Here is a 57,671-nt window from a genome sequence, read left to right as displayed (position 1 = left end):
CAAGGGGCTGTTCATGGCGTCATTCGAGGCAATCGAACACCGCCACGCCCAGGTGGTGATCTACCAGGACGAGGCCAAGCGGCTGTCCTCCCAGCCGCGTTTCGCCTACCTGGAAGCCCGCAATCGCGAACAACGCAAGATGTGGGTCGACGTCCTGCGGCAGGGCATCGACGAGGGGCGCTTCCGTCCCGACATCGACGTGGATCTGGTGTACCGATTCATCCGCGACACCACCTGGGTGTCGGTGCGCTGGTATCAACCCGGGGGCGGTCTGACCGCCGAACAGGTTGGTGCCCAGTATCTTTCGATCGTTCTCGGCGGCATCGCCGCCACCAGTCAAACCGAAGGAGTCTGACATGCCCGAGGCGTACGTCATCGACGCCGTGCGTACCGCGGTCGGCAAGCGCAACGGATCGCTGGCCGGCCTGCATCCGGTCGACCTGGGTGCCGCCGCCTGGCGTGGTCTCTTCGACCGCGTCGACGTCGACCCCGGTGTCGTCGACGACGTGATCGCCGGCTGTGTCGATGCCATCGGCGGCCAGGCCGGCAACATCGGGCGGCTGTCCTGGCTGGCCGCCGGATACCCGGAAGAGGTTCCCGGGGTCACCGTCGACCGTCAGTGCGGTTCCAGTCAGCAGGCCATCTCCTTTGGCGCACAGGCGATCATGGCGGGTACCGCCGACCTCATCCTGGCCGGTGGCATGCAGAACATGAGCCAGATCCCGATTTCGTCGGCGATGACGGCGGGGGAGCAGTACGGCTTCACCTCGCCCACCAACGAATCGAAGAGCTGGCTGCACCGGTACGGCGACCAGGAGATCTCGCAGTTCCGCGGCGCCGAGATGATCGCCGAGCGCTGGGATCTGTCGCGTGAGGAGATGGAGGAGTTCGCCCTGGCCAGCCACCAGCGAGCGCTGGCGGCAATCCGCGGCGGGCACTTCGCCAACGAGATCATTCCCATCGACGGGTTCGGTGTCGACGAAGGCCCGCGCGAGACGTCGCTGGAGAAGATGGCCGGATTGAAGACTCTGGTCGAAGGCGGCCGGCTGACGGCCGCCTTGGCCAGCCAGATCTCCGACGGCGCATCGGCGGTGCTGCTGGCCTCGGAGCAGGCCGTCAAGGACCACAATCTGACGCCGCGGGCCCGCATCCACCACATCAGCGCCCGTGGAGCGGATCCGGTCCTCATGCTGACGGGTCCCATCCCGGCGACGCGGTACGCGCTGCAGAAAACCGGTTTGACCATGGATGATATCGACACCGTGGAGATCAACGAGGCGTTCGCGCCGGTGGTGCTGTCGTGGATCAAGGAACTCAAGGTCGACCCGAAGAAGGTCAACCCCAACGGCGGTGCGATCGCGCTAGGGCATCCGCTGGGCGCCACCGGAGCCAAGCTGTTCGCCACCATGCTCAACGAGTTGGAGCGCACCGGCGGCCGCTACGGCCTGCAGACGATGTGTGAGGGCGGCGGCACCGCCAACGTCACGATCATCGAGCGCCTCTAGAACCTGCGATTTCGGCGCGCTCGTAACCGCTCAGCGGTTACGAGCGCGCCCAAATCCCAAATCCCGCTCAATGCAGGATCACGCCGCGGATGTTGCGGCCTGCGCGCATGTCGGCGTACGCCTCGTTGATCTCGCCGAGCTTGTACTCGTGGGTCACGGTCTCGTCGAGCAGCAGCTTGCCGTCACGGTAGAGGTCCAGGAGACGGTGAATGTCGTTGCGCGGATTGGCTTGTCCATAGAGACTGCCCAGCAGACGCTTCTGGTACAGGGTGAAGAACATCAGCGGCAGCGTCGCGCTCATCTCGGTGATCGACGCGATGGCCGTGACCACCACCGCGCCCCCTTTGGACACGAGGTTCAGCGCGTCGTTGATCATCGGGCCCTCGAGCATGCTCATCGCCAGGATCGCCGAGTCGGCCATCACACCGCGGGTGAGTTCGGCGACCAACGATGTGGCTTCGTCCACCGAGGTGACGAAGTGGGTGGCGCCGAACTGAAAAGCTCTGTCCCGCTTCGCTTCCACGATATCGACGACGATGATCCTCTCCGCACCCGCGAGCCGCGCACCTTGGATGGCGCCGCTGCCGATGCCGCCGCAGCCGATCACCACCACCGTGTCACCGGGCCGGACGTCGGCGGTGTTGACCGCAGAGCCCCATCCGGTTGTCACGCCGCAGCCGAGCAGGCACGCACGTGACAGCGGCAGATCGTTGTCGATCTTGACCAGCGATGATTCCGAGACCGTGCTCAGCTGCGAAAACGTTCCCAATCCGGCCATCACGCCCACGTCGGTGTCCCGGGCGCGGCGTCGGTAGGTGCCGTCGAGTTGCATGCCCGTCATGGTCATCGCACCCTGGTCGCACAGATTCTGCTTACCGCGGGCGCACCACCGGCACCGGCCGCAGGCCGGCAGGAACGAGGCCACCACGTGGTCACCGGGCTCGAGGTCACGCACCCCGGGCCCGACTTCCTGGACGACGCCCGCACCCTCATGACCGCCGACAATCGGCAGTGGAGCCGGCAGATCGCCGGTCCGGACGTGCTCATCGGAGTGGCACAAACCGGTGGCCTCGAAGGAGACCAGCACTTCGCCGTCTTGCGGCGGGTCCAGGTCGATCTCTTCGACACTCCAGTCCTGGCCGTACTCCCAGAGCACCGCGGCTGTGGTTTTCATGGTCAGTGGTCGTGGATGATGACGCCGCGGATGTTGCGTCCGGCGAGCATGTCGTCGAACGCCACGTTGACGTCGCCGAGCTTGTACTCGGTGGTGACGGCCTCGTCGAGCAGGAGCTTGCCTTCGCGGAACAACCGCAGCAGTCGCGGGATGTCGGCGCGGGGATTGGCCTCCCCGTACAGGCTGCCCAGCAGCCGTTTCTGGAACAACGTGAACATGGCCATCGGTAGCGTCGGGGTGACATCAGCGGCCGCGGCGATGCCCGTGAGCACCACGGCGCCGCCTTTGCGGATCATGTCGAGGGCCTGACCGATCATCGCGCCCTCCACCAGACCCACGGTGAGGATCGCCGAGTCGGCCATCACGCCATGGGTGGTCTCGGCCACCAGCGTGGTGGCCTCCTCGATCGAGGTGGCGAAATCCGTCGCGCCCAATTCCAGTGCCTTGTCCCGCTTCTCGGCAACGATGTCCACGGCGACGACCCGCTCGGCCCCGGCGATCCGCGCGCCCTGGATGGCGCCGCTGCCGACTCCGCCCACGCCGATCACCACCACGGTGTCACCCGGTGAGACCTGCGCGGTGTTGACCGCCGAACCCCAGCCCGTGGTGATACCGCAGCCCAGCAGGCAGGCCCGCGACAGCGGCAGGTCGTCGTCGATCTTGACCAGCGAGGCGTCGGACACCACACCGTATTGCGCAAAGGTGCCGAGCAGCAGGGACACTCCGATGTCCTGCGAGCCGATGTGTCTGCGATAGGTGCCGTCGAGTTGCGTCCCGGACAGCAACAGTGCGCCCAGATCGCACAGGTTCTGGTGTCCGCTGGCGCACCACCGGCATTTGCCGCAGGCCGGCAGGAACGACGCGACCACGTGGTCGCCGGGTTTGAGATCGCGGACCCCCGGGCCGACTTCCTGCACGATGCCCGCACCCTCGTGTCCGCCGACGATGGGGAAGGGGGCCGGGAAATCGCCGGTGCGGGCATGGTGATCCGAGTGGCACAGTCCGGTGGCTTCGAACGACACCAGGACTTCGCCGTCCTTCGGTGGATCGAGGTCCATCTCCTCGATGCTCCAGTCGCCGTGCACGTCCCACAGGACAGCCGCGTTCATCTTCATGTCGCGTGAGTGTAGGAAAGCTCGACACCTGTCACGGGGGATTGGCAGAACTCAGGGCTGAATGTGCCCCGCCGCCGATTGCAGGTGCTTCACCGCGTCCCGCACGATCTCGTCGATCAGCTCGGCGCACGACGGCAGATCGTCGAGAATGCCCGCCACCTGACCCGAGGCCAGCACCCCCGCGTCGGTGTTTCCCTCGACCAGACCGGCTTTGAGCAGCATCGGCGTGTTGGCGGCCATCACCACCTGGGACCAGGTGAGATCTTTGCCGTGCCGCATCGCCAGGCCGTCGGTGATCATCGACTTCCAGGTCATGCCCGACATCTTCTTGAACTTCTGGGCGTTGCGGAGGGCCGCCGAGAATCCCCGGGCACGTGAGCCGCTCTCCAGCTTCTCCACCAGACCGGTCCGCAACACCCGATGGGGCATGCCGTCGACGCGGGTGGACACCACGGTGCCGTCCAGGGCCGCGGCGAGGTAGCGCTGCTTGACGGCCTCGGGCACCGTCGAATCCGAGGTCAGCAGGAATCGGGTGCCCATCGCGACGCCCGCGGCGCCGTACGACAGCGCGGCGGCCAGCCCACGGCCGTCGAAGAATCCACCCGCGGCGATCACCGGCATCCCGGTGTCGGCGACCGCGTCGAGCACGGACGGCAGCAGCAGGGTTGTCGCGATGGGCCCGGTGTGCCCGCCGCCTTCTCCGCCCTGCACGATCACGGCGTCGGCGCCCCAGCCGGCGACTTTCTTGGCGTGTTTGGCCAGCCCCACCGAGGGGATCACCACGACGCCCGCCTCCTTGAGCCTGGCGATCAGTTCCGGTTTGGGGGCCAACGCAAAGGACGCCACCTTGACGCCCTCCCGGATCAGCAGGTCCACCCGTTCCCCGGCGTCCCCGGCGTCGGCGCGGATGTTGATGCCGAACGGCTTGTCGGTGGCCGCCTTGACCTTGGTCACCGCCGTCTGCAGCTCCTGCAACGTCATGGTGGCCGATGCCAGGATGCCCAGCCCGCCCGCATTCGACGTCGCCGAGACCAACCGGGCTCCGGCCACCCAGCCCATGCCGGTCTGGACCACGGGATGCTCGATGCCGACGAGCTCGGTCAGCGGCGTGACCAATCTGGTCACGATCGGATCTCCCTGTCTCGCAACGTCTTCGGATCGATCGACTCGCGAATCAAGGTGAGTTCCTCATCGGACGGCAACCGGGTGGTCTCGGCGGACTCCAGGCCGTGGACCTCGAAGCCGGTGTTCTCGGCGACCTGCGCGGCCTCCACGCCCGGGTGCAGCGACACCGCCCGCATCTGATGCTCCGGGCCGTTGAAGTCGAACACCCCGAGGTTGGACACCACCCGGTAGACGTTGACGAATCGATAGGCGGGGTTGTCGGGATCGACTTTGTCCCAGCCGATCCCCGAAACGATGTCCACGGATCCGAACACCCGGGTGCTGTGATTGCCCACCCAGTAGCTGGTGGCGTGGTTGATGGTGTTGCCGGGCGCCCCGCGCACGCCGAACATCTGCCGTTTGGGATGCTGCAGCGGCCCGAACGCCGAGAGGTTCTGGTTGCCGTAGCGATCGATCTGGTTGGCGCCCATCACCACATGCCGGCGCCCCCACGCCAGGGTTTCAAAAACGCGACCGAACGGCATCCAGCCCTCGATGGCCCCCGTGGCGCCCAGGGCCGGGGTGTCGGCCAGGATCCGGGCTTCACCGTCGGTCAGCAGGATGTCCGGGGAGAAGGTGAGTCGAGCCAGGCGGGCGCCGATCGACACCATGTTCGCCATGGGGCTCACCATGATCTCGCCGGCATCGCGGAACAGCTCGGCGCAGGCAACCGCACAGATCTCGGCTCGGGTGGCGGTGCTCACTTGACTGCCTCCTCGGCGAACTTGCGCACTGCGGCCTGGTAGTCGTCTTCACTACCGGACAGATATGTCGAGACGAACTGCTGCCACCCCTCATCGCTGCCTGCGGCCTCGGCGTAGTGGCGCTGGAACTTCTCGTCGCGTCGGTAATCCGGTTCGGCGGTGGTGAAGTGGGCCCCGCCGGGAGCCTCGACCACATGATCGACCATCATGCGGTTCACCAGCAGAGCCTGCGGCGGAACGGCTTTCACCAATTCGTCGGTGGGCACCAGCTTTTCGACGCTGAGCAGGCGCCGTTCCGCGGCCATCAGGAACAGGTCGTCGAAGTAGGGGTCGATACCGGTGTAAGCCGCATTGCCGTGGACATCACCGAGATTCAGGTGGGTCAGCGCCACATCCAGCGTCAGCGCCGGCATGGCGATCAACTCCTCGTATCCGTCGCCGGTCGGATACGGCGAACGCACCGTCTTGAGTTCGTCGCCCCAGAACGCCCGGACATCGCTGCCCAGTCCCGCGCGGATCGGCAGGAACGGAAGGCGTTGTGCCGCAGCCTGTAAACCGCAGCGCAGCATTCCTTCGTCCATCTCACGCGCTTCGATGGCCCCAGAAGTGCGGGCTTTGGCGAACCAGGGGTCGTAGAACGGTGGCGAGTCCAACGACACGAAGCCGTAGTAGACGCGCTTGACCTTGCCTGCTGAACACAGCAGCCCGAGATCGGGTCCGCCGTAGGTGACCACCGTGAGATCGGTGACGTCGGTCCGCAGCAGTGCGCGCACCAGTGCCATCGGCTTACGACGTGAGCCCCAGCCGCCGATCCCGATCGTCATGCCGCTCTCGATGGACGCGACGGCCTCGTCCAGAGTGGTTGTCTTGTCTGTCATTTCGTCCCCTGCCGCTTCGCTCCTGCCCTCCGAATCACTTGGCGTCCTTCTTCGACGTGCCGGCGAACGCATCCCGGTGCTCATCGGAGACACCGGCGAGGTTCAGCTCGAAGGTGAAGCCCTGTTCCATGCGGTACCTGGCGTTGACGGGCTGCACGTCGATGAAGTTCAGCGCCTCCTTGGCGGCGCGAATGACCCGCGTGTCCTTGGCGGCGATGTCACGTGCGACGCGCAGGGCAGCTTCGTCGAGGTCGGCGCGCGGCACGACCTCGTGCACGGACCCGAAGTGGTGCAGGGTGTCGGCGTCCACCGTGGCCGCGGTGAAGAACAGCCGGCGCATCAAATGCTGCGGCACCAATCGCGACAGATGGGTGGCCGCTCCGAGTGCTCCGCGTTCGACCTCCGGCAGGCCGAACGTCGCATCATCGGAAGCGACGATCACGTCGGCGTTGCCGACCAGGCCGATACCGCCACCGACGCAGAACCCGTTCACGGCGGCCACCACGGGCACCGCGCATTCGTACACCGCGCGGAAGGCTTCGAAACATCCGCGGTTGGCGTCGATCAGGGCGGTGAATCCTTCGGTGCGCTGCATCTCCTTGATGTCCACCCCGGCGTTGAAGCCGCGTCCTTCGGCACGAAGGACCACCACGTGGGTGCTCGGATCGCGTCCTGCGGCGGTCAGGGTGTCGGCGAGTTCGAACCAACCGCGCGACGGGATCGCATTGACCGGCGGGTAATCGACCGTGACCGAGACGATGCCCGGTTCCACGGTCTTTGTGGTGATCGGCATACGGAGCTCCTGGGTGGATACCTAAGCAAGCACTTGCTTGGTACGCTAACACAGTGACCGCAGGCTCTGACAACACAATCCAGCTGGGGCTCGAGGGTCGCGTCGTGCTCGTGACCGGGGGCGTGCGAGGGGTCGGCGCGGGTATCAGCGCCGTGTTCGCCGGCCAGGGGGCCACGGTGGTGACCTGCGCCAGGCGGCCGGTCGACGGCTTGCCCTACGAGTTCCACGCCTGCGATGTCCGCGACGACGACGCGGTCCGGGGACTGATAGATGCCGTTGTCGCAAGGCACGGCCGCCTCGACGCGGTGGTCAACAACGCGGGTGGGTCGCCCTACGTGCCGGCTGCCGAGGCGTCGGCCAAGTTCAGCACGAAGATCATCGAACTCAATCTGCTTGGCCCGCTGTCGGTCTCGCAGCACGCCAACGCCGTGATGCAGAACCAGGCCGGTGGCGGCACGATCGTCAACATCTCCAGCGTCAGTGGGCGCCGCCCCACCCCGGGGACCGCCGCCTACGGCGCCGCCAAGGCCGGCGTGGACAGTCTGACCAGCACGCTGGCCGTCGAGTGGGCGCCCAAGGTCAGGGTGAACTCCGTCGTCGTGGGCATGGTCGAGACCGAACAGTCCGAGTTGTTCTACGGTGATGCCGAGTCGGTGGCGGCGGTGGCGGCCACCGTGCCACTGCAACGGCTCGCGAAGCCGTCGGATATCGGTTGGGCCGCAGCATTTCTCACTTCTGACGCGGCGTCGTATATCAGCGGCGCCACCCTCGAGGTGCACGGTGGTGGCGAGCCGCCCACGTACCTCGAAGCTTCCAGTGCCAACAAATGAGGAGAGACATCGACATGGGACTGCTCGACGGCCGCGTGGTCATCGTGACGGGCGCAGGCGGCGGCATCGGCCGTGCGCATGCGCTGGCGTTCGCCGCAGAAGGCGCTCGTGTGGTGGTCAACGACATCGGCGTGGGCCTCGACGGCTCACCTGCCGGTGGCGGCAGCGCCGCCCAGGCGGTGGTGGACGAGATCGTCGCCGCGGGCGGTGAAGCCGTCACCAGCGGGGCCAACGTCGCGGACTGGACGCAGGCCGAAGGTCTGATCCAGACGGCTGTGGACTCCTTCGGTGGTCTCGATGTGCTGGTCAACAATGCGGGCATCGTCCGTGACCGCATGTTCGCCAACACCAGCGAAGAGGAGTTCGACGCCGTCATCGCCGTGCACCTCAAAGGGCATTTCGCCACGATGAAGCACGCGGCCGCGTTCTGGCGCGCCCAGTCCAAAGCGGGCAATCCGGTGGATGCTCGCATCATCAACACCAGCTCCGGCGCCGGGCTCCAGGGCAGTGTCGGTCAGGGCAACTACAGCGCCGCGAAGGCCGGTATCGCGGGGATGACGTTGGTGGCCGCCGCCGAGATGGGCCGCTACGGCGTCACCGTCAACGCGATCGCCCCATCGGCACGTACTCGCATGACCGAGACCGTCTTCGCCGACATGATGTCGACTCAGGACGACGACTTCGACGCCATGGCGCCGGAGAACATCTCCCCGCTGGTGGTGTGGCTGGGCAGCTCCGAATCCCGCGAGGTCACCGGCAAGGTCTTCGAGGTCGAGGGCGGCAAGATCCGGGTGGCCGAGGGTTGGGCGCACGGCCCGCAGGTGGACAAAGGCGCACGCTGGGATCCCGCCGAACTGGGTCCGGTGGTCGCGGACCTGCTGGCCCAGGCGCGGCCACCGGTCCCGGTGTACGGCGCCTGATTCGCCCGATACTGAAACACGTTCACCCGCGGTTCGAGCCCCGAGCAAAATCCCATTCTACTGAGATGAAAATCATGCTTTCTGTTCGCGGAGAGCGAAAGTAGGAGTCTGGGGTCGCGCCCCCGGCCGGCGCACGCGCCGAGTGGTGCCCAGAAAACCCGGCGCACCGAGCAGGCGACCCCGCGCGCAAGCGCGGGCAATCGCCCGGCCGGAGGCGCGCTCACCTGGGCTGATCAGCTGCAGATGCGGTGCGATTCCGCCTCGCTTCACGGTCTCGCGTCGGTGTCCTCGGCAATCATCGGCGGCGCCGTCGTGTTGTCGGCAAAGCGGAGGTAAGTGCGACACCGAATGCGCCTGGGCTCTCACTTGTCACATTCGGTGAGCCAGCACACAGCAAAAGGCTCAACCTGGGGGAGACGGTCACTAGTTATATGAACTAATCTAAGTCGACTGTTAGAGAGGGCTGAGATCGACTGGTGCGCCGATGCGGTCCGCCAGGGCTCAGCCAGCAAGGTTCAGCGGAAGTCGGGGTTCCATGACTAGGGCGTTGAAGCGGGCATGGATCCCGCTGCTCATCGTAGTCGTCGTCTTGATCGCTGGGTTCACCGTCAACCGTATCCGAGGCTTCTTCGCTTCGGAGGGGCCACTGGTGACGCCGGTGAATTTCGCCGACGATCCCGAACCGTTCGAACCCAAGGTCGTCGAGTACGAGATCTACGGGTCGGGTGGCACGGCCGACGTGAACTACATCGATCTCGAAGGCAAGCCCCAGCGCGTGGACGGCGCGGCCTTGCCGTGGCGGGTCCGGCTGGAGACGACCAACCCATCGGCGATGGCCCAGGTGGTGGCGCAGGGTAAGGGCAGCAGCCTGACCTGTCGCATCATCGTCGACGGTGAGTTGAAAGAAGAGAGGACCGTCGACGGCGTGAGTGCCCAGACCTACTGCATTGACAAGTCCGCATGAGCGCACGCCATAACGAACCGCTGAAGAGCGATCCACCCACCGACGCATTCGCGCCGGTCAAAGAGCAGCACCGCCCGTTCATCCCGAGGATGATCCGCGCCTTCGCGGTGCCGATCATCCTCGTCTGGATCGGTCTGATCGCCTTCGTCAACATCACCGTTCCGCAACTCGAGACCGTCGGGCAGCAGCAGGCGGTCTCGATGAGCCCCGACGAGGCGCCGTCGGTGATCGCGATGAAGCGCGTGGGCGATCTGTTTCAGGAGGGCACCTCGGACAGCGCGGTGATGATCGTCCTCGAGGGGCAGGAGCCGCTCGGTGACGAGGCGCACCGCTTCTACGACGAGATGATCAAGAAGCTCCGGGAGGACCCGGAGCACGTGCAGTCGGTGCAGGACTTCTGGAGTGACCCGCTGACCGCCCCGGGTTCGCAGAGCCCGGACGGCAAGGCCGCCTACGTTCAGGTGAAGCTCGCCGGCAACCAGGGCGAGGCGAAGGCCAACGAGTCGGTCGAAGCCGTCCAGGAGATCATCGCCGGCCTCCAACCTCCGGACGGCGTCAAGGCCTTCGTCACCGGCCCGGCCGCGTTGGCCGCCGACCAGCACATCGCCAGCGACCGCAGTATGCGGCTGATCGAGGCCGTCACGTTCACGGTCATCATCGTGATGCTGCTGCTGGTCTACCGGTCGATCATCACCACCATCCTGATGTTGGTGATGGTGGTGCTCTCGCTGGCCGCCACCCGCGGCGTCGTGGCGTTCCTCGGCTATCACGAGGTCATCGGGCTCTCGGCGTTCGCCACCAACCTGCTGGTCACGCTGGCCATCGCGGCATCTACGGACTATGCGATTTTCCTGATCGGGCGCTATCAGGAAGCCCGAAGTCTCGGCGAGGACAAAGAGCAGGCCTTCTACACGATGTTCCACGGCACGGCCCATGTCGTGGCCGGCTCTGGCCTGACGATCGCCGGTGCCACGTTCTGCCTGAGCTTCACCCGGCTTCCGTACTTCCAGACCATGGGTGTGCCGCTGGCCATCGGCATGTGTGTGGGCATCATCTCGGCGCTGACGCTCGGGACCGCGATCATCACGGTGGCCAGCCGGTTCGGGCTCTTCGAGCCCAAGCGCGCCATGCGTATTCGCGGCTGGCGCAAGGTCGGTGCGGCCGTCGTGCGCTGGCCCGGGCCCATCCTCGTCGGTGCCACCGCGTTGGCGCTCGTCGGCCTGCTGACCCTGCCGGGCTACAAGACCAACTACAACGACCGGGACTACCTGCCGGCGAACCTGCCCGCCAACGAGGGTTATGCGGCGGCCGACCGTCACTTCAACAACGCGCGGATGAACCCGGAACTGCTGATGATCGAGAGCAATCGCGATCTGCGGAACCCGGCCGACTTCCTGGTGATCGAGAAGATCGCCAAGGCCATCTTCCAGGTCGACGGCATCGCGCGTGTGCAGGCGATCACCCGGCCGCAGGGGCAGCCGATCGAGAACACGTCGATCCCCTTCATGATGAGCCAGCAGGGCACGCTCTCGACACTGAACCAGAAGTACAACCAGGACCGCATGGCGGACATGCTGGTTCAGGCCGACGACATGCAGAAGACCATCGACAACATGACGAAGATGCAGAGCATCACCGTCCAGATGGCCGACACCACGCATCAGATGGTGGGCCAGATGAAGAACATGGTGGTCGACATCCAGATGTTGCGCGACAACATCTCGACGTTCGACGACTTCTTCCGGCCGCTGCGCAATTACTTCTACTGGGAACCGCACTGCTACGACATCCCGATCTGTTGGGCCCTGCGGTCGATCTTCGACACCCTCGACGGCATCCAGATCATGACCGACGACATCCAGAATCTGATGCCGCAGATGGAGCGGTTGGACACGCTGATGCCTCAGATGGTCGCGCTGATGCCGTCGATGATCGAGACGATGAAGTCGATGAAGACCATGATGCTGACGATGCACCAGACACAGGCTGGTATGCAGGAACAGCAGCGCATCATGCAGGAAAACGGCACCGAGATGGGCGAAGCCTTCAACGCGGCCAAGAACGATGATTCGTTCTACCTGCCGCAGGAAGCGTTCGACAATCCCGACTTCCAGCGCGGTCTCGAACAGTTCCTGTCGCCCGACGGGCATGCGGTGCGGTTCATCATCAGCCACGACGGTGATCCGCTCTCACCCGAAGGTGTTGCCCGCATCGACTCGATCAAGCTGGCGGCCAAGGAGGCCATCAAGGGCACGCCGTTGGAGGGCTCGACGATCTACCTCGGTGGGTCGGCGGCGACCTTCAAGGACATGTCCGACGGCAACACCTATGACCTGTTGATCGCCGGAATCTCCTCGCTCTGCCTGATTTTCATCATCATGCTGATCATCACCCGGGCGGTGGTCGCCTCCGCGGTGATCGTCGGCACGGTGGTGTTGTCGCTGGGTGCGTCGTTCGGTCTGTCGGTGTTGTTGTGGCAGCACATCCTCGGCATCGAACTGCACTGGATGGTGCTGGCCATGTCGGTGATCATCCTGTTGGCCGTCGGTGCTGACTACAACCTGCTACTGGTGTCCCGGCTCAAAGAGGAGATACACGCCGGCCTGAACACCGGCATCATCCGGGCCATGGGTGGCAGCGGCTCGGTGGCGACGGCGGCCGGGTTGGTATTCGCCTTCACCATGATGTCCATGGCGGTCAGTGAGCTGACGGTCATCGGCCAGGTGGGCACGACGATCGGCCTGGGTCTGCTGTTCGACACCCTGGTGGTGCGTGCGTTCATGACACCCGCGATCGCGGCGCTGCTCGGCAGGTGGTTCTGGTGGCCGCAGAATGTGCGGACCCGTCCCAAGCCGTCACCGTGGCCCGCGCCGCCGGCGGAAAAGGAACCGACTCCGGTGTAACCGAGTGTGGAGCTGGTCCACGCCAGGCTTGGCTTGGCGTGGATCAACTCCACACTGGTGGTCGCGAAGTGCGTTGCCCGAGTGTGGAAAAGGTGCACGCGTAGGCGGCGCCGGCGTGGATCAACTCCACACTCGCGGCGCAGGTGCCTACCAGGTCCAGACGGTCGGGTCCACCGGCGGGTAGGTCATGCAGACATCGGTGCCGTGGGCGACGACGCCCTTGTTGTTGAAGAACAGCTTGGCCCAGTTGGGCCAGTTCCACGCCAGCGTCTCGTAGAAGGCATTGGTGGCGGTTTCTTCCGAATATGCCCGCCGCCCCGCGTAATCCATGGAGAAGAACCAGGTGATGCGGTCGCGGGCCCACTTCTGCACATCGGGGGACTTGTTGTTGTAGTCGATGATGTAGCGCTCGTAGTACACCGGGTTGGTGTCGCGTACCGCGGCCATGTACTGGTCGACGGTGCAGGTGGTCTTGAGCATCCGGCTGGGGATGGGGTACTCGTCGGTGGCATCGGCGGCCGCCGGCGCTGCTGTGGTCACGAAGCCAACAGCCAAGGCCGCCAACAGGAAACGCTTCATCGCTGACTCCGTTGCTCGGCGGCGCGCTGCAGGACGGGCAGCTGGTCGGGGCAGTAGATGGGGATGCCGGCGCCGACGAACTGCCAGGCCTGATCGGTGGTGCTGCCCTTCTGCAGCTGGTCGTGGACGAACTTGGCCGAGGCGAAGGCATCCGCGTCGTGGCCGTTGCGCAGCCGCTTACACATGATCTTGCCGATCCAGGCGTTGAAATCCTTCTGCCCGTAGATCCCGAACGTGTGTAACTGCTCGGCGAACGCCTCATCGGGATCGGCATTGGCGACCGGGGCAAGGGCGAGGCTCAGTGCCGCGCCCGCGGCCAGTGCCGCCATCCGTACTCCACGCATGGTCGAATCTTAACGTAAACGATCTAAGTATTCAGCCGGCCATCAGGTTCGACGGCCCGACCCGATCACGGGTCGCAGATGACGATGGGGATCTTGCGGTCGGTGTAGGACCGGTAGGTCACGAAGTCGGGGTACATGGCGTCGAGTTTCGGCCAGTAATCGTCGCGTTCGGCATCGGTGGCCTCACGTGCCGTCAGCTTCAGCACCTCGTGCTTGGTCTGAAAAGTGACCTGCGGATTGGCTTTCAGATTCAGATACCACATCGGGTTGTTCGCGCGACCACCTTGGGAAGCCACCAGGACAATGCGTTTGCCCTCCTGCAGGAACAGCAGTGGGCTCTCGCGGGCCTCACCGCTCTTGCGTCCGATGGTGGTGAGAATGCCGACCGGTGCGCCGCGCAGGAACTTGTCGCCGAAGCGGCCGTTGGTCTTCTTGAAGATCCAGGTGTTGGCCCGCGACATCCACTTGATGATGGTGCCGGTCTGCTTGGAGTTCAGCGCGCGGGGCGGGTTGGCCATGATCGTCTACCTATTTCGTGAGAAACGGCGTTATGCCGGCACGGATCTGATGGATTTCGGGACGCTCGGTGTCGCCGGTGGCGGGGATGAGAAACGTCTCGTCTATCCGCGCACCTACCCGGCGGCCCGCGATGTTCGGTTTGGTGACGAGTTCGAACCGCGCCCGCACCTCATCACCGTTCACGGTGAACTCAGGTGCCGATGCCGAGGCGATGACACGGTACTGGACACCGCGATTCAGGCTGCGGCGCAGGTGATCTCCGGAGAAACCGGTCTTCAGCCCCACCTCGGTGCGGGTACACCCGGCGGCGAACGGAACGGCGTCGGCCCGGTGGCTCACCAGCGCATCGATATAGGCCTGGGCGGCCTCGATGCGCTGCGTGTCGGTGTAGCTCGGCACTAGATCCGCTCGATGATGGTGCCGGTCGAAAGAGCGCCACCGGCGCACATGGTGATCAGGGCGGTGCTCTTGTCTGTGCGTTCGAGTTCGTGCAGTGCCGTGGTGATCAGTCGGCTACCGGTGCTGCCCACCGGATGCCCCAGCGCGATGGCGCCGCCGTTGACGTTCACCCGGTCCATGTCCGGTTCGTGCACCCGGGCCCAGGACAGTACGACGGAGGCAAAGGCTTCGTTGATCTCGACGATGTCGATGTCGCCGATCTTCATCCCCGCCTTCTCCAGCACCTTGGCGGTGGACTGCACGGGTCCGTCCAGGTGGTAGTACGGCTCGGCGCCGACGAGCGCCTGGCTGACGATCCTGGCGCGCGGCTTCAGGCCCAGCGCACGGGCCTTGTCCTCATCCATCAGCAGGACGGCGGCGGCGCCGTCAGAGATCTGCGATGACGTTCCCGCGGTGTGGATGCCCCCCTCGAGCACAGGCCTCAGCGAGGCCAGACCCTCCAGCGTGGTGTCGCGCAGGCCCTGGTCCTTGCTCACGATGTGCCGATCGGCGGTCGGCTGTTTCTGCTCGTCGAGCACCGGCGCCTCGATACCGCTGATCTCGCGGTCGAAGCGACCCTCGGCCCAGGCCTGCTTGGCCTTCTGTTGGGACGCCAGCCCGAACGCGTCGATGTCCTCACGGGTGATGCCGCGCCGTTTGGCGATCCGCTCGGCGGCCTCGAACTGGTTGGGCATGTCGATGTCCCACGAGGCGGCGCGGATGGCGGCACGATCGGGTCCCGCATTGGCGCCGAGGCCCACCCGGCTCATCGCTTCGACACCGCAGGCGATGCCGATGTCGATGGCGCCCGCGGCGATCAGTCCCGCAACCAGGTGATTGGCCTGCTGACCGCTGCCGCACTGGCAGTCGACGGTGGTGGCGCCCACCTCTTCGGGCAGCCCGGCCGTCAGCCAGGCGACCCGGGTGATGTTGTTGGACTGTTCGCCGTACTGCGTGACGCAGCCACCGATCAGCTGCTCCACGTCCGAGCCTTCGATGCCGGCCTTGTCCACCAGTGCCTTCTGCACTGCACCCAACAATTCGGTGGCGTGGAGCCCGGAGAGCCAGCCGTTGCGCTTGCCGATGGGGCTGCGGGTGGCTTCGACGATCACAGGATTGCCCATGACAAGCAGGCTAGAACACGTTTCATTACTCTGACAAGCAGCGATGCCGCCGTGCCTTTCATCTGCGGTGGAGGCATGTTTTACTGGCACTAGAACACGTTGCATTTGAGGAGCGCACAACAATGCCAGGTCCTGATCTGAGCCCTATCGCCCCTGACTTCGACTTCCTCGACGCGAACCTCAACCTTGAGCGTCTGCCTGTCGAGGAGCTTGCCGAGTTGCGTAAGTCCGAGCCTATCCACTGGGTCGACGTGCCCGGCGGTACGGGCGGCTTCGGCGACAAAGGATATTGGTTGGTCACCAAGCATGCCGACGTCAAAGAGGTGTCCAAGCGCAACGACATCTTCGGCAGCTCTCCCGACGGTGCCATCCCGGTGTGGCCGCAGGGCATGGAACGCTCGGCGATCGATCTGCAGAAAGCCGTCCTGCTGAACATGGACGCGCCGCAGCACACCCGGCTGCGCAAGATCATCTCCCGTGGTTTCACCCCCCGCGCGGTGGGCCGGCTGGAGGACGAGCTGCGGGAGCGGGCCAGGAAGATCGCCGAGACGGCAGCCGCCGAAGGCTCCGGCGACTTCGTCGAGCAGGTGTCGTGCGAACTGCCGCTGCAAGCCATCGCCGGACTGCTGGGCGTGCCGCAGGAGGACCGCGACAAGCTCTTCCGGTGGTCGAATGAGATGACAGCCGGGGAGGATCCGGAGTACGCCGACATCGATCCGGCCATGTCCTCGTTCGAACTGATCACCTACGCCATGAAAATGGCGGAGGAGCGGGCGAAGAACCCGACCGACGACATCGTCACCACGCTCATCGAGGCGGATATCGACGGCGAGAAGCTCTCCGACGACGAGTTCGGCTTCTTCGTGGTCATGTTGGCGGTGGCAGGGAACGAGACCACACGCAACTCGATCACCCACGGCATGATCGCGTTCTCGCAGCACCCCGAGCAGTGGGAGCTGTACAAGAAGGAACGCCCGGAGACCGCGGCCGACGAGATCGTCCGCTGGGCCACCCCGGTGTCGGCCTTCCAGCGCACCGCGCTCGAGGACACCGAACTGGGCGGCATACAGATCAAGAAAGGCCAGCGCGTCGTGATGTCGTACCGCTCGGCCAATTTCGACGAAGAGGTGTTCGAGAACCCGCACAGCTTCGACATCACGCGCAGCCCCAACCCGCACGTCGGGTTCGGTGGCACAGGTGCGCACTACTGCATCGGCGCCAACCTGGCGAGGATGACCATCAATCTGATCTTCAACGCCGTCGCCGACGCCATGCCCGATCTGAAGCCGGCCGGTGAACCCGAACGGCTGATGTCGGGCTGGCTGAACGGCATCAAGCACTGGCAGGTTGACTACACCGGTAACTGAGGCTCAAGGAGGAGTCGGGTGGATTTCAGTCCAGACGAGGGTCAGCGGGCCGTCGCCGATGTGGTGACCTCGGTGCTCGAGCGTGAGAACACCTGGGAGGCCCTGGTGGCCGGTGGCGTGACAGCGCTGGGCGTCCCGGAACGCCTCGGCGGTGACGGGGTGGGGTTGGCGGAGATCGGGACCGCACTGACCGAGATCGGTCGTCACGGCACCACCGGGCCCGCGTTGGCCACCCTGGGGACCCTGCTGGCCGTCCTCGACCTGGCCTCAGCGGACCAGCAGGACCGGTATCTGGCCGACGTGCCCAAGGGTGCCGTGCTGACGGCGGCGCTCAATGAACCGGGCGCGGCGTTGCCGGACCGGCCGGGAGTCACCCTGAGTGGTGGCCGACTCCACGGTACGAAAGTCGGTGTGCCGTACTCAGATTCGGCGGCGTGGATTCTGGTGACCGCTGACACCGGAGTGGTGGTGGTCGCACCCACCGCCGACGGTGTGGAGGTCACCAGGACGCCGACGGCAAACGGCTCCGACGAGTTCGCGGTGACGTTCACCGACACCGAAGCCGACACCCTTTCGGATGCCACCGCGCACCGGGTGAATCAACTGGCGCTTGCCGCCACCGGCGCCTTCGCGGCCGGACTGGTGGCCGGCGCGTTGCGGCTGACAGCGGACTATGTGGCCCACCGGGAGCAGTTCGGCCGCCCGCTGTCGACCTTCCAGACCGTGGCGGCGCAATTGGCCGAGGTGTACATCGTCTCGCGCACCCTGGATCTGGCTTCGGTATCGGTGCTGTGGCGGCTCGCGGAGGGCCGTGATACCGACGATGATCTGGACGTACTCGGGTACTGGCTGACATCCCAGGCTCCACCGGTGATGCAGACCTGCCACCATCTGCACGGCGGTATGGGTATGGACATCACCTACCCGATGGATCGCTACTACTCGTCGATCAAAGACCTGAGCCGTCTGCTCGGCGGCCCGTCGCACCGTTTGGATCTCGTGGGAGCCTGATGTTCATCGATCTGACCCCGGAGCAGCGGCAACTGCAAGCCGAACTCCGGCAGTACTTCTCGACGCTGGTGTCGCCGGACGAGGCCAAGGCCATGGAGTCCGACCGCCACAACGAGGCCTACCGCGCCGTGATCAAGCGGATGGGGTCCGACGGCAAACTCGGCGTCGGATGGCCGAAGGAGTTCGGCGGCCTGGGTTTCGGGCCCGTCGAGCAGTCCATCTTCGTCAACGAGGCCGCCCGCGCGGACATCCCGCTGCCTGCCGTCACGTTGCAGACCGTGGGGCCGACGCTGCAGGTGTACGGCAACGAGGCGCAGAAGAAGAAGTTCCTGCCCGCCATCCTGGCCGGTGAGGTGCACTTCGCCATCGGCTACTCCGAGCCCGAGGCGGGCACCGACCTGGCGTCGCTGCGGACGTCGGCGGTCCGGCACGGTGACGAGTGGATCGTCAACGGCCAGAAGATCTGGACCACTGGTGCCCATGACGCCGACTACATCTGGCTGGCGGTGCGGACCGACCCGGAAGCGCCCAAGCACAAGGGAATTTCGATCCTCATCGTCGACACCAAGGATCCCGGTTACTCGTGGACGCCCATCATCCTCTCCGACGGCGCGCACCACACCAACGCCAGTTATTACAACGACGTCCGGGTGCCGGCCGACATGCTGGTCGGTGAGGAGAACGCGGGGTGGCGGTTGATCACCACCCAGCTCAACCACGAACGTGTGATGCTCGGACCGGCCGGGAAGGTCGCCGGAGTCTACGACCGCGTGCACGCGTGGGCCTCGAAACCGGGCAGCAACGGCGTCACACCCATCGAGAACATCAACGTCAAACGGGCTCTCGGGGAGATCCACGCGATCTACCGGATCAACGAGCTGCTGAACTGGCAGGTGGCCGCCGGCGGGGAGACCATCCAGGTGGCCGATGCCGCGGCCACGAAAGTCTTTTCCACGGAACGCATTCAGAAGGTGGGCCGGCTGGCCGAGGAGATCGTCGGCGCCTACGGAAACCCCGCCGACCCCGACACCGCCGAGCTGTTGAAGTGGCTGGACAGCCAGACCAAACGCAACCTGGTCATCACCTTCGGTGGCGGCGTCAACGAGGTCATGCGTGAGATGATCGCGGCGTCGGGCCTCAAGGTGCCGAGGGTGCCCCGGTGAGTACAGACGACCTGCGGCCGCGCATCGAGGAGATCAAGGCGGCCGGCAAGAGCGAGCCGCGCACCGGTCGAGATCCGGTCAACCAACCCATGATTCACCACTGGGTGGACGCCATCGGCGACAAGAATCCGATCTATGTCGACGACGAGGCCGCAAAGGCCGCTGGTCACCCTGGCATCGTCGCACCGCCCGCCATGATCCAGGTGTGGACCATGGGGGGTCTGGGTGAGGGCCGGTCCGACGACGACCCGCTGTCGAAGATGATGGCGCTGTTCGACGACGCCGGCTACGTCGGCGTCGTCGCCACCAACTGTGAGCAGACCTATCACCGGTATCTCCAGCCCGGTGAGCAGGTGACCATCCATGCCGACATCACCGACGTGGTGGGGCCCAAGCAGACTGCGTTGGGCGAGGGGTTCTTCATCAACCAGCTCATCACCTGGACGGTGGCCGGGGGCGAGCCGGTGGCCGAGATGAACTGGCGCATCATGAAGTTCAAGCCCCGGGCGGAGGGCAAGCCGGCGGTGCCGGCGGACCTCGATCCCGACAAGCTGATGCGGCCGGCGTCGTCGAAGGACACCAAGTTCTTCTGGGACGGCGTCAACGCCCACGAGCTGCGGATCCAGAAGCGGCCCGACGGCAGCCTGCAGCACCCGCCGGTGCCCGCGGTGTGGCTCGACAAGGAGCAGACCACCGACTACGTCGTTGCCAGCGGTAACGGCACGGTGTTCAGCTACGTCGTGCACCACGCGCCGAAGGTGCCGGGCCGCACCCTGCCGTTCGTGATCGCGCTGGTCGAACTCGAGGAAGGGGTGCGTATGCTGGGTGAGCTCCGTGGCATCGAACCCGACGATGTGAAGATCGGATTGCCAGTGCGCGCAACGTATCTCGACTTTCCGGACAGTGATGTCAGTCCCGCCTGGACGCTGTACGCCTGGGAGCCGGTCGGATGAGCGCACCGGTTGTGGCGGTCGGCACCAGACTCCCGGAACTCGAGATCTACGGCGACCCCACATTCATCGTCTCCACGGCGATCGCGACGCGCGATTACCAGGACGTGCACCACGACCGCGATAAGGCCCAGGCGAAGGGGTCCAAGGACATCTTCGTCAACATCCTCACCGACACCGGTCTGGTTCAGCGTTACATCACCGACTGGGCGGGGCCTGCGGCGCGCGTCAGGTCCATCGGGCTGCGTCTCGGGGTGCCGTGGTACGCCTACGACACCATCGTGTTCACCGGTGAGGTCACCGCCGTCGACGACGATGTGGTCACCCTCGATGTCACCGGCACCAACAGCCTGGGCAAGCACGTCATCGCCACGGCCACACTGACTCTGGGAGCAGACTCATGACCGGCCTGTCCGGCAAGGCGGCCATCGTCGGTATCGGCGCCACCGACTTCTCCAAGAACTCCGGCCGCAGCGAGTTGCGCCTGGCCGCCGAAGCGGTGCTGGACGCGCTCGACGACGCCGGCCTCTCGCCGGCTGACGTCGACGGGCTGGTCACCTTCACCATGGACTCCAATCTCGAGACCGCTGTGGCCCGCGCCACCGGCGTCGGAGACCTGAAGTTCTTCAGCCAGATCGGCTATGGCGGCGGCGCCGCGGCGGCGACGGTGCAGCAGGCCGCCCTGGCCGTTGCCACCGGGGTGGCCGAAGTCGTGGTGGCCTACCGGGCTTTCAACGAGCGCTCGGAATTCCGCTTCGGCCAGGTGATGACGGGCCTGACCGTCAACGCCGATTCCCGCGGAGTGGAGTACAGCTGGTCCTACCCCCACGGGCTGAGCACACCGGCCGCCTCGGTAGCCATGATCGCGCAGCGCTACATGCACGAATATGGCGCCACCAGCGCGGATTTCGGTGCGGTATCAGTGGCCGATCGCAAGCACGCCGCGAACAACCCCAAGGCGCATTTCTTCGGTAAGCCGATCACCATCGAGGATCACCAGAACTCGCGGTGGATCGCCGAGCCGCTACGGCTGCTGGACTGCTGTCAGGAAACCGACGGCGGTGTGGCCATCGTGGTCACCACCGCCGAGCGCGCCAAGGACCTCAGACACCGGCCGGCGGTCATCGAAGCGGCGGCCCAGGCCGCCGGCGCCGACCAGTTCACCATGTACTCGTACTACCGCGACGAGCTGGGATTGCCCGAGATGGGACTGGTGGGACGGCAGTTGTGGGGCCAGTCGGGTCTGGAACCGGCCGATATCCAGACGGCCATCCTCTATGACCATTTCACTCCGTACACCCTGATCCAGCTCGAGGAGCTGGGGTTCTGCGGCAAGGGTGAGGCCAAGGACTTCATCGCCGGCGGCGCGATCGAGCTCGGTGGCCGGCTCCCCATCAACACCCATGGCGGCCAGCTCGGTGAGGCGTACATCCACGGCATGAACGGCATCGCCGAGGGCGTCAGACAGTTGCGTGGGACGTCGGTGAATCAGGTCGACGATGTCGAGCATGTGCTTGTCACCGCCGGTACCGGCGTCCCGACCTCCGGTCTGATCCTGGGCTGAGCGTGACTCGGCCCAGGTCGAGGCGTCAAACAAGTCGGAGCTCGGCCTGGGTGTCACTCGACCCGGGACGAATACGTCGAACAACTCCGAGCTGGGGCTAGGTGTCACTGCACCCAGGTCGGGGCCATCAAACATGTCCGAGCCGGGGCGCAGCGTCACTCCGAACCAGACCGCGGGCGTCGAACATGGCCCAGCCTGGGCGGCGACGCACTCTGGCGTCTGTTAGCAACATTCACTCAACACTCATCTGCCGCGATAGCAACATCTGAATCGGGGTCCCACCAGTGCGCCCGGCCCCACTCGGTGAGGCTGCGGGGGCGCTCGCGTGGGCGCGCGGAGTTACCTGCAAGTGCAAGTATGGCAAACTTTTTGGAGGCCGGGTCGACCGTCGGTACCGCCGGTGTCAATTAGCCACGGATGTCGCTTTTTGTGGTGATACCAAGAGGCTTACCAGCGGATTCTTAGGAAAAATTGCGCCGAACGAAGGGCGATCCTCAGTTTGCCTGACGCCAGACGGCGGCGCCGTGGGCGGCACCTTCGATTCAAGATCGATTTTGGCAAAGTTTTCGGCGAACCAAAAAATCTCTGCATTAACGTGACAATTGCCCGGTCACGTGGTCACAATGGGTGTTGCATGTAGGCCACCGCATGCGGATCCAGTAACGGGGAGGGTGGTATGGCGATCGAGCCACACAGTGGTCTTAGGCACTGGCAAACATCAAGACGGGGCGTGATTCGGTGGGGGTTCTAGCGCAGACACCGTTGTCGGCACACGGAGAGGCTCGACAGAGCAACCACGTGAGCCTTCCTAACGGTCTTGGCGGAGTTTCTAGTTGGCATTTGCCGCATCGCGCACCTGCGCTGCAGGCGCAACCAAACATGGTCGTGGGGCCCGCGGAGGCGCTTCGTGCCGCCCGTGTGCTGATCGTCGACGACTGCACGCTGCACCGGGACAACCTGGCCGCACTCATTGCCGTCAACGGCGCGGCCGAGGTCAGCACCGCCTGGGACCTGCCGACGCTGATCGGCGCCGTTCGAGATCGTTCGCCCAGCATCATGCTGCTGAATGTGGCGACGCTCGACAGCGCCATGTTGTTACGCGCGGCTCGTGAGATAGCACCCGATGTCCGTGTCATCGTCCTGGGGGTCTCCGAGGACGATGAATCCGGCATCGTGGCCTGCGCTGAGGCGGGCGCTGCGGGCTATCACACGCGGGCTGAGTCCATCGAGGACCTGCTCACGCTGGTCACCAAGGTCGACGCCGGCGAGTCGGTGTGTTCTCCGCGGGTGTCTGCGATTCTGCTTCGTAGGCTCTCGGCGCTGGCGTCCCGACGTCCGGTCGCCCCCGAGGAGTTGGTTCTCACGGCGCGCGAGGCGGAGATTCTCAGGTTTCTCCAACTCGGCCTGTCCAATCGTGAGATTGCCGAGCAACTCTGCATTGCCGTGCACACCGTGAAGAACCACGTACACAGCCTGCTGACCAAGCTCGGTGTGAACACCCGAGGGCAGGCGGCAGCGCTCGCTCACTCCATGCAGTAAAGCCGTAGCCAGCACACCGTCACGCCTTGAGGGCGTCGTCCCGTAACCATGTCCGGGCACGCCCCACGGCGCATCGGCAAAGTGGCTACCGCTCAGTCGATCTGACGTCCCGAGCAAGTGCGCGTTCATGAATGCATCTGTTTAGCGCAAACTGGCGTACTGCCGCCGACCGCCGCGGAATCGTGCCGTTCGCAAACGGAAATCGGTGGCGTACAACAGGACTAGTCCGACACGCTGCGAAGGACTAGATCCGATACCTGCCGGCATGGATCCGATGACCTTCGAGTGGAATCCGCGGGTAACCAGAACGTGTCATTTGTCTGGGACAATCCCCGCTCAACACCACGTCAGCGGACTTGCGCTCAATCGGCGGACTAGGTCCTCGGCAACATGAAATTGGCTCCGATGGCCCATATACGCGCACGTGCTCGGGGGTCGATAGTGGATCAATGGGAGATGAGCGGCCGACGGCGGACACGGGGCTTCCGCAATACCGGGCCCCGGGCAAGCGCGCTGCGGGACAGCGACACCGGACGAAGGTGTGGGAAGCCCTCATCGTGACAACCGGTTTGGCGCTCAGCACCGCGTTGTACCCGCTACCGGCTATCGCTCCCCTTCTGGAGCTCTCGCCGCCGAAGTACGAGACCTCGGACTTCCCTGCGCTCGTCCGATCGGCCGTCGCCAACCGGCGCATCGCCGAGGCATCGGGACGCGCGTCGAATCTGACGGACATCGTCGAAGTCATCGACAACGACGTGCTGGTCCTGCGCACGGATACCCTGCTGGAACTGGTGAATACGCGTGGGTTGCCCGACACTGCGAGGTCTCTCGAGCTTCTCAGGTCGTTCCAATCGCTTACTCAGGGACACCCTCTCGCTCTCTCGGGCGGTGGCGGTGGCGGTGGGACCACGGTGAACGTCCCCTCCACCACCTTGCCCGAGCTGTGGACGCTTCTCGAACTGCTGCTCGAGGCATTGCCCACCTCGGCGAATCACCAGCTGGCGGCGGTACTGACGGAACTCCTGCCGCTGCTTGCTCAATCGCTGGGACTGTCAGGCCCGCCGGGCGTCCCACCGCTGGACACCAAGGTGTTCACCCAAGACGAATCAACGGTGCACGCACCGCTACCGCAGCTGACGGTGACTCCCACCGCCGTGCCCGATCCAACCACGCAGGCGCCGACCAAGCCCGCCGATGCACCCCCCCAGGCGCCTGCGCCGGCGCAGTCTGCGGTGCCCGCTCCCACTGCCACTCCGACAGAAGCTCCCATACCGGCGCCGCCGCCGACGGTGGAGACGCCTACCAGTTCGGAGGCTCCGCCGACCGAATCAGCGGGGACACCTACCGCCAGCCCCACCGCGGAACCCACCAGCACGCCGACCGCGCCGAGCACCCCGAGCTCGACACCATCCGACAACGGTTCCGGGCCAACGGATGTGACGGAACCAGAAGATGACCGGGAGACGACGTCGGGGACACCGTCGCAGCCCGATGACGACGACGAGGAGCCGGCCAGCGAGCCGCCGAAGTCGTCAGAGGACAAACCGTCCGAGCCCAATGACAAGCCCGACAACGAGAACTCGGCGCCGGGAAGCTGAATCACACCGCCGGGTGCGGTGATCCGGGGATCGTCTGCGATGTCCACCAACGCGAGTCCATTCGGAAAGTGTGGGGGGTCGATGACCGAGCGAAGCGAGTGGCCGTACTCCGCAGGCGGTGCGCCGTGTCTCACACTGACGTGAAGCGTTGGAACGAAGGCCCGGACAGTCCGCGCGGCTGGGGCTCACCACCACGGGATGAGCGTGACGCGGCGACGGCCTGGTCACAGGTGGCCAGTCAAGGGCCCCCGCTCGACGAGCGGATCTTGATCATCGATGACTGCACGCTGTTCCGGGAGAATCTGGCGGCGGTCTTCGTCCTCAACGGGTTCCCGCCACCCCACAGTGCGTGGGACCTCGCCTCCCTGGTCCCGGCACTTCAGGACGACGGGGTGCGAATTGTGCTCGTGAACATGGCCACTCGGGGCCGGCACCTGTTGTTGAGGGCGGCGATGGACATCAACCCGAATCTTCGTGTCATCGCGTTCGGTGCCTCGGAGGAGGACGAGGCCGAGATCGTCGCGTGCGCAGAAGTGGGTGTTGTCGGATACCACGTGCGGACCGACTCTCTGAAAGACCTGATCGCGCTGGTGCATGCGGTAGCTAACGGAATGTCCTCCTGCCCACCTCGCATCGCGGCAATCTTGTTGCGGCGGCTTTCCTCGCTTGCTCTGGCACCCCAGTCGAGCGACCGGGATCCAGCCCTGACAGCGCGCGAGATCCAGATCCTGAGGATGCTCGAACTGGGTCGCTCAAATCGGGATATCGCTGTGCAGCTGGGAATTGCGGTACACACCGTCAAGAACCATGTCCACAACCTGTTGACCAAGCTCGGAGTGAACACCAGGGCCGAGGCCGCGGCACTCTCGCGGGCGATGCGCGTAGACCGTGGATCCCCACGGCAGAACTAGACCGCGAACTAGGCAAATTTCGCTCGGATTACCCATGTACGAAAACGTTGCGGAAGCCGATAGTTATGGAGTGTCAGCGAAGTCGGAACCAGCCCGGTGTAATCGCCTGCTGGCGAACGGTTTAGGCGTTCACCAGTCCGAGTACCGGAGCGCGTACAGGCGGAACCGATGCTCCCGGTTCGGGGCATGGCGGGTTCTGAACAACAGGTCGTTCAATTTGGGGCACAGCGATCCGAGGTGGAACTGATGTGCGGCATCATCGCGTGCCGAACCAACGGTCCCGCAGTCGATTACCTGGTCCAGGCGCTACGCCGGCTCGAGTATCGCGGATACGACTCGGCCGGTGTCGCCATCCAGACCACCCGGGGCGACGTGGCCAGGGTGCGCACCGTCGGGCGGGTCGGCGCACTCGACAAGGCGTTGACAGACTGGTCCGGACCGGAGCTCGACGGCGTGGGGATCGGTCATACGCGTTGGGCCACACACGGAGCGGTGAGCGTCGACAACACGCACCCGCACACCGATTGCACCGGACGAATCCATCTGGTGCACAACGGAATCATCACCAATGCAGGTCTGCTCGAGCGTGCACTCCAGACGTCCGGGCACCACTTCACCTCGACCGTCGACAGTGAAGTCCTGTGTCACCTCATCGAAGACCAGCTCGTGGTTTCCGGTGACCTCCTCGACGCCGTGCATGCCGCCCTCGAACCGATCGAGGGATCCTGGGCGCTGGCGGTGCTGGAAGAGGGAACCGGCCGCGTCGTGGTGGCCGCAAAACAATCCCCGTTACTCGTCGCGCGCACTTCCTGGGGGGTCTTCGCGGCCAGCGACATTGCGGCGCTTGCCGACTGGGTGGAGGAGTTCCAGGTCCTCGAAGACGGTGACGTCATGGAGCTCAGCGCTGTCGAGAGTGTGCCGGCGCGCCGCATGAGCTCCTCGAGGCGGCGCCCGTTGACGGCACGCTGTACCTGGCGCGCTGCTGACACCGGTCTCAACGGCCATGCGGACTACATGGCCAAGGAGATCGACGAGCAGCCCGCGGCGGTGGCCAGGGTGCTCGACGAGTTCGGCGGGGGTATCGCCAACGGCGGGCTCTGGCGCGACCTGGGGATGGCGCCGTTCGAGCGTCTGCAGGTGATCGGTTGCGGCACATCGATCAATGCCGGCATGGTGATCAGCAATGTGGTCCGCGCTCTCGGTGGATTGCCCGCGCATGTCACCGTGGCGAGTGAAGCCGCGGGCGAGATCCTGGAGCGGGGCACACTCCAACTGGCGATCAGCCAGTCGGGCGAAACCGCCGACGTCCTCAATGCTGTGGCCGCTCCCTTGGGGGAGGGGCGGCCACTCCTGGCGCTCACCAACAGCGGGCATTCGACGCTGGCGAGGCGAGCCGATGCGGTGATGGCCTGTATGGCAGGTCCTGAGATCGGGGTGGCGGCCACAAAGACCTTCATCTGCCAGATCGTTGCCGGCACCGCGGTGATGATCTCGGCACTGGTGGCGATGGATCGCCTCAGCACCACGCTGGCCGGTCCAGCGGTGGATGCCCTGCGGGGCCTCCCGGACCGCCTGGCCGCCGCCGCCACGGTGGCCAAGTGCGTAATCCCGACGCTCGCAGACGAATTGGTCACCGCAAGCGGCGTGATCTTCCTCGGTCGGGGTGCCGGTCTTCCCTACGCGGCCGAAGGTGCGCTCAAGCTCAAGGAACTCACCTACCGATGGGCCGAGCACTACCCCGCGGGAGAACTCAAGCACGGACCGCTGGCGCTGGTCGACCCGGGCACGCCCGTCGTCGTGGTGGACAACGGCGACCCGAAGCTGCGCGCCAATGTCGCCGAGGTGGAAACGCGCGGGGGCCGCATCATCAGCATCGGTGGTCCGGGCAGCACTGTCGCTGTGGTGGAGCCGGACGCACAGCCCTGGGGGCCGGTCGAGAGCGCGATTCCGCTGCAGATCCTGGCCCGCAATCTGGCCTTGGCATTGGGTCGGGACGTGGACAAGCCACGGAACCTGGCCAAGTCCGTGACCGTGGAGTGAGCCGATGAGTCAGCTGCACAGCCCTTTTCCCATACTTCCAAAGACACTAGAGATCAACACAATTGGGGGAATGCCATGAGCGACCTACAGATCAACAACGGGCGGCAAAACCACCGGCTTCCAGACGGTTTGGCCGTCGCCGCGGCCAGAGCACATGTCGATTACACGGCCGAGGTGCTCAATGACGGTAGGAAGCAGACCAATTCGGTGAGCCTGGTCATCCCGGTCAGGAACGAGGCGCGCAACATCGCCTGGGTCCTCGAGCAGATCACCGATGACGTCGACGAGATCATCCTGGTGGACGGGGGGTCCACCGACGCCACACTCATCACCGCCTGCCGGGCGCGTCCCGATGTCCGGGTCGTCGACCAGGAGGGTGTGGGGAAGGGTTCCGCGCTGCGGACGGGTTTCATGGCCGCCACCGGCGACATCATCGTGATGATGGACGCCGACGGCAGCATGCTGCCCCAGGAGATCCGCCACTACCTCCACTTCCTGTCCAATGGTTACGATTTCGTCAAAGGTTCGCGGTTCATCGCCGGCGGGGGGTCGCTGGACATCACGCGACTGCGGCGGCTGGGCAACCGGTTCCTTCTGGCAGTGTTCAATTCGCTGTACGACGCCGAGTTGACCGATCTCTGTTACGGGTTCTGCGCGTTCCACCGTCGATACCTCGAGCACCTCGGCTTGGCGGCGACGGGCTTCGAGATCGAGGCGGAGATGACCGTCCAGGCCGTGCACAGCGGACTGAGGATCGCCGAGGTGCCCAGTCTGGAACTGCCGCGGCGCACGGGCAAGTCCAACCTGCACGTGGTCCGGGACGGCACCCGGGTGTTGGTGACGGTCTTGCGGGGCCGGCGAACGGGGTTGACGGGGCGGTTGGCACAGGCTTTGCTCAACCGCCGACGCACGGACTCTCCGGCGGGGCCGGCGATCGCTCGGCGGCCGGCGTGAGTGGACGCGCCCCTGCTGGTCCCATGGTTCTGGTGGTCGGTCCCGGCGACCGATTCCTTTCGGGGATAAGCTATTACACCTCACTGCTCGCGGCTGCTCTGGGCACCCGCGGAGCGGTGTCGATGCTGTTGCTTCGCAGGATCTGCCCCCGCGCAGCGTATCCCGGTCGGGCGCGCGTCGGTCGCACAGACGGGACACTGAAGTATCCCAAGGTCCCCGTTTTCAACGGATTGGATTGGTACTGGGGGGCATCGGCCCTGCGCGCGCTGCGCTTCTGGCGACGTGCCCGCCCCACTGTCGTGGTTCTCCAGTGGTGGACAGGCACGGTGCTGCACAGCTACCTCGTCATCGCCTGGCTGGCCAAGCGGGTGGGCGCGCGGCTGGTGGTGGAATTCCACGAGGTTCAGGACGTCGGCGAGGCCCGTCTGCCGTTGGCGAAGGCGTACGCGGGGGCAGGAATGCGGTTCCTGTTGAGCCGAACCGATGCCGTGGTGGTGCATTCAGAGTTCGACCGACGCGCTGTTCTGGACGCCTATCCGCAGTTGGCCCAGACACCTCTCGAGGTGATCCCACACGGCCCCTACGCGCAATACAAGGCACCGCCGGCACGCGTACGCATTCCCGGCGAGCCGGTGCGGCTGCTGACCTTCGGGGTGGTGCGCCCCTACAAGGGCCATAGCGAGATCGCCGCGGCGGTGCGGCTGCTCACCGCGGCGGGGGTGGACGTCCACGTGACCGTCGTAGGGGAGGTCTGGCAGGGCTACCGGGCACCGCTGGACCAGCTCGCATCGATCCTCCCGGAGAACCGCCTCACCATTGTCGACCGGTACGTCGCCGATGCCGAGGTCCCGGGATTCTTCGCCGCCGCGGACATGGTGGTGCTTCCGTACCGCCGCTCGTCGGCGTCCGGACCGCTGCACATTGCGATGAGCTGCGGCTTACCGGTGGTCACCACCGCCGTCGGAGGCCTTGTCGAAGCGGCGGCCGACTATTCGGGGGCGGTACTGGTGGCGCCCGGGGACCCGGTGGATCTGGCCGAGGGGATCCGCAAGGCTCTTCCGCTGGTGGGGCTGTCGCATACCGACCCGCACACATGGTCTCGTACGGCAGAGCGCTACGAGCGCCTGCTGTGCCGGATAGACGCCGGCTGGTCCGCACCCGAGCCCGAGGCCGCGCCCGCCGGAACGCCGACAGCGAGGCGTGCGCATCGCGTGACGGGGGTCTTCGTGTGACACACCCGCGGATCGGTGTCATCGTGCCGCGTTTCGCCCCGTTTCGCGGTGGTGTCGAGACCTACACCGCACAGGCAGCGGCGGCCTTGGCCGCCAAGGGCGCCGAGGTGACCGTCGTGACACAGGTTCCTCGGCATTCCGAACTGCCGGTGTCGGAAGCCCGGGACGGATACACCGTTGAGCGACACCGTCTTCCGTTGAGAGATGTGTTCGACGTGCCTTCGGCGGCTGCGGTGCGCGCCGCGTGGCGGCCGAACCGTTTCGACGTCATGTGGCTGCACAGCTATCACACTCCGCTGGCCTGGCTGGCCTCACAGCGGGCGACGGCCCCGGTTGTCCTCACCCCGCATTACCACGGCGGTGGCCACACTCCCCTTCGGCAGGCGTTACACCGGCCTTACCGCCCCGCCGGGCGCCGGCTGATGGCGATGAGTCGGCGCATCGTGGTGGACACCGAAGCCGAAGCCGACTTGGTGGCCAGGGATTTCCCGGACCAGGCGGGTGGATCGAAGATCGCCGTGGTGCCGTTGGGAGTCGCGGATCCCGTGTGTGGGCAGGAACCGGCGAATGTCGGCGAGATCCCCCTGGTCCTGACGGTTGCCAGGCAGGAGCAGTACAAGCGCACCGACGTCCTGGTGCGCGCGATGGTCGAACTGCGTGACCGTGCCGTACCGGCCAGGCTCGTCGTGGTCGGCGACGGGCCCGCGCTGGCTGATATCGCGCGGCTCGTCACGAGCTTGCGTGCAGACGGTGTGGTGACCATTGCGGGTGCGGTCGACGAGGACGTCCTGCGGCGATGGTGGGCCTCGGCCGATGTGTACGCGACGGCGAGTACCCGCGAGGCATTCGGCATCGGATTCGCGCAGGCCCTGGTGGCCGGACTGCCGGTCGTCGCCAGCGACATCCCGGCCCATCGGGAGGTGACGCGCCTGGCCGGGACCGCTGCCCAGGTGCGCCTGTGCGGCATCGACGGGCCTGAGCCCGATCATGCCCTGCACTACGCCGACGCCATCGCCGCCGTGCTCGCGGACCCGGGATCACGCAGCGAGCGTGCCGCCCGGTGCACGCTGCCCAGCGTCGACGAGATGGCGGATCAGCTGTTCGACACGCTCACCTCGGTCCTGCGGTGAGGTAATGGTGCTGACCGTATCCACCGTCGAAGAGTCGGCCCCCGAACATGTTTCGGGTGCCCACGCTCTCGGTTCCGGCTCACACTGGCGGCGAGCACGGCTGGCGGCCGCCATCGTCATGCCTCCGGTGGGGGCGATACTCGTCCTGTTGTCGTTTCATCACGCGGCCGGCCAGGCCGAACCCGACCAATTACAGTTCGCGCTGTTCTGGGCCGGCTTCCTGGGCGGCATGCTCCCGCTCATCGCCGTGGCCTGCGCAGCGCGAATCGACGGAGTTCTGCGAACAAGCGCGCTCGCCGGCATCGGCCTCTTCGGCATGGTTCCCACGTTGTTGCGCGGCCCGTCCGGTCCCTTGAGCGCTGATGAGTTCGCGCATCTGCGGCAAGCCATCGAGACGTCTCTGCGGGGCGACGTCGGTCACGTCTCCTACCTACTGCCGATCACCAAGGAGTTTCCCGGGCTGCACCAGGCCGTGAGCGCCTTCGCGCGGCTGACCGGACTCCCGTTGTGGCATGCGGGGATGTTGATCATCGTGTTGGCGCACGTGCTGTCGGTCCTGGCTGTCTACCAGCTGGTGCGGGCACTCGGCGTCATCGCGCCGGCAGCAGCCGCGGGTGCGGTCTTCTACACGCTGAATCCGTCCTGGGCCTACTTCGATACCGCGGTCTCCTACGAGAGCCTGGCGCTTCCGATGCTGCTGTGGTGTCTGGCCGTCACGATCGGTGCGTGCCGATGTGCCTCACGCCCGGGTCCGCGGTACATCACCGCCATCGCACTCTGCGCCGCGACACTGCCCATCGTCCACCATCTCACCACGATCATCCTCTGCCTGATCATCGGCGCGCTGATCGCGGTCGAGCTGCTCTGCCGTAGAGTCCTCAAACGCCTTGGCACACAGCGGGAGCGGATCTGGCCCTTGGCGTTCGCGGGGTTCTGCCTGACCGCCTCGATCGCCTTCTGGTGGTCCAACAAGTATGAATGGCTGGTCACCTACCTCAGCCCGGCGCTGACCCGCGGCGGGGCTCAGCTGACCGATCTCACCGGTCTCGGCGATCAACCCGAGGCGGCGCAGACGGGGGAGCGCGCGCTGTTCAGCGGGGCGGAGAATCCGCTTTACGAGCTGGTGGCGGGTTTCTTGTTCCCCGTCCTGGCGCTACTGGTGTTCCTGATCGGGATCGCGGTGCTGTGGCGGCTCCGGCACACGCTGGGGTCCTTCCCGTGGGCTTTCGCCGCCATCGGCGCGATGTACTTCGCCAGTCTGCCGATGGTGCTGACCAAAGGCGGCGCCGAGGGTGCGCACCGCTCATGGGCGTTCAGCTTCATCGGCTTGGCTGTGGTCTGTGGAATCGCCACGGGATACGTTGTCACACACCATTTTCCTCGCGGCGTATTGGGCCGACCGGCGGCCGGGGTGACGGCCGCGGGTGTCGTACTCGTCGTCATGTCGATCGGCGCGGCGTCGGTGGGATCGAACGTTTCCACACGATTTCCCGGGCGCCCCAACGTCGGTGACGACATGAGGTCGGTCTCGCAGGAAGGTGGCGCGGTCACAGCCTGGATGGAGGCGCGGACAGCTGTGGACACGCCCGTCATGGCTGATCGGTATGTGTCTCAGCAGCTCGGGTCGGTCGGACGGATGGCCACCTTGTCGCCCAGCGTCACGTTCCCGATCTGGGATCTGTACATGAGTGCCGAACCTGTGCGCCCCGATGTGCTCCAACAGGTCCTCGACGCCGAGATCCGATACTTCGTGGTCGACGCACGGATGTCGACGACCCGGCCGAGGCTGGGTTTCTGGTTCACCGTGGACGAACCGGGCGTCGACGGCACCGAGCCGTATCCGCAGTCGGCGCTGGACCGATTCAACTGCCTGCCCTGGTTGCACGCCGTCTACGCGGCGGGTCCCTTGACCGTCTACCAGGTCGACGCCGAGATGCTCCGCGCCACCATCCCGACGGGGATGGCCGGTAGCTGCCGAACGGACGCGCCATGACGAAACCGACCTACCTCGAGATCGATACGCGCGATCGCGATGACGCCGATGCGCGCTATTTCGAGATGCTGCGGGACCGGTTGCCGCGGCGGCGCGTTCTCGGCGCATCCGCATTGGGCGTCAGCTGTCTGGCGGTGGCCCAGTGGCTCTACACCTGGCAGATGGCTCCAGCTCAATCGGATCTCGACGCCCTGGCGTGGCGGACGTCGATCGTGCTCGGCTTGATAGGTATCTGGTTGGTACCGGGTCTGTGGCTGTGCGCCGTGATGATTCGGTCCGGAGTTGGGCTGCCGGCCTGGCTGGCCACCCGGATCGGCGCGACGCTGGCGTGGTACGCCCTCGTGGGTCCCGTTGTCCACCAGATCTCCGGGGGCGCACGGGTCACCACAGGTGTTCTGGTGGGCACGACGGTGGCGGCCACCGCCGCGGTGTGCCTGGGCGTGGCGTTGGGTCTGCTTCGCAGACCGGTGGAAACCAGGGCGCGCACCATACTGGCGCTGGTCGTCGGAGGGTTGTGCGCGCAAGGGGTGATGTGGACGGCCATGACGCTGTGGCCCTTCGACGCCGACCACAGTGCGCTGCGCGGACTCAACTGGCTGATCGTGCTGGCGTGCGCGGTGTTGACGGCGGTCGGGATGCGCCGCCGTCCGCAGCTTCCGGCACTCCGAAGCCGGCGCCACACCAGGATGATCGTGGTGTCGGTGGTGATGATCGAGATGACCGCCGCGATCCTGCTGGTGGCCGGCGGGAAATGGTCTCCCCAGCAACGGATGCCGTCAGCGTTCAGCGCCGAGCAGATCGTCGGGCCCACCGGTGAGTACGACCTCGCCTTCGCACTGACCGCGATCAGCCCGGAAGGGGCCGAGTTGATTCAACGAGCGGATTTCCACGCATTCGACGACACCGGCGCTGTGGTCCCGGCCCGGATACTCGCGGAGTTCACCCAGCACACCGCCGATCATGTGGTGCTCCTCGTGATCCTCGATCCGATCAGTCGACCTCTGTTGTGCAGCAGCGTTTCTCATGTCGATGGACGGACCAGCCCGGCCAAACTGACCCTCCGGGACGCCACGTCCGGCCTGCTGGTGCAGGGTGTCATCGCGCCGCAGTGGTGTGAACAATGACGGCGCAGACGACCGCATCCGGGGCGGTCACGTCGCAGCCGGCCGACAGCGCCCACCAGGCAGGGGGGCGGGGGCTGGTGGGCAACAGCGTTGCCCTACTGGCCCTGATCCCGGTCAGTTCACTGCTCGGGTACCTGTTCTGGATGGCCTGTGCGCGCCACGTCTCGGCCACCGCGGTGGGCACCACGAGCACGGTGATCTCCGCCATGACGCTCGTGGCGATCCTCACCGCCGCCGGCTTCGAACCACTTCTGACGCGACTGCTCCCCGGCGCCGATGCCCGAGAACGCAGCGGCTTGTTCAGCACCGCCCTGGTTCTCACCGCGGCCGCTTCGTCGGGCGGTGGAGCTGTCGGAGCGCTGCTGCTGCCCGACTCGGTGCACACCGCGGTCGGAACCGGTTGGCTGGTCAGCTTGTTGGCCGTGGGATCGGCGGGTACGGCCCTGCTGCTCGTGGTGAACGCGGCGCTGTTGGGGGTTCGGCGGGCGGAACTGTCGCTGCTGGGCACCACGGTGGCCAGCCTGTCGCGACTCACCGCAGTCGGCGCGCTCCTGAGTGTGGGCCTACTGGCGACCGCAGCCGACACCGCTGCGGCGCGCACGATTCTCACGGTGTGGGTGGGTTCACTCGCCGTGTCCCTGTTGCTGTCTCTGCGGTTGTTCGCCCGCGCCACACCCGGATTCAGGTTCCGTCCGGGGACCATCTGGCTGACCCGGTTACGGGGTGCGGTGGCGTGGGAGCACCTGGCCACCCTGGGCACGCGTTCACCCGACTTCGCGATGCCGATCCTGGCTGCCGCGATGTTCCCCGCCGACCAGGTCGCCTACCTCGTGATGGCCTGGATGGTCAGCGGAGCTTTTGTCTCGGTGTCCACGGCGATCACGAACGCGCTGCTGGCCGACTGCGCCGATCGTCCCGAACAGCTTCGGGCGCAGGTGAATCGGGCCCTGTGGATGATGGCCGCCCTGGTCACCGTCCCGGTGATCGTGACCAGCCTCCTCGCGTCCGAGATCCTCGGGTTGTTCGGCGCCGACTACGCCCAGCACAGCACACTCCTGGTGGTGCTGCTGTTGTCCGCCTTCCCTGTCGCGGTGATCGAGTTGGCGGTGACCATCCTGCGGGTGCGCCGCAAGCTGGCCGAGGTGGCTGCGATGACGGTGACCGACGCGCTTCTCACCATGACGCTGGCCTGGCTGCTGATGTCGCACTTCGGCATCCTCGGGGCGGGCCTGGCCACGCTCGGTACTTCCCTGATCGTCGCCACCACGGTCGCGGCCATCGCCTTCCGGCGGTCGCGCGCACAGCAGCGCCCCTCCGCTGTCCCCGCCGTCGACGCGCAGGCATCGTCTGCGCCGCTTTACATGTCATGCCGGCGTATGCGGCCCGCAGAGGGCGAGCAAGGTGCCCGCCGTCTACGCGTCCTGCACGCCACGGACAGCTTCCTGCCGAACGTCGGTGGTCTCGAACTGGCCATCGCGTCGCTGGTGCGGTTCCAGGCCGCGCAGGGCTATTCGGTGGCCATCGCCACCGCGCCGCACCCGGACGCCGCAGACCGACAGGACACCGACGGTGTCCAGGTGCACCGGTTGACGATGGCGATGGCCTCGGTGCCCGGAGCCTACGCAGATCGCAACCGTCTGTTCTTCCCGCCCGTTCCGGACCCACTGTTCGCCCGGTCATTCGCAGAACTGATCCGGACCTTCAAACCGGACGTCATCCACACGCACGGCTGGATCCTGTACAGCGTCCTGGGCGCCGCGAAGCGAGCGGGAGTGCCCGTGGTGGCGACCGCGCACGACCACAGCCAGGTGTGTGCCACGAAAACGATGCTGTACCAGGGAAACAGCCTGTGCACCGGTCCGGGGCTGCGGAAATGCACGAGCTGCGCCTCGGGCCACTATGGGTTGAAAGGGATCCCGCTGGCTGCCGGCCTGTACGAGATCGGCTCTCGCCGACACCGCGAGGTGGCGCAATGGATGGCCGCGTCGTCGGCGCTGGCGGCGCGCGGTTCGGCGCCCCGCCCCGCCGACCACCGGCCGGTCGAGGTGATCCCGACCTTCATCGAAGACGACCTCCTGAGTCTCGCCACTGACGAACGGACCGCGGCGCGACCGGCTTTCGTACCGCCGGAGGGCCCCTACCTGTTCTACGCGGGCGCGCTGGGCACACACAAAGGAGTCGATGTCCTGCTCGACGCCCACACGATGCTCGCGGCGAACGGTGTGGACGTGCCACTGGTTCTTGCGGGGCTGCCGCGCCCAGACTTCCACGTCGAGGACCGTCCGGGCGTCTCGGTGGTCACCCACGTTCCGCATGCCGACGTGGTGGCGGGTTGGCGACACGCCGCCATCGGCGTGGTGCCCAGCCGGGTCCCCGAGGGTTTCGGACTGGTTGCCGTCGAGTGCCTTGCTGCGGGTACCCCCTGCGTGGTCTCTGCGCTCGGCGGGCTGTTGGACGTCGTGGCAGACGGTGTCGAGGGCTTGCACGTCCCTCCCGGTGACGCCACGGCACTGGCCGGTGCGCTGCAGATCCTGCTGAAGGACGAACCACTCCGGACGCGGCTCGGCGGTGCCGGGCCCGCGAAGGCGGCGCAGTTCACGCTCTCGCACGTGGCGCCGAGGGTGGAGGCGGTGTACCGGCGAGTGATCGATTCTGAGTCGACAGCTGTGGGGGAGAGGGCGCAAGCATGACCGCTTTTACCAACACCCGCGTTGGCGTCGGGCCGGGTCTGGCCACGATGCCGCTCGTCTTGATGTACCACTCGGTCGCACCGGAGCGTGAGGATCCCTACGAGGTCACCGTCTCGCCGCAACGGTTCGAACAGCAGATGCGCTGGTTACACTCCAGGAAGCTGCAGGGTGTTTCCATGGCGGCGCTGGTCGATGCTTCGGCGGCGGGGCACGGGCGCGGACTCGTCGGCCTCACCTTCGATGACGGTTACCGGGACTTCCTCACCGAGGCGATGCCGGTTCTGGACCGGTTCGGTTTCACGGCAACCGTTTTCGTGTTGACCGGACGGTTCGGCGGAAGTAACGACTGGGATCGGCCCGGCCCGGAGAAGGCGCTGCTGACCGACAGCGAGGTCCGGCACATCGCGGCATCGGGGATCGAGATCGCGTCACACGGGGTCAACCATGTCGCGCTGGGGTCGGGCACCGACAGTGCCGTGCTCGCGACCGAGGTCCACCACAGCAAGGCTGCGCTGGAGAATCTGCTGGGGCAGCGGGTGCGAGGCTTCTGCTATCCCTACGGCAGCGTGGACACCCGCGCGGTCGGCGCGGTACGGGATGCCGGTTACGACTACGGGTGTGCCATCTGGCGGTCCACCGAGATCGGCCGCCATGCGATCCCGCGCACCTACATCCACAACGGGGACAGTCCCTGGCGGATGGACGCCAAGCGGTTGGTTTCCGCCTTGACCGTCCGGAACCGCTGGGCCCTACGACGCGGGGGGACAAGCTGATGTGGGAAAAGCTGAAGTGGCACCATTCGACGGCTGAACCGACGAGCGGCCGGTACCGGCGGGACCGATTCCTCTGGGCACCGGTTCTTTCCGTACTGGTGGCTCTCGCCGGTGTCGCCTACGCGATCACCGCGGGACCTGCCCAGGGTGAACCCGGGCCGACACAACGCGGCTTCGCGCTCCCGACCTGGGAAGCAGCGGGATACGACGGACCCCAGGTGTCGGCGGCATTCAGCGAGGTATCGGCGGTGGGCGGGACGTGGGTCCAGCTCAATCCCACCTGGTACCAGAACTCGGTCGGCGCGAGCCAGATCGCGCGGACGTCGCGGACAGCCGGTGACGCCGGCCTGGAACGGGCGATCACGCTGGCGCATGCGCAGGGGTTGAAGGTGTTCCTCAAACCCCATGTCGACTTGGCCGACAACGGGTCTCGCTCCCAGATCGCGCCTGCGGACCGGCCGGCATGGTTCGCCTCGTACACCACGTTCATCACTCACTATGCGTCGATCGCGGCGCGTATGGGTGTCGAACAGTTTGCGGTGGGCACGGAACTCGCCTCGGTTTCCGACGATCGCGACGCATGGGTGCAGGTGATCGCGGCCGTGCGCGCGCAGTATCGCGGGACACTGGTGTACGCGGCCGACCCCGGTGAGTACGCAGAGGTGCCGTTCTGGGACGCCGTCGACCTGATCGGTATCGATGCATACTGGCCGCTCAGCACCTCACCGACCACGGATGTGGCTGCCCTGCAACAGGCCTGGGTCCCCATCAGATCCGACCTGGCCGCTTTCTCCGCCCGCAACGGGCGCCGGATCCTGTTCACCGAGGCCGCATACACCAGCCAACAGGGCACCACCACCCGACCCCACGACTGGACCATCAGCGGTACGCCGAACCAGGCCGAGCAGGCCGCCGCGTACGAGGCCTTGCTGTCCTCCTTCAGCCAGGAGAGTTGGTGGGCGGGGGTGTACTGGTGGGTGTGGAGTGCATTGCCCGACGACGGTAGTGGCGAGCCGCTGGGCTTTCCCATCAGGGGCAAGGCTGCCGAGCAAGTGGTTCGCGATTGGTGGGCGAGAGCACGATGAGAGTCAGTGTGGTGCATCCCGGTGAACTCGGTCAGACCGAGATCGATGCATGGCGCCGTATTCAGAAGATGACGGCCGAGCTCGACAATCCCTTTCTATCAGTCGATTTCGCGTTGAGTGTCGCCCGGGTGCGACCGCATGCGCGTACCGCGGTTCTCACGGAAGGACCCGATATCGTCGGGTTCTTCCCCTACGAGCGGCGTGGACTGGGGCAAGGGGTGCCTATCGGGGCGGGGTACAACGATTTCCAAGGCGTGGTGCACGTACCGGGGCTGGACTTCGACGCGCGCGAGCTCCTGCGGGCCTGTGGGCTCGCGGTGTGGGACTTCGACCACCTGGCCCCGGGGCAACGCCCCCTCGAGATGTACCGCAGTACGCGGGTCGCCTCTCCGGTCATGGACTTCTCCGCCGGATTCGCGCCTTATCTGGCCTGTCTACAGGACAATTCGACCACCTTCCGGGGCGTGCTGCGAAAGCAGCGCAAACTCGCACGTGAGGTCGGAGATCTGCGGTTTGTGTTCGATTCACCTGACCTGGGTGCCCTGCACACACTGATGGGATGGAAATCGGCGCAGTACCTGCGCTCCGGATGGTCGGATCGATTCGCGAAGCCCTACATCGTGCAGTTGGTCGAGCATCTCCTCGACACCAGATCCGACAACTTCTCCGGCGTCTTGTCCATGCTCTATGCGGGCGACGAACCCGTGGCCGGTCACTTCGGGATGCGCACCGACCGGACCATGGTGCTGTGGTTCCCCGCTTACGACGCCCGCTTCGGCCGGTACTCACCCGGTTTGATCATGAACCTGCTGCTCGCCGAGGGTGCGGCTGACGCCGGGGTCCAGTGCCTGGACATGGGCCCTGGCGGTGAGCCGTACAAAGACGTGTTCAAGAGCCGCGACGTGATGGTCGGCCAGGGGCATGTGGTCCGGCGGTCACCGGGAGCCGCGTTGCACTGGGCCAAGCGCACGCCCTCGGCACGGCTTCACCGGTTGATGGAGGACAATCCGTCGCTGCACCGGGTCGCCAAACGCGCCCGAGCCGGCTACCTGCGCGCGGACGCGTCCGTTCGACGCCGGGTGGGCACCGTCACGCCCGTGGAACACAGGGGAACTCACGATCGAGTGGTGGACCGCGCCGAGGTCTGACGGCCACGAGTAACGGGGGAGAAGAGGCATGCAGATCACCGTTGTACGCCCGGAGGAACTCGGGGAGGGCGAGTTGTCGATCTGGCGGGGATTCCAGCGGTCTGAACCAGCGCTGGCCAATCCCTTTCTGGCGCCGGAATTCACCTGCGCCGCGGGTCGGGTACGCCGTCAGACCAGAGTGGCTGTGCTGGCCGATGGCGGGCGCATCGTCGGCTTCCTCCCCTTCGAGCGTCACGCGCTGGGGGTCGGGGTGCCGGTGGCTCCGGGCGTGAACGGGTGCCAGGGGTTGGTCCATGAAGCGGGCTTGGAATGGGACCCGCAGCAGCTGATGCGGGCGTGCCGCTTGGTGGTGTGGAAGTTCGATCGGTTGTTGAACGCGCAGCGGCCGTTCGTCGCCTACCACCAGTCGGAGCTCCCGTCGCCGATCATGGACGTCTCAGGCGGGTATGACGAGTTCCTGTCCCGCCAGCGCGCCAAGGCCGCGGCCGCGGACCACAAACACCGCGGGGTGTCGCTTCGCGAACTGGCGACCAAGGAACGTCGCCTGGCCCGCGACGTCGGCGAACTCCGCTTTGTTCTCGACTCCACCGACCCGCGAGCTCTGCACACCCTGATGGCGTGGAAATCGTCGCAGTGCCAGAGGACGGGGGCCATCGATGTGTTCTCCAGGCGCTGGGTCATGCAGCTCATGGAAGAGCTGATGGGTTGCACCACAGATTATTTCGCAGGATTACAGTCGGAGCTATATGCCGGTGATCAACTGGTGGCACTGCATTTCGGGTTGCGTGCCGGGCCGGTGCTGGCGGGTTGGCACCTGACCTACAACAGGGAACTGCCGAAGTATTCGCCCGGATTGATCCAGATACTGCAGCTTGCGCGGTCGGCAGCAGATGCCGGCATCGAGCGAATCGACATGGGCGCGGGCGCAGCGAGTTACAAGGAGATGTTCAGCAGCGGTGAGGTCATGGTCGCGGCCGGAGAAGTGGTCAGACGTTCGGCTGCCTCGGGGCCCCGGATGGTCCGGTACGCCTCGGAACGTTCACTGCGGCGGTTCACCCGGCGGCATTCTGCGCTGTTCCGGGCCGCACAGAGTGTGCGCACTCAAGGTGCCCGCATCGATTCGTACGTGCGCCGTGGGATGGGGGGTCGGCCGGCGAGCCGCTCCGAAGCAGGGTCGGTCAGATGACCGCTCGGAAAGGACGACCGATGAACATCGTGTGCGTGGGAGGTGGGCCCGCCGGGCTGTACTTCGCGACTCTGATGAAACGACGAAACCCGAGTGGCGAAGTCACCGTTCTGGAGCGCAACGAGCCAGGCTCGACATACGGCTGGGGCGTGACGTTCCTGCCCTCGCTGTTGGCCGAGCTGCAACGCAGCGATCCATCGCTGGCCTCGGAGTTGCGCGCCCACTCTTTCCGGTGGACCGACACCGCTGTCGACTTCGATGGCGTCCAGACCCTCACCCACGGTGAGGAGGGCTTCAGTATCAGTCGACGCACACTGGTCGACCTGTTGGCGAGGCGGGCCACCGAGGCAGGCGTCGACGTGCGTTTCCGTACCGACGCCGACCCGCCCGAACTGTCGACTGCCGACCTGATCGTGGCCTCCGACGGCGCGGGCAGCCGGCTGCGCAGAGAGCACGTCGACGGTTTCGGCACCCGGGAAGTGATGGGGGACAACAGGTATGCATGGCTGGGTGTGAACAAGGTGTTCGACGCGTTCACCTTCGCGTTCGCCGACACTGAATCCGGCCCGATCTGGTTCTACGCGTATGCCTTCGACAACCGGACCAGCACAGTCATCGTGGAGTGTTCGTCCCGGACCTGGACCGGGCTGGGCTTCGACAGGATGACGATGGACCAGAGTGTCGCGGTGTTGGGGGACATCTTCCGGCGGCAGTTGGGCGGGCTCCCCCTTCTGATCGGTGGAGCTGATCGCGGGGACGCGCGCTGGCTCACCTTCCGGACGGTGACCAACAGGCGATGGCATCACCGCCGCACCGTTTTGCTCGGAGATTCGGCGCATACCACGCACTACAGCATCGGCGCGGGCACCATGCTCGCTTTCGACGACGCGATCTGTCTGGCGGAAAAGCTCTGTAAGGAAACGGATCTGGAACTGGCGCTGAGCGGATACGAAACGGAACGCAAGGCGGCGATTCTCCCTTTGCAGGGATGGGCGCGGCGGAGCGCAGGATGGTACGAAGATCTCACCCGGTACACCGATCTGCCCGCGGACGCTTTCTCGGCGTTGCTGCTCAAGCGTTCTTCGCCGATTCTCCCTTACGTCCCGCCCCGGTTGTACTACCGGCTCAACCAGATCTCGGAAAGATCGGCCGCCCTGGAGAGTCTCCGCGCCCGGTTGGCCCGACCGTTGGTGCGTTCCGGTGGAACTGCCGCGTGAGCGTTCTCGGAATCCGGTCTGTCGCAACGGTGGTCAGCAAATCGTTTGGGCTGGTCCTGCGGCATTGCCTCCTGGCTTCGGGGGTTAGCCAGGAAGCGTCGCCGGTTCTGACAGAACAAGGCCCCAACGCGCGCCTGAGCTTTGCTGAGAGGGTCCCGGGGGTTCGCCGGCGGTCTCGGCTCGACGGCGGCGGGCAAGAAACAACGACGGACCGTGATGCTGGCCAACGCAAGGATCAAGACCCCGGCATGCGGTATCCGGCTGACAATGCCCTGGTTTCGTGAGCACAATGGGCACGTTTGCACCGGACGGGAGTCACCCGTTGGAGGGTGATATGGGGAAGACTATGCGCGCTGACTGGGAAACTCGGCAACAGTCATGACCGCCGAGAGGTCGGCTGCGGCGGCCGCGTTCAACCGGGTGACTTCCGATGAGAGTCCGGCTGATTGGGAATGCGTGTTGCTGATCGTCGACGACTGTACGCTTTATCGGGAGAACCTGGCCGCGGTGATCTCCGCAAACGGCTGGGCGACACCATGGTTCGCCTGGGATCTGCCGACGCTCTACGAGGTGTTGACCGAGCATTCACCCAATCTGGTGTTGGTCAATCTCGATACGCGTGACAGTGCCATGCTCCTGCAGGCGACACTCGAGATCAGCCCCACCACGGCGGTGGTGGTGATCGGCGCCTCTGACGACGAGGCCGGCATCGCCGCGTGTGCCGAGGCCGGCGCCGCCGGGTACCACTTGCGCAGCGAGTCGGTTGACGAGCTGCTCGCCCTCATCCGACGCGTTGCGGACGGTAAACCTGCACATTCTCCGAGAGTCTCGGCAGTCCTGCTGCGACGCCTGTCCGCGCTTGCCGCGCAGCGCCGTGTCGTCACCAAGAAGTTGGTTCTCACTGCCCGTGAGGTGGAGGTACTGCGACTGTTGGAGATGGGGCTGTCCAACCGGGACATCGCCGCGCATCTGAGCATCGCGGTGCACACTGTGAAAAACCATGTACACAGTGTTTTGACCAAACTGGGGGTCAGCACCCGGTCCGAAGCGGCGGCGCGGTTCCGCACCCTGCGGCTGGCCGAGCTCGACACCTGACCCAAGGGTCCGGGTCAGAGTGCCCAATCGGGTGCCCGCAGAAGGCCCGTCGGCGGGCTGCCGGTCACCGACGGACGAACGGTCCCCTTCGATACCAGCTACGTTGGCGTATCGGCCCAACTGCGGTCGGCTCGTGCGGTTTTCGACCACGCCGGCCACCCACAATCGGAACTAGATCCGCACTTTCGAAGATTGGATCTAATGGCCCATGTACTAACAGTCGCCGTCCATTGATAGTGAGTGACATGCCGGGCGGAATTCGCTGCCGGCGGCTGGTGCCGCCGGTGTTCAGACCACTGTCCGGCGACCGGGGGCGGAAGACCGGCTGGGGTGAGCCGAAAGTGGTTGACCAACAGTGGTCTTCGAATCGCTAGGGGGGGAATCGATCAGATGACATTGAGTGTCTACGGGTTGGAGGCGCCCGCGGCTGATACCGCTGTGGTGGACCTGGTTCCGCGACGGATGCATCAGCTGTTCGAGCGCAGTTGTGCTCGTGAACCGGCACGCGTAGCGGTCGAACACGACGGTGGCACCGTCACCTATGGCCAACTCGACTCGATGGCGAACCAGTTGGCGCACTACCTGCGCCGGCGGGGCGCGGGCCCGGGCTCCCGGGTTGCGGTGTTCTTGGCGCGCTCGATCTCGACGTATGTATCCCTGTTGGCGGTGGGCAAGGCAGGCGCGACCCTGGTGCCGATCGACCCGGCCGCGCCGCAGGAGCGGGTGGGCTACATCGTGGGCGACGCCGAGGTGGAGGTGGTCATCACCACCTCGGACCTGGCCCCCGCCACCGAAGGGTCGCCCTGCGGGGTCGTGTTGATCGACACCGAAGCCGCCGAGATTGCCGGCTGCCCGGACACCCCGATCGAGCTCGCGCCTCCCACCGAAGACGAGATCGCCTATGTCATGTTCACCTCGGGATCCAGTGGGCGCCCCAAGGGCGTGATGGTCTCCCAGGCCAGCATCTGCAACTTCTTGTCGGTGGTGCCCGAGGTGTACGACGTACGGCCGGATGACCGGGTGTATCAAGGCATGACCATCTCGTTCGATTTCTCCATCGAGGAGATCTGGCCGACCTGGGTCCGGGGAGCAACGCTTGTCGTGGGACCGACCGATTCCCGGCGCCTGGGTGGTGAGCTGGCCGACTTCCTGGAAGACCGCGGCGTCACGGTGCTGTATTGCGTTCCAACATTGTTGGCGACGCTTCCGCGCGTGCTGCCCTCCATCCGGTCGGTGCTCGTCGGTGGGGAGGCGTGCCCCGCGCAACTGGTCAACCGGTGGGCCGACCCGGGTCGCCGGATGCTGAACACCTACGGGCCCACTGAAGCCACCGTGACCGCCACCGTGGGGCAGCTGATCCCCGGGCGGACGGTGACCATCGGGCGTCCCCTGCCCACGTATTCGGTCGTGTTGCTCGACGAGCAGCGGGTGCCGGTACCCGACGGTGAGATCGGAGAGATCTGCATCGGTGGTCCCGGTGTCGCACTCGGTTACGCGGGCCGGCCGGATCTGACCGCGGACCGGTTCATCGAACACGAGATGGCTCCGCCGGGCAGTCGGCTGTACCGGACCGGAGACCTCGGCCGGATCGATGCGGACGGAAACATCGAATACCACGGTCGCGCCGACGCCGAGGTCAAGATCCGGGGGCACCGCATCGACCTCGGCGAGGTCGAATCGGTGTTGATGGAGGATCCGCTCGTCGCGGAGGCGGTGGTCACCGCGGTGGCCGCGACCCCCGGGGGCGCTGCGGAAACGCTGGCAGCGTTTGTCGTCCAGGCCGAGGGCGACATCGAGGAGACCGAACTGGCGCAGCGTTTGCATGAACGGATGCGGCGCAAGCTTCCGCCCTACATGGTGGCCGCGACAGTCGATGTACTGCCCGAACTCCCGACCATGCCCAGTGGCAAGGTGGACCGCAAGCGCCTGCCCGAGCCGGCCGGACACCGCTTCACCGGTGGCGGTCCCCTGGTTGCCGCGGAGACGCCGACCGAGGAACGGGTGGTGGCGGCCTGGGCTCAGACGCTGGAGGTGCCCGCCGAGTCGGTGTCGGTGGAGGCGGACTTCTTCCGCGACCTCGGTGGTCACTCCCTGCTGGCGGCGCGAGCGGTGTCCCGGCTGCGGGAGGCCGGTTTCGTGTCCGCCGCGCTGCGTGACATCTATCAGAATCCGACCGTGCGGGCGCTGTGCAGGTACCTGTCCAGCGGGCCGACCGCGGCAAGCACCCGACCGGGCCCCCTACGGCATCCGTCCTGGGCGGTCGGGGCCGCGGGTGCCATCCAGATCGTGGTGCTCTACCTGCTGTTCTTCGTCATCACGGTGCCGGTGGCCTACGTGTACACGGTCAACGACGGTTACGCGACCGTGGTGGTTCTCGTCGAGCTGATGGCGGCGATCCTGCTGACCTATGTGGCGGTGCGGTGGGTGCTGCCGTTGATGTTCGTCCGCGTGCTGCTCTCCGGGATCAGGCCCGGGCGCTATCCGCTGTGGGGGTGGACGTATCTGCGGATCTGGACGTCGAGCATGCTGCTGGGCGTCGCGCCGCTGCCGGTGCTCAGTGGGTCGCCGTTGGCCGCCGGGTACCTCCGGTGGCTGGGTGGCTCGATCGGCCGGGGAACTCATCTGGGGTCGAGCGCGCTGGCCATGCCCACGATGCTGCGCATCGGTGACGGGGCCTCGGTGGGATATGGAGCGACGCTGAGGCCATGGCGGGTACAGGACGGTTGGGTGTTGGTCCAGCCGATCACGATCGGCGCCGGCGCTTTCGTCGGCGCCCATGCCGTGCTCGATCCGGGGGCCACCGTGGAAGCGGGTGGAGCGTTGGGCGAGCAGTCGTTGCTCGTCGGTGACGCGACGGTGCCTTCCGGGCAACGGTGGGCCGGTTCGCCGGCGGCCCAGGTGTCCGAACTCTCGCAGCCGGTGGAACACCTGCTGCGCGGTGCACCGAATCCCCGGGCGTGGCCGGCTCGGCTTCTCATCGCGACGGTCATCGGCCTGGTAGGTCTGGAACTGGCGGTCATCGCGATGATCGCGCCCACCGTCATGGCGGTGTGGGCGGTACTGCTGAACTGGGGGATCCTCGCCGGGCTGCTCATCACGCTGCTGGCCGGACCCATCTTCGTGATCACCGTGTGCGTCATCGTCGCGGTCGGGAAGCGACTGATCCTGCCGAGGTTGTCGCCCGGTACATACTCGGCGCGCTCGGCGCTCGGTGTCCGCAAATGGATCTCGGACAAACTCCTCGAGACCAGTCTGGACTACACCAACTCGCTCTACGCCACGCTGTACACCGTGCCGTGGATGCGTCTGCTGGGCGCGAAGATCGGCCGCGGTTCGGAGATCTCCACGGCCGGTCACCTCGATCCCGATCTGTTGCGGTTGGAGGACGAGACCTTCATCGCGGACATGGCCAGTGTCGGGTCGGCCACGTTTGCCGGCGGCCATCTGTCCGTAGCGCCCACGGTGATAGGCCGACGTTCGTTCATCGGCAATGCGGCGGTCGTGCCGGCCGGCTCCTGCATCGGGGAGAACTGTCTGCTGGGGGTGGCGACGGTACCTCCGCCGGGCGGCATCCCGTCGGGGACGTCCTGGCTGGGCTCACCCGCGATCAACCTGCCGGCCCGGCAGTTCAGCGGGAACTTCGCCGAGTCCGAGACATACCGTCCGTCAAAGGAACTCGTGCGGCACCGTCTTGCGATCGAGTTCGTCCGCGCCACGCTGCCTGCTTCCCTGCTGGGCATCAGCACCTATCTGTTCCTGTGGGTGTTGTCCGAACTCGCACGCGGTCGCGATCTGCTGTGGCCGGCGTTGTTGTCGCCCTTCATCGCGGCAGGCTGTGCGCTCGCGGTGATCGGCTACTGCGCCGCCGTGAAACGAAACCTCATCGGTGCGTATGCCCCCAGGGTGGAACCGTTGTGGAGCAAGTATGTCCGGCGCTCGGAACTGGTGACCGGCCTGTACGAAGCCGCGGCGGTCCCTGTCGGTTTGGGCCTTCTGATCGGCACGCCGATGCTGCCGCCGGTGCTGCGATGGTTCGGCGTGTCCGTCGGCCGGCGCGCCTGGGTGGGCACCACCTACATCACCGAGTTCGATCTGGTCGAGATCGGAGACGATGCGGCAGTCGGAGTCGAGGCGTCGTTGCAGACCCACCTGTTCGAGGACCGGGTGATGAAGATGTCCAAGCTCAGTATCGGTCCGGGCGCCAGTGTGGGGAACCGGGCAATTGTGTTGTACGACAGCACGATCGACCGCGACGTGGCGCTGGATTCGCTGTCGCTGTTGATGAAGGGTGAACACCTCGCGATCGGGACGCACTGGGGTGGGATCCCGGCGCAGAGCCGCGGCGACACCGCGGGTGAACCCACGCGACGGCCGCCAACTCGGTTGCGGTGGCACCGCGCCGGCCCGGGGGCCCACCGGCGGCGGCGGCAAGGGGATCAGGCTCGGGAGACGGTATCGCTGTGAAAAACTCTGTGGGGGAGGAAAATTCGATGAACACGCACCTGCTGGTGTCGGACACGCGGCACTATCAGATCGAGTACGAGATCAACCCGTACATGTCCGTCGGAGATCAACCGGATTCGGCACGCGCAGCAGCCGAACACAGCTCGATCATCGAAGCGCACCGTGCGGCCGGCCGGAGAGTCGACTACCTGCCCTCGGTCATCGGATGTCCGGACATGGTGTACACCGCCAACACCGCAGTCGTGGTGGGTGACCGGGCCGTCCTCGGACAACCACCCGTGCCCCGACGTCCGGAGGTCCCACACGTGGGCCGGTGGTTGCGCGGGCGGGGTTACGACGTCATCGACGCACCCTATGCCTTCAGCGGCCAGGGGGATGCGTTGCGATGCGGGTCGATGCTGCTCGCCGCGTCAGGGCAGCGTACCGACATCCGGATGCACGCGGTGCTCGCCGAGCATCTCGGCCTGGAGGTGGTGGCGCTGGCCACCTCGGGTCCGCTGTGGTACGACCTCGATCTCGCCGTGGCGGTGATCGACGCGCCGCAGACCATCGCGTACTGCCCGGAAGCGCTCGACGAACTCAGTGTCTACACCCTGCACGGGCTCGGTCTCGACCTCATCAAGGTGAACGTGGACGAGGCGGCGAACTTCGCGCTGAACCTCGTCAGTGACGGTACGACGGTGACGATGACGTCCGGCGCGCCGGCACTTGCAGCTGATCTGCGCGACCGCGGGTTGCGTGTGATCGAACTCGACACCACCGAGTTGCGCAAGGGCGGCGGCGGAATCCGTTGCACGGCGCTGACTCTCGGCACCAAGTAGGCCAACGATGATCTCACTGACCCACCCCGTACGGCGGTACACCCGATCACGAGGACCGCGCCGCAGTCGTCGGGAGGCCGGCGGCCGGCCCACCCCGAGCCCGGTTGCCTTGATCTACCGCGGGCCTGCGTCCTCACCGGGATGCCCCGAAGCCGCCGCGGATCTGTTGTCCGCCAGCGGTCTCGACCTGCAGGTTGCGTTCGTCGGGCCGAAAGAGAAACGCGCGCTGAGCCCGGCGTCCTTCGCCGACGCGACTCTGTACGTCCAGCCCGGCGGCCCCGACCTCGACGACGCATACCGTCACCTGCGCGCGCACAGCAGGATGATCAGGGGCTTCGTCGCCGGCGGCGGACACTATCTGGGCATCTGCCTCGGCGGCTACCTGGCCGGTACCTCACCGGGTTTCGCGTTGATCCCCGGCGACAGCGATCAGTACATCAAGTCACCCTCCGCGACGGTCCACACCGAGGAGGACGCCATCGTGGAAGTGAATTGGCGAGGGTCGCGCCGCGCGATGTACTTCCAGGACGGCCCCTGCTTCCAGCTCGATCCCGAAGTCAAAGTCACTGTCCTGGCCAGATATCCGAATGACACGGTTGCCGCCGCGGTGAACAGGTTCGGTAACGGCCGGGTGGGGGTGGTGGGCCCGCATCCCGAGGCCGGCGAGGATTGGTTCACCGACGTCGGTCTGCCGGATCCCGGTCACCGGAGTTCGGCCGCGGCGAATGCCCGTGGCCGGGACCTGGGTCTGGACCTGCTCAACGAGATCATGCGCCCATGACGACCACCCTCGATTCGGTACCCCCCGCGGTCACCGCGCCGCACCCCCGCGCGGCGCCGGCGGCCGACCACCGGCCGAAACTGCGCTTGCACGGTGTCGACGCGGCGCGTGGTGTCGCGCTGATCGGAATGATGGTCATCCACGTGCTACCGGATCAGAACCCCGCAACGGGCGGCCCCGCCTGGACGTATGTCGTCAGCGCGGGTAACGCCTCGGCGCTTTTCGCGGTGCTCGCGGGGGTGTCCATCGCGTTCACCACCGGTCGTTCCCGGGTGGGACTCGACCGGGTGCCCGGAACGGTGGCTTCGCTGATCGCGCGTGCCGCGGTCGTGGGCTTCATCGGGTTGGCGCTCGGTTACACCGATGCCGAATTGGCCTCGGTGATATTGCCCTATTACGCACTGATGTTCATCCTCGCGATCCCGCTGGTGTTTCTGCCGACCTGGGCCGTGGCGTTGACCGGGTTCACGTTCGTGTTCGGGTCACCGGCACTGACGTTCCTGCTGATCCCCCATCTCCCGGTTCCGCAGGAAACGACACTGAACCCTGGATTCGACGATCTGTTCACCCGCCCACTGCAGCTGTTCTCGGAGCTGATGGTGACCGGCGAGTTTCCGGCACTGACGTGGATAGCCTATGTCTGTGCGGGTTTGGTGATCGGCCGGCTCACGTTGTCGTCCAGCCGTACCGCCTCGCGGCTGTTGGTCGCCGGGTGCGTGGCGGCCGCGCTGGCGCAGGTGGCCTCGGGCCTGTTGCTGTATCGCTACGGTGGGCTGCAGCACATCTGGTCGGCGGCCGACACCGCCACCGCCGATTACACCAGAGAGGTGCTGACCTACGGCGGCGACGGAACTCCGCCGTCGGGTACCTGGTGGTGGCTCGCGCTTGTCGAACCGCACAGCGGCACGCCGCTCGATCTGGTGTCGACCATCGGTATCGCGGTCGCGGTGTTGGCCGCGATCCTGTTGCTCGACCATGTCACCACGCCGTTGTTCCGGATGAGTGCCGGACTGGTCTCCTACGCGCTGGCCGCCGCCGGGAAGATGACGCTGACGTTCTACACGCTGCATGTGATGTTCATCAATTCGATTCACGACACCTACGTTCCGACAACCAGTTTGGTGCTGCAGGTGATCGCGGCGATCGTGCTCGGCATCGCGTGGCAGGCCAGTGCCGGCCGCGGCCCGCTGGAAGCATTGACCGCCACGGTCACCGGCCGCGCCAAGCGGTTCGCCATTCGCGTGACGAAGAAGGCGCCGCGCCCGACCGTCACCCCGGGGGAGGTACATCCGTGATCACTCGACGCAGGTTCGTCACCGGTGCGGCGGCCTCCATCGCCCTGCTGATCGGGGCGAGCGCGGGGACGATGGCCGCGAACCTGTCGGCGTCGCCCGCCCGCGCCGCGGTGTACCGCGGACGTGGTGCCGGGTCGTGTGACGGATGTAGTGAGGCCGTCGCCCGACTGCTCGGGAGCAGCCCCACCCCGCTCGAGGTCGAGTTCATCGGGCCCGACGAGGCGCGCGATGTCAGCCCGGAAACCTTGAGCGGCATGCTGCTGTACGCGCAACCGGGTGGCGGCGATGTCAGCTCGGCGTGGAACCATCTGCGCCATGATGCGGACACCATTCGGCAGTGGGTGCTGGGTGGTGGAAACTATCTCGGATTCTGTCTGGGCGCCTATCTCGCCGGCGCCGACCCGGGATACGGTCTGCTTCCCGGCGAGGTCTACCGCTATATCGATTCACCCAATGCGTCCGTCAGCACGGACGACTACACGACGGTGATGACGGACTGGTCCGGCCAGGCCCGCGAGATGTATTTCCAGGACGGGCCGGCGTTCTCGCTGGCACCCAATGCGCCCGCGACGGTTCTCGCCACCTATCCGGGCGGGGAGGCAGCCGCTGTGGTCGCCTCATACGGCCGCGGCCGAGTGGGTCTGGTCGGTCCGCATCCCGAGGCGGACCTCGCGTGGTTCAGCCCCTCAGATGCCGACCCTCACAAGGCCATTCATCCCGAGCTGGGGCACCGGTTGATCGAACAGACGCTATTCATGTGACTCCGTAAGTGCTTTCTCTGGCAAACTTTTGCGAAATCAGATCGAGGGTCGCTCTGAGCGCCGGGTCGATCGACTGCCTGCCGTCGCGCCTTTGCTGTCCACCGAGGCCCCACAGTTGAATTGAATACTTGATTTTGATTGTTACGCAGGCATTTAAGGCCAGTGCACCGGAATGAGTTCGATGTGTTACCTGTGTGGTACCGCGAAACAGCAACCTGCGTTTCGCCGACGTTAGGCGCATGTAAATCGCATGTTGACGCTGTTACAGCAACGGCATATGCTGAGGATGAACTGCGATGAAGCACAGCTGCCAGTAACGATTGGTTCGCATCCGCGAAACAACCAGCGGCGCAACGTCTGTTGCTCACGCCACGGACTTGGGGAGGTCCTGATGGTGGATCAGACTATCGGTACGCACGGACAGGCGTCGGCCCCTCGGGGGGAGGAGCAGCCGGGCCGGGGAAGTATCCGCGACGCGATCGTGGTTGCCGGCGGCATCGCATTTGCGGCGTCGCTCGGGTTCTCGATGATCACCGGAAGAGTCCCGGAATTGTATGGCCAGCGCGATGTCATCGGTCCCTATCCGGGACAGCAGAGCATCGACCAGTCCCAGACCGTGAACGCGGAGGGACGCAAGGCGATCTTCGGTTGGGACCTGTGGACCGACGCTCAACCGTTGGCGCTCAGGCAGATCGTGTTCGAATCACTGTCGGGGCCCGCTCCGGCGGTGGCGGAATTCCTGGGTTTCCTTCAGCATGAACTCGCCGAGCAGGCGCACATCGAACTTGCCGCTGTCTCTGAATTCTTCGCCGCGGCACAAGCACTCGAGTTTGCGGTTTCGCCCATCAACGGCATCTATCCGGCCCTGCCCTTCAGCCCCGGCGGCGGTGGCGGGTGGACGGGAGAAGGTGCGGTACCGTTCTTCTTCCAGTGGCCGACATGGTTGCCGGTACCGTCATGGCTGTGGCTGCCGCCGTGGGTGAAACAGTCGGCGACACCATGGGTGCCGCCGGCGCCGCCGCCCACGACGGGAATGACCGTGCTCTCCGGGCCCGTGGCGCCGTACGCGCCGGCCCCAGCTGCACCCCCGGAAACCGCGGCTCCGCCCGCACCCCCGGCTGCGCCACCACCACCCCCGCCGCCGGACCCGGCTCCGGTGAACCCCGAGCCTGTCGCGTCGGCGCCCGAACCGGCCCCGGTGGCCGTCGAGCCGCCCCCGGCTGAGCCTCCGAGTGTCGAGGTGCCGGTCTCGAACGTCGTCATCGATCTCGGCACCACCTCGCCGAGTACCCCAGATGCCCCACCCCCGAGCAGTGAGCCGGAGCCTGTGGTCGCGGCGCCGCAGGAACCCTCAGGGGGCGACACCATCGGCGGCGGCATCGGCAACGACGGTTCCACCGACAATGACTCCGGCAGCGGCATCGGTGACAACACCGGCGCTGACAACAACAACTCGTCCGGCGGCGGGTCGGCCGGGGCGGGGCCGTCCGGCTCCGACGGTCAAGACAACAGCGGCTCCGGAAACAACAACGACAACAACGAGTCCAACAACAACGAGTCCAACAACAACGAGTCCAACAACAACGACTCCAACAACAACGACTCCAACAACAACGACTCCAACAACTCGGGCGGCGACGGAGGCGGAGGAGGTTCCGCTGGGGTGTGACCTCGAGAGGTCAGGCGGGCGTCAACTCCACGTCGGACAGCACCGCGGCGTCGTCGCGGCCGGGCGCCACCACGTTGGCCACGAAGCGGCCGTCTTCCTTCCAGACGCGCGCCCTGAGGGTCTCGCCGGGATAGACGACGCCCGCGAAGCGCGCACCGTATGAGCCCACGGCGGCGGCGTCACCGTCGAGTAATGCGTCGGTGATGGCCTTGCAGGTCATGCCGTAGGTGCACAGCCCGTGCAGGATCGGTCTGGGAAAGCCTGCTGCAGAGGCGAAGTCGGGATCCGAGTGCAGCGGATTGCGGTCACCGCACAACCGGTACAGCAGCGCCTGCTGCGGCAACACCGCGATGGCCAGCTCGAGATCCGGTGCTCGCTCTGGGGTGACCTGTGTCCCTGACGGGCCCCGGTCACCGCCGAAACCGCCCTCGCCCCGCGCGAAGATAGAACGCTTCTGCGTCCACAGCAGCGTGCCATCGGGCGCGGTGACTTCTGTCTCCGACCAGATGACGGCGGCCTTGCCCTTGTCCCAGATATCGGTGAACCTGGTCACGGCGACACCGGTGCCCGACGGCGGAATCGGTGCCGGCGCGGAGATGCCTTCGCTGGCGTGCAGCACCTTCGACAACTCGATGTCGATACCGGGGAAGTTCACCGTCGGCGGCGTGGTCATGTGGAAGCTCTGGGCCACGTTGCCGAACGTCGGCAGGACCTGTGGGGTGTCGTCCACCAGGTACCTCAGTTCGCGGGGATCCAGCGGGTCTGCTCCGGCCCCGAGCCCGAGGTGGTAGAGCTGGATGTCGCTGCTGGTCCAGGAGAATTCGACCGGCGGCAGCGCCGCGCCCAGGGCAACGTCGAGATCGATGGGCATCTCAGGCCTTTCCGGCGATGTGCAGTGCCGCCAAATACCCGAAGGTCATGGCGGGTCCGATGGTGCCGCCGGGGCCGGGATAGGTGTGGCCCATCACGGGTGCGCTGACATTACCCGCGGCATACAGACCCTCGATGACCGAACCGTCGTCACGCAGTGCGCGACCGTGCACGTCGGTGACGACGCCGCCCTTGGTGCCCAGGTCGCCCGGCACCATCTTGGCCGCGTAGAACGGTCCGTGGGTGATCTCACCCAGATTGGGGTTCGGCTTGTTGGTGGGATCGCCGTAGTAACGGTCATAGGCGCTCTCGCCGCGGTGGAAATCCTGATCCACTCCGGAGCGCGCGAAACCGTTGAACCGTTCCACGGTCTCGGCGAACGCGGCAGCGGGCAGCCCCGCCTTCTCGGCCAGCTCCGCCAGGGTATCGGCTTTGACGATGACGCCGGAGTCCAGCCACTTGTTCGGGATCCGTTGCCCGGGTTGCAGGCCGGCGAAAATGTAGCGGTCACGGTACTGCTGGTCGAACACCAGCCACGCGGGGATGTTCTCGCCCGGCCCGGGGCCTTGCCCGTACTGGCCGCCATACATGTGATGGCAGGCTTCGACATACGGCATAGATTCATTCATGAAGCGCTTGCCCGCCATGTTCACGATGATGGAGCCCGGGGAGTTGCGCTCCGACAACGCGAACCAGGGTGCGTCGACCAACGGAACCGTCGGCCCCCACCACGCGTCCTCCATGACATCGAGTGCAGCGCCCAGCTTTTCGGCCGCCAGGATGCCGTCACCGGTGTTGGCCTTGGCCCCGACGGTCCACTCGGTGGTGATGGGGGCGCGTTGGTACTTCACCCGCATCTGTTCGTTGTGCTCGAAGCCGCCACTGCCGAGTATCACGCCCCGGCGGGCCCGGATCAGTTCGGGCTCAGCGGATTCCGGGGCATTGGTGTCGCGGACGTAGATTCCGCGTACCACCCCGTCCTCGACATGGAGGTCGGTGAACGCGGTGTTGAGCCGTACCGGGACACCGGCCTGCTGCAGGCCGATCCGCAGCGGGGCGATCAGCGCGCGGCCCATTCCGACGAGGTTCTTGCCGGTGGCCTTGGCCCACATGGTGCGCCCACCCACCTTGAGGCTGCGCAGGACGCCACGTGGGTGTCGTTTCAGTTGGTTGAGCCGAACGTAGTCCTGTTGCATCACCACCACGTTGAGCGGCACCTTGCCGTACGGCGGTTCGAGACCTGCCAGGTCCGCACCGAGCTTCTTGGCATCAAAGGGTTTGGGTTCCACGGAGCGCCCGGTCGGCTTGCCGCCCGCGGTCTCGGGATAGTAATCGGAATACCCGGGCACCCAGCACAGCTTGAGCGGCGAGTGCTTGAGTACGAACGAGAGCATCTCCGGCCCTCGCTCCAGGTAGGTGTCGATCTTCTCGGCAGGCACCACGTCACCGATGATGGCGTGCAGGTAGGTGCGGGCGTTCTCCGCGGTGTCGGAGACACCGGCCCGCTTGAGAATCTCGTTGTTCGGGATCCACACACCACCCCCGGAACGCGCGGTCGAACCGCCATAGTGCGGGGCCTTCTCAACAACTAGTGTTGACAGTCCCTGGTGGGCGGCGGTGAGGGCGGCGACCATGCCTGCGCCGCCGCTCCCCACCACCACTACGTCGAATGCAGCGCACTCCTGACCCGTCATGTAGAACACGTTATAGAATTGCCCGGGCTGCGAACAACTGCCCCGGTCAAACAAGTGAGGGGAATTCACGAAATGCTGGGTGAACAGACCCGCGCGGAGTTGGCCGCCGACCTGGCGGAAGCCGAGCGCAGTCGGGTGCCGATCGATCCGTTGACCAGTGCCCATCCGGATATCGACGTCGTCGACGCCTATGAGATCCAGCTGATCAATATTCGGCAGCGGGTGGCCGAGGGCGCCAAGGTGATCGGTCACAAGGTGGGTCTGTCCAGCGAGGCCATGCAGAAGATGATGGGCGTCGACGAGCCCGACTACGGTCACCTGCTTGAAGACATGGCGGTGTTCGAGGATGTGCCGGTCAAGGCGGCCAAGTACCTGTACCCGCGGGTGGAGGTGGAGGTCGGGTTCATCCTGGCCGACGATCTGCCGGGTGCAGGCTGCACCGAGGACGACGTGCTGGCGGCGACGGCGGCCTTCGCGCCGTCGATCGAGTTGATCGACACCCGGATCAAGGACTGGAAGATCAAACTCTGCGACACCATCGCCGACAACGCGTCGTCGGCGGGCTGGGTGCTCGGTGCGCAGCGGGTGTCTCCCAAGGATGTGGACATACGAGCCATCAACGCCGAATTACGGTGCAACGGTGAGGTGATCGCCGAGGGACGCAGTGATGCCGTGCTGGGTAATCCGGTGACGGCCGTGGCGTGGTTGGCCCGCAAGGTCGATCAGTTCGGCGTCCGCCTGCGCGCGGGTGATGTGGTGTTGCCGGGCTCGTGCACCAGGGCGATAGATGCACATCCCGGTGACCATTTCATCGCGGACTTCACCGGGTTAGGTTCAGTAGAGCTGACTTTCGAATAGCGAGGGAAACACATGCCCGATAAGGCGACAGTGGCGATTGTCGGTTCCGGCAACATCAGCACCGACCTGCTCTACAAGCTGTTGCGCTCCGACTGGTTGGAGCCGCGGTGGATGATCGGCATCGACCCGGCCAGTGAGGGCTTGGCACGGGCCCGCAAGCTGGGATTGGAGACCAGTCACGAGGGGGTGGACTGGCTGCTGAACCTCAGTGAGAAGCCGGATCTGGTGTTCGAGGCCACCAGCGCGTACGTGCATCGTGATGCCGCGCCGCGGTATGCCGAGGCGGGCATCCGCGCCATCGACCTGACCCCTGCCGCGGTGGGCCCGGGCGTCATCCCGCCGGCGAACCTGCGCGAACATCTCGATGCCCCGAACGTCAACATGGTGACCTGTGGTGGACAGGCCACGATCCCCATCGTCTACGCAGTGTGTCGCGCTGTCGTCGAACAGGGGGGAGTGGTGCCGTATGCGGAGATCGTCGCGTCGGTGTCTTCGGCGTCGGCCGGTCCCGGTACCCGGGCCAACATCGATGAGTTCACCAAGACCACCAGTGCCGGTGTGCAGAACATCGGCGGCGCTCAGCGGGGCAAGGCCATCATCATCCTCAACCCCGCCGATCCGCCGATGATCATGCGCGACACCATCTTCTGCGCCATTCCCGAAGACGCCGACCGTGATGCCATCGCGGCGTCCATCCGGGACGTGGTGGCCGAGGTGCAGACGTATGTGCCCGG

49 protein-coding genes (1 of these 49 running past the window's edge) are annotated in these 57,671 nt (G+C 66.0%); 36 read left to right on the top strand and 13 right to left on the bottom strand.

The window, feature by feature from the left end:
* On the top strand, positions 1-355 hold the 3' portion of the coding sequence (kstR2, locus tag AC3A6P_RS29880; RefSeq protein ID WP_487695999.1) for a TetR family transcriptional regulator KstR2. Its footprint begins 251 nt before the window's first position; only the last 355 of its 606 coding nucleotides appear in the window; the start codon falls outside the window, past its left edge; the stop codon is at positions 353-355.
* A gap of 1 nt (position 356) precedes the next feature.
* A complete protein-coding gene (fadA6, locus tag AC3A6P_RS29875; protein ID WP_487695998.1) occupies positions 357-1,505 on the top strand; it encodes a steroid 3-ketoacyl-CoA thiolase FadA6 in 1,149 nt (382 codons plus the stop codon).
* Between the two features lie 67 nt (positions 1,506-1,572).
* On the opposite strand, the gene AC3A6P_RS29870 is transcribed toward fadA6, so the two are convergent.
* From AC3A6P_RS29870 to echA20, 6 genes are read right to left on the bottom strand one after another with little or no spacing between them, the layout of a single operon-like run.
* Complete coding sequence (locus AC3A6P_RS29870; RefSeq protein ID WP_487695997.1) at positions 1,573-2,679, bottom strand: NDMA-dependent alcohol dehydrogenase; 1,107 nt, start codon at positions 2,677-2,679, stop codon at positions 1,573-1,575.
* A gap of 2 nt (positions 2,680-2,681) precedes the next feature.
* Entirely contained in the window at positions 2,682-3,794 is a 1,113-nt protein-coding gene (locus AC3A6P_RS29865; protein ID WP_487695996.1) for an NDMA-dependent alcohol dehydrogenase, read from the bottom strand.
* Positions 3,795-3,845: 51 nt separating this feature from the next.
* Positions 3,846-4,919 (bottom strand): (3aS,4S,5R,7aS)-5-hydroxy-7a-methyl-1-oxo-octahydro-1H-indene-4-carboxyl-CoA dehydrogenase, encoded by a 1,074-nt coding sequence (gene ipdC, locus AC3A6P_RS29860; RefSeq protein WP_487695995.1) that lies wholly within the window; start codon positions 4,917-4,919, stop codon positions 3,846-3,848.
* Entirely contained in the window at positions 4,916-5,662 is a 747-nt protein-coding gene (ipdB, locus tag AC3A6P_RS29855; protein ID WP_487695994.1) for a cholesterol ring-cleaving hydrolase subunit IpdB, read from the bottom strand. Before ipdB ends, ipdC begins: the two co-directional genes overlap by 4 nt.
* Positions 5,659-6,540: a cholesterol ring-cleaving hydrolase subunit IpdA gene (gene ipdA, locus AC3A6P_RS29850; RefSeq protein ID WP_487695993.1), complete on the bottom strand. Its 882-nt coding sequence runs from the start codon at positions 6,538-6,540 to the stop codon at positions 5,659-5,661. The genes ipdB and ipdA overlap by 4 nt, the downstream gene beginning before the upstream one ends.
* A 34-nt stretch (positions 6,541-6,574) precedes the next feature.
* Positions 6,575-7,333: a (7aS)-7a-methyl-1,5-dioxo-2,3,5,6,7,7a-hexahydro-1H-indene-carboxyl-CoA hydrolase gene (echA20, locus tag AC3A6P_RS29845; protein WP_487695992.1), complete on the bottom strand. Its 759-nt coding sequence runs from the start codon at positions 7,331-7,333 to the stop codon at positions 6,575-6,577.
* Positions 7,334-7,386: 53 nt separating this feature from the next.
* Between echA20 and AC3A6P_RS29840 the strand changes: the two genes are divergently transcribed.
* The 4 genes from AC3A6P_RS29840 (at position 7,387) to AC3A6P_RS29825 (ending at position 12,950) form a co-directional block, all read left to right on the top strand.
* The gene (locus AC3A6P_RS29840; RefSeq protein ID WP_487695991.1) at positions 7,387-8,163 is read left to right on the top strand and encodes an SDR family oxidoreductase; all 777 of its coding nucleotides are present in this window, start codon (positions 7,387-7,389) and stop codon (positions 8,161-8,163) included.
* A gap of 14 nt (positions 8,164-8,177) precedes the next feature.
* Positions 8,178-9,083: an SDR family oxidoreductase gene (locus AC3A6P_RS29835; RefSeq protein WP_487695990.1), complete on the top strand. Its 906-nt coding sequence runs from the start codon at positions 8,178-8,180 to the stop codon at positions 9,081-9,083.
* Positions 9,084-9,618: 535 nt separating this feature from the next.
* On the top strand, positions 9,619-10,047 hold the full coding sequence (locus AC3A6P_RS29830) for an MmpS family transport accessory protein (RefSeq protein ID WP_487695989.1): 429 nt from the start codon (positions 9,619-9,621) through the stop codon (positions 10,045-10,047).
* Positions 10,044-12,950, top strand: coding sequence for an MMPL/RND family transporter (locus AC3A6P_RS29825; RefSeq protein WP_487695988.1), 2,907 nt, complete (start codon positions 10,044-10,046; stop codon positions 12,948-12,950). The genes AC3A6P_RS29830 and AC3A6P_RS29825 overlap by 4 nt, the downstream gene beginning before the upstream one ends.
* A gap of 147 nt (positions 12,951-13,097) precedes the next feature.
* Here AC3A6P_RS29825 and AC3A6P_RS29820 read toward each other — a convergent pair whose 3' ends face one another.
* The 5 genes from AC3A6P_RS29820 to AC3A6P_RS29800 all read right to left on the bottom strand — a co-directional run bounded on the left by AC3A6P_RS29820 (position 13,098) and on the right by AC3A6P_RS29800 (position 15,954).
* Positions 13,098-13,529 (bottom strand): DUF5078 domain-containing protein, encoded by a 432-nt coding sequence (locus AC3A6P_RS29820; RefSeq protein WP_487690183.1) that lies wholly within the window; start codon positions 13,527-13,529, stop codon positions 13,098-13,100.
* Positions 13,526-13,873: a DUF732 domain-containing protein gene (locus tag AC3A6P_RS29815; protein WP_487695987.1), complete on the bottom strand. Its 348-nt coding sequence runs from the start codon at positions 13,871-13,873 to the stop codon at positions 13,526-13,528. Before AC3A6P_RS29815 ends, AC3A6P_RS29820 begins: the two co-directional genes overlap by 4 nt.
* Positions 13,874-13,938: 65 nt before the next feature.
* Positions 13,939-14,391: a nitroreductase family deazaflavin-dependent oxidoreductase gene (locus tag AC3A6P_RS29810; protein ID WP_487695986.1), complete on the bottom strand. Its 453-nt coding sequence runs from the start codon at positions 14,389-14,391 to the stop codon at positions 13,939-13,941.
* 10 nt (positions 14,392-14,401) lie between these two features.
* On the bottom strand, positions 14,402-14,791 hold the full coding sequence (locus AC3A6P_RS29805) for a DUF8021 domain-containing protein (RefSeq protein WP_487695985.1): 390 nt from the start codon (positions 14,789-14,791) through the stop codon (positions 14,402-14,404).
* The gene (locus tag AC3A6P_RS29800; protein WP_487695984.1) at positions 14,791-15,954 is read right to left on the bottom strand and encodes a steroid 3-ketoacyl-CoA thiolase; all 1,164 of its coding nucleotides are present in this window, start codon (positions 15,952-15,954) and stop codon (positions 14,791-14,793) included. The genes AC3A6P_RS29805 and AC3A6P_RS29800 overlap by 1 nt, the downstream gene beginning before the upstream one ends.
* A 122-nt stretch (positions 15,955-16,076) precedes the next feature.
* Here AC3A6P_RS29800 and AC3A6P_RS29795 point away from each other — a divergent pair, with 122 nt between their 5' ends.
* The 28 genes from AC3A6P_RS29795 (at position 16,077) to AC3A6P_RS29660 (ending at position 53,515) form a co-directional block, all read left to right on the top strand.
* Positions 16,077-17,321: a cytochrome P450 gene (locus AC3A6P_RS29795; RefSeq protein ID WP_487695983.1), complete on the top strand. Its 1,245-nt coding sequence runs from the start codon at positions 16,077-16,079 to the stop codon at positions 17,319-17,321.
* A gap of 18 nt (positions 17,322-17,339) precedes the next feature.
* Positions 17,340-18,332 (top strand): acyl-CoA dehydrogenase family protein, encoded by a 993-nt coding sequence (locus AC3A6P_RS29790; RefSeq protein ID WP_487695982.1) that lies wholly within the window; start codon positions 17,340-17,342, stop codon positions 18,330-18,332.
* On the top strand, positions 18,332-19,495 hold the full coding sequence (gene fadE29 / locus AC3A6P_RS29785; protein ID WP_487695981.1) for an acyl-CoA dehydrogenase FadE29: 1,164 nt from the start codon (positions 18,332-18,334) through the stop codon (positions 19,493-19,495). Before AC3A6P_RS29790 ends, fadE29 begins: the two co-directional genes overlap by 1 nt.
* A complete protein-coding gene (locus AC3A6P_RS29780; RefSeq protein WP_487695980.1) occupies positions 19,492-20,448 on the top strand; it encodes a bifunctional MaoC family dehydratase N-terminal/OB-fold nucleic acid binding domain-containing protein in 957 nt (318 codons plus the stop codon). The genes fadE29 and AC3A6P_RS29780 overlap by 4 nt, the downstream gene beginning before the upstream one ends.
* Complete coding sequence (locus tag AC3A6P_RS29775; RefSeq protein WP_487695979.1) at positions 20,445-20,849, top strand: MaoC family dehydratase; 405 nt, start codon at positions 20,445-20,447, stop codon at positions 20,847-20,849. The genes AC3A6P_RS29780 and AC3A6P_RS29775 overlap by 4 nt, the downstream gene beginning before the upstream one ends.
* Positions 20,846-22,009: a lipid-transfer protein gene (locus AC3A6P_RS29770; protein WP_487695978.1), complete on the top strand. Its 1,164-nt coding sequence runs from the start codon at positions 20,846-20,848 to the stop codon at positions 22,007-22,009. The genes AC3A6P_RS29775 and AC3A6P_RS29770 overlap by 4 nt, the downstream gene beginning before the upstream one ends.
* 798 nt (positions 22,010-22,807) lie before the next feature.
* The gene (locus AC3A6P_RS29765) at positions 22,808-23,548 is read left to right on the top strand and encodes a LuxR C-terminal-related transcriptional regulator (RefSeq protein WP_487695977.1); all 741 of its coding nucleotides are present in this window, start codon (positions 22,808-22,810) and stop codon (positions 23,546-23,548) included.
* A 449-nt stretch (positions 23,549-23,997) separates the two neighbouring features.
* Positions 23,998-25,146 carry a hypothetical protein gene (locus AC3A6P_RS29760; protein ID WP_487695976.1) on the top strand — a complete coding sequence of 383 codons (1,149 nt, stop codon included), beginning with the start codon at positions 23,998-24,000 and terminating at the stop codon, positions 25,144-25,146.
* A 125-nt stretch (positions 25,147-25,271) separates the two neighbouring features.
* A complete protein-coding gene (locus tag AC3A6P_RS29755; RefSeq protein ID WP_487695975.1) occupies positions 25,272-26,057 on the top strand; it encodes a response regulator transcription factor in 786 nt (261 codons plus the stop codon).
* Positions 26,058-26,303: 246 nt separating this feature from the next.
* The gene (gene glmS / locus AC3A6P_RS29750; RefSeq protein ID WP_487695974.1) at positions 26,304-28,097 is read left to right on the top strand and encodes a glutamine--fructose-6-phosphate transaminase (isomerizing); all 1,794 of its coding nucleotides are present in this window, start codon (positions 26,304-26,306) and stop codon (positions 28,095-28,097) included.
* A gap of 75 nt (positions 28,098-28,172) precedes the next feature.
* Positions 28,173-29,051, top strand: coding sequence for a glycosyltransferase family 2 protein (locus AC3A6P_RS29745; protein WP_487695973.1), 879 nt, complete (start codon positions 28,173-28,175; stop codon positions 29,049-29,051).
* A 23-nt stretch (positions 29,052-29,074) separates the two neighbouring features.
* Positions 29,075-30,283: a glycosyltransferase gene (locus AC3A6P_RS29740; RefSeq protein WP_487695972.1), complete on the top strand. Its 1,209-nt coding sequence runs from the start codon at positions 29,075-29,077 to the stop codon at positions 30,281-30,283.
* The gene (locus AC3A6P_RS29735) at positions 30,280-31,413 is read left to right on the top strand and encodes a glycosyltransferase family 4 protein (RefSeq protein ID WP_487695971.1); all 1,134 of its coding nucleotides are present in this window, start codon (positions 30,280-30,282) and stop codon (positions 31,411-31,413) included. Before AC3A6P_RS29740 ends, AC3A6P_RS29735 begins: the two co-directional genes overlap by 4 nt.
* Before the next feature lie 4 nt (positions 31,414-31,417).
* On the top strand, positions 31,418-33,406 hold the full coding sequence (locus tag AC3A6P_RS29730) for a hypothetical protein (protein WP_487695970.1): 1,989 nt from the start codon (positions 31,418-31,420) through the stop codon (positions 33,404-33,406).
* Entirely contained in the window at positions 33,403-34,530 is a 1,128-nt protein-coding gene (locus tag AC3A6P_RS29725) for a hypothetical protein (protein ID WP_487695969.1), read from the top strand. Before AC3A6P_RS29730 ends, AC3A6P_RS29725 begins: the two co-directional genes overlap by 4 nt.
* Positions 34,527-37,220: a glycosyltransferase gene (locus tag AC3A6P_RS29720; protein ID WP_487695968.1), complete on the top strand. Its 2,694-nt coding sequence runs from the start codon at positions 34,527-34,529 to the stop codon at positions 37,218-37,220. The genes AC3A6P_RS29725 and AC3A6P_RS29720 overlap by 4 nt, the downstream gene beginning before the upstream one ends.
* Positions 37,217-37,993 carry a polysaccharide deacetylase family protein gene (locus tag AC3A6P_RS29715; RefSeq protein WP_487695967.1) on the top strand — a complete coding sequence of 259 codons (777 nt, stop codon included), beginning with the start codon at positions 37,217-37,219 and terminating at the stop codon, positions 37,991-37,993. The genes AC3A6P_RS29720 and AC3A6P_RS29715 overlap by 4 nt, the downstream gene beginning before the upstream one ends.
* Positions 37,993-39,078, top strand: coding sequence for a glycoside hydrolase family 113 (locus AC3A6P_RS29710; protein ID WP_487695966.1), 1,086 nt, complete (start codon positions 37,993-37,995; stop codon positions 39,076-39,078). The genes AC3A6P_RS29715 and AC3A6P_RS29710 overlap by 1 nt, the downstream gene beginning before the upstream one ends.
* On the top strand, positions 39,075-40,226 hold the full coding sequence (locus AC3A6P_RS29705) for a GNAT family N-acetyltransferase (protein ID WP_487695965.1): 1,152 nt from the start codon (positions 39,075-39,077) through the stop codon (positions 40,224-40,226). Before AC3A6P_RS29710 ends, AC3A6P_RS29705 begins: the two co-directional genes overlap by 4 nt.
* Before the next feature lie 28 nt (positions 40,227-40,254).
* Positions 40,255-41,412, top strand: coding sequence for a GNAT family N-acetyltransferase (locus tag AC3A6P_RS29700; protein ID WP_487695964.1), 1,158 nt, complete (start codon positions 40,255-40,257; stop codon positions 41,410-41,412).
* A gap of 20 nt (positions 41,413-41,432) precedes the next feature.
* A complete protein-coding gene (locus AC3A6P_RS29695) occupies positions 41,433-42,629 on the top strand; it encodes an FAD-dependent monooxygenase (RefSeq protein WP_487695963.1) in 1,197 nt (398 codons plus the stop codon).
* Positions 42,630-43,007: 378 nt separating this feature from the next.
* Positions 43,008-43,724: a LuxR C-terminal-related transcriptional regulator gene (locus AC3A6P_RS29690; protein WP_487695962.1), complete on the top strand. Its 717-nt coding sequence runs from the start codon at positions 43,008-43,010 to the stop codon at positions 43,722-43,724.
* Positions 43,725-44,114: 390 nt separating this feature from the next.
* A complete protein-coding gene (locus AC3A6P_RS29685) occupies positions 44,115-48,188 on the top strand; it encodes a Pls/PosA family non-ribosomal peptide synthetase (protein WP_487695961.1) in 4,074 nt (1,357 codons plus the stop codon).
* A 26-nt stretch (positions 48,189-48,214) separates the two neighbouring features.
* Complete coding sequence (locus AC3A6P_RS29680) at positions 48,215-49,009, top strand: dimethylarginine dimethylaminohydrolase family protein (RefSeq protein ID WP_487695960.1); 795 nt, start codon at positions 48,215-48,217, stop codon at positions 49,007-49,009.
* Positions 49,010-49,016: 7 nt separating this feature from the next.
* Positions 49,017-49,790: a BPL-N domain-containing protein gene (locus tag AC3A6P_RS29675; RefSeq protein WP_487695959.1), complete on the top strand. Its 774-nt coding sequence runs from the start codon at positions 49,017-49,019 to the stop codon at positions 49,788-49,790.
* Entirely contained in the window at positions 49,787-51,085 is a 1,299-nt protein-coding gene (locus tag AC3A6P_RS29670) for a heparan-alpha-glucosaminide N-acetyltransferase domain-containing protein (protein WP_487695958.1), read from the top strand. Before AC3A6P_RS29675 ends, AC3A6P_RS29670 begins: the two co-directional genes overlap by 4 nt.
* Entirely contained in the window at positions 51,082-51,846 is a 765-nt protein-coding gene (locus AC3A6P_RS29665) for a BPL-N domain-containing protein (RefSeq protein ID WP_487695957.1), read from the top strand. The genes AC3A6P_RS29670 and AC3A6P_RS29665 overlap by 4 nt, the downstream gene beginning before the upstream one ends.
* Before the next feature lie 391 nt (positions 51,847-52,237).
* Entirely contained in the window at positions 52,238-53,515 is a 1,278-nt protein-coding gene (locus AC3A6P_RS29660) for a hypothetical protein (RefSeq protein WP_487695956.1), read from the top strand.
* A 10-nt stretch (positions 53,516-53,525) separates the two neighbouring features.
* Here AC3A6P_RS29660 and AC3A6P_RS29655 read toward each other — a convergent pair whose 3' ends face one another.
* Positions 53,526-54,386, bottom strand: coding sequence for a MaoC family dehydratase (locus AC3A6P_RS29655; RefSeq protein WP_487695955.1), 861 nt, complete (start codon positions 54,384-54,386; stop codon positions 53,526-53,528).
* Position 54,387: 1 nt separating this feature from the next.
* Positions 54,388-56,079, bottom strand: a complete 1,692-nt coding sequence (kstD, locus tag AC3A6P_RS29650) for a 3-oxosteroid 1-dehydrogenase (protein ID WP_487695954.1) — start codon at positions 56,077-56,079, stop codon at positions 54,388-54,390.
* 72 nt (positions 56,080-56,151) lie between these two features.
* Between kstD and AC3A6P_RS29645 the strand changes: the two genes are divergently transcribed.
* Positions 56,152-56,937, top strand: a complete 786-nt coding sequence (locus AC3A6P_RS29645; protein WP_487695953.1) for a 2-keto-4-pentenoate hydratase — start codon at positions 56,152-56,154, stop codon at positions 56,935-56,937.
* A gap of 12 nt (positions 56,938-56,949) precedes the next feature.
* Positions 56,950-57,671: acetaldehyde dehydrogenase (acetylating) (locus AC3A6P_RS29640; RefSeq protein ID WP_487695952.1), on the top strand; the 722-nt coding region annotated here is incomplete at its 3' end.

It is taken from the genome of Mycobacterium sp. Soil_C_30 (assembly GCF_057656995.1).
The sequence above is the reverse complement of the archived record's forward strand: the minus strand, read 5'-3'. Positions and strand labels throughout refer to the sequence as shown.

Coding starts and splice junctions, on each gene's coding strand:
- kstD (WP_487695954.1), bottom strand. CDS start 56,079: ATGACGGGTCAGGAGTGCGCTGCATTCGACGTAGTGGTGGTGGGGAGC.
- AC3A6P_RS29690 (WP_487695962.1), top strand. CDS start 43,008: ATGACCGCCGAGAGGTCGGCTGCGGCGGCCGCGTTCAACCGGGTGACT.
- AC3A6P_RS29655 (WP_487695955.1), bottom strand. CDS start 54,386: ATGCCCATCGATCTCGACGTTGCCCTGGGCGCGGCGCTGCCGCCGGTC.
- AC3A6P_RS29835 (WP_487695990.1), top strand. CDS start 8,178: ATGGGACTGCTCGACGGCCGCGTGGTCATCGTGACGGGCGCAGGCGGC.
- AC3A6P_RS29725 (WP_487695969.1), top strand. CDS start 33,403: ATGACGAAACCGACCTACCTCGAGATCGATACGCGCGATCGCGATGAC.
- AC3A6P_RS29820 (WP_487690183.1), bottom strand. CDS start 13,529: ATGAAGCGTTTCCTGTTGGCGGCCTTGGCTGTTGGCTTCGTGACCACA.
- AC3A6P_RS29830 (WP_487695989.1), top strand. CDS start 9,619: ATGACTAGGGCGTTGAAGCGGGCATGGATCCCGCTGCTCATCGTAGTC.
- ipdA (WP_487695993.1), bottom strand. CDS start 6,540: ATGACAGACAAGACAACCACTCTGGACGAGGCCGTCGCGTCCATCGAG.
- AC3A6P_RS29670 (WP_487695958.1), top strand. CDS start 49,787: ATGACGACCACCCTCGATTCGGTACCCCCCGCGGTCACCGCGCCGCAC.
- fadE29 (WP_487695981.1), top strand. CDS start 18,332: ATGTTCATCGATCTGACCCCGGAGCAGCGGCAACTGCAAGCCGAACTC.
- AC3A6P_RS29715 (WP_487695967.1), top strand. CDS start 37,217: ATGACCGCTTTTACCAACACCCGCGTTGGCGTCGGGCCGGGTCTGGCC.
- AC3A6P_RS29825 (WP_487695988.1), top strand. CDS start 10,044: ATGAGCGCACGCCATAACGAACCGCTGAAGAGCGATCCACCCACCGAC.
- AC3A6P_RS29810 (WP_487695986.1), bottom strand. CDS start 14,391: ATGGCCAACCCGCCCCGCGCGCTGAACTCCAAGCAGACCGGCACCATC.
- AC3A6P_RS29720 (WP_487695968.1), top strand. CDS start 34,527: ATGACGGCGCAGACGACCGCATCCGGGGCGGTCACGTCGCAGCCGGCC.
- AC3A6P_RS29700 (WP_487695964.1), top strand. CDS start 40,255: ATGCAGATCACCGTTGTACGCCCGGAGGAACTCGGGGAGGGCGAGTTG.
- AC3A6P_RS29685 (WP_487695961.1), top strand. CDS start 44,115: ATGACATTGAGTGTCTACGGGTTGGAGGCGCCCGCGGCTGATACCGCT.
- AC3A6P_RS29770 (WP_487695978.1), top strand. CDS start 20,846: ATGACCGGCCTGTCCGGCAAGGCGGCCATCGTCGGTATCGGCGCCACC.
- AC3A6P_RS29865 (WP_487695996.1), bottom strand. CDS start 3,794: ATGAAGATGAACGCGGCTGTCCTGTGGGACGTGCACGGCGACTGGAGC.
- AC3A6P_RS29800 (WP_487695984.1), bottom strand. CDS start 15,954: ATGGGCAATCCTGTGATCGTCGAAGCCACCCGCAGCCCCATCGGCAAG.
- fadA6 (WP_487695998.1), top strand. CDS start 357: ATGCCCGAGGCGTACGTCATCGACGCCGTGCGTACCGCGGTCGGCAAG.
- AC3A6P_RS29730 (WP_487695970.1), top strand. CDS start 31,418: ATGGTGCTGACCGTATCCACCGTCGAAGAGTCGGCCCCCGAACATGTT.
- AC3A6P_RS29705 (WP_487695965.1), top strand. CDS start 39,075: ATGAGAGTCAGTGTGGTGCATCCCGGTGAACTCGGTCAGACCGAGATC.
- AC3A6P_RS29680 (WP_487695960.1), top strand. CDS start 48,215: ATGAACACGCACCTGCTGGTGTCGGACACGCGGCACTATCAGATCGAG.
- AC3A6P_RS29760 (WP_487695976.1), top strand. CDS start 23,998: ATGGGAGATGAGCGGCCGACGGCGGACACGGGGCTTCCGCAATACCGG.
- AC3A6P_RS29660 (WP_487695956.1), top strand. CDS start 52,238: ATGGTGGATCAGACTATCGGTACGCACGGACAGGCGTCGGCCCCTCGG.
- echA20 (WP_487695992.1), bottom strand. CDS start 7,333: ATGCCGATCACCACAAAGACCGTGGAACCGGGCATCGTCTCGGTCACG.
- AC3A6P_RS29775 (WP_487695979.1), top strand. CDS start 20,445: ATGAGCGCACCGGTTGTGGCGGTCGGCACCAGACTCCCGGAACTCGAG.
- glmS (WP_487695974.1), top strand. CDS start 26,304: ATGTGCGGCATCATCGCGTGCCGAACCAACGGTCCCGCAGTCGATTAC.
- AC3A6P_RS29815 (WP_487695987.1), bottom strand. CDS start 13,873: ATGCGTGGAGTACGGATGGCGGCACTGGCCGCGGGCGCGGCACTGAGC.
- AC3A6P_RS29870 (WP_487695997.1), bottom strand. CDS start 2,679: ATGAAAACCACAGCCGCGGTGCTCTGGGAGTACGGCCAGGACTGGAGT.
- AC3A6P_RS29740 (WP_487695972.1), top strand. CDS start 29,075: ATGGTTCTGGTGGTCGGTCCCGGCGACCGATTCCTTTCGGGGATAAGC.
- AC3A6P_RS29795 (WP_487695983.1), top strand. CDS start 16,077: ATGCCAGGTCCTGATCTGAGCCCTATCGCCCCTGACTTCGACTTCCTC.
- AC3A6P_RS29645 (WP_487695953.1), top strand. CDS start 56,152: ATGCTGGGTGAACAGACCCGCGCGGAGTTGGCCGCCGACCTGGCGGAA.
- AC3A6P_RS29745 (WP_487695973.1), top strand. CDS start 28,173: ATGAGCGACCTACAGATCAACAACGGGCGGCAAAACCACCGGCTTCCA.
- AC3A6P_RS29695 (WP_487695963.1), top strand. CDS start 41,433: ATGAACATCGTGTGCGTGGGAGGTGGGCCCGCCGGGCTGTACTTCGCG.
- AC3A6P_RS29710 (WP_487695966.1), top strand. CDS start 37,993: ATGTGGGAAAAGCTGAAGTGGCACCATTCGACGGCTGAACCGACGAGC.
- AC3A6P_RS29675 (WP_487695959.1), top strand. CDS start 49,017: ATGATCTCACTGACCCACCCCGTACGGCGGTACACCCGATCACGAGGA.